This window comes from Parapusillimonas sp. JC17 (genome assembly GCF_052180245.1).
Taxonomy (GTDB): Bacteria; Pseudomonadota; Gammaproteobacteria; order Burkholderiales; family Burkholderiaceae_B; genus Parapusillimonas.
In genome coordinates, this window is the sequence record NZ_CP197474.1 from 2,253,393 (window position 1) to 2,310,454 (window position 57,062).

Consider the following 57,062-nt stretch of genomic DNA (forward strand, 5'->3'; position numbering starts at 1 on the left):
GCTGATTTCTTCGAACGTAAAGCGATCGGCCGCAAAAGCGGCTTCTGCCGCGTCGATCGCGGCGTCGTCGCAATCTTCTATATGTACCGTACTGCGGCCGTCCTTGTCCACCTGGATCAAGCGGTTGCTGACGACGCTGGTCAACCAGACACCGCCTTCCTCGTCGAATTCGAGTCCGTCGGGCCAGGTGCCGTGCCCGAACTCGCACACCAGCTCGCGGGGTCCCAGGGTGGGGCCGGGAAGAATCTTGAAGCGCGACATCCGCCGCGCAATGGTTTCGTTCACATACAGCCAACCGCCGGTGGGGTCGACACGGAGCTCATTGCTGAAGCCAAGGCCGCGGGCGACGATCTCCATTTTCCCGCCGGGCTTGACCACGCCGATCATTGCATCCGCATTGTCATGCCGGAATGCCAGGCTGCGCGGTTCCAGCGAGGTGCACAGGGAAAGCCAGATATTGCCATGCTCGTCGGGATACAGGAAATTGAGCGGGCTGCGGGGCAGGCCCTGCTCTTCGGTCAGGTAGGGTTCGACCACGCCGGGCGCCACCAGACGCCACGCGCCACCACGCGGGCCGACGTTGGCGATCAGGAAGGTTCCGTCGTCGAGCAGGGCAATGCCATTGGCCACGAATTCCTCGGCCGGCCAGACGATTTCAGGCTGAGCGTCCGGTGCGACATCGACGCGCACGACGCCACGTTCGCGGTCCGCCGCATACAGGCGCCCGTCAGCCAGCGCGATGACCGATTCGGGCCGGCTCAAGTGATTGCCGATGCGAGGCAAGGGACTGGCAAGAACTGACATGATCGAGAACCTTCAATTGATGACGACGCGGGAGTTTTTCACGATGGCGCCCCAGCGGGCATATTCCGCGACAAAGAACTCGCGGTATGCCTGCGCACTCATGGTTTGCGGCAGCACGTATTGCGCAAGCAGGCTTTTGCGCACGCCGGGATCGTTGACGGTAGCCGTGATTTCTTGATTGAGCTTGTCCAGAATGTCGGCCGGGATCCCCGCCGGCCCCAGAAGCCCGACGGGACTGCGAAGGTCCATGTCCATTCCCTGTTCCTTGAGCGTCGGCAGATCGGGAAGCTCGGAGAACCGTTCGGGCGATCCCAGGCCCAGCATGCGGATCTTGCCGTCCTTGACGTAGCCATCGGTGATCTGCATGGGCAGAATCGCCGCGGCGACCTGGCCCGACGCAAGTCCCACCAGCTGGGGCGCCGTTCCCTGGTAGGGTACATGGAGCACATCGAGATCATTACGGATCTTGAAGTCTTCCATGATCAATTGCGCGGTGCTGCCCACGCCCCAGGTGCCGTAAGAATACTTGCCCGGCGACTCGCGGATCAGACGAACGAACTCCTGCGCGTCCTTGGCCGGAAACGACGGATGCACGGCCAGGCCGAATTGAAAGTAGCCGATGGGCGCGATGCATGAAAAGTCTTTCAGCGTATCGTAGGGCACGTCGTTATACAGGTGCGGAAAAATGCAGTGCGAATCCGGCGTCGCGTACAACAAGGTATAGCCGTCGGGCCGTCGGCGCGCGGCCGCGGCGCTGCCTATCGTGCCGGTCGCGCCACCGCGGTTTTCAACGACGATTTGCTGTCCGACGCGCTTGGACAGTGTCGCGGCCAGCATGCGCACCACCACGTCGCCGCCGCCTCCTGCCGCCCAGGGCACGATCACGGTCAAAGGCTGGCTGGGAAAGCTTGCGGCGATTGCGCTGCGCAGGCCGGAGAGCCCGGCAGCCGCGCCCAGTCCCATTCCCAGCATCAGGCGCCGGCGCGAAAGCGACCGGGGCAACAGGGTGTCTTGCATACTTCATCCTCCGGGAGTCGAAATGCGGCGGCGCCATGCGGGCCCGCATTTCGTGTATTTTTTGAGTGGCGGGTGAAGGGATTCTAGCGTCATTCAATTGCGCTTCGAACTGGCGTTTTTTCTTGTGGACATCGCCGATCACGATGCCTCGCGGCGACCCAGGTCGGCGCCTTGACGGACGAGTTCCTGCTGGACTTCCGTTGCAGCCACATGTCCCGGCGTGATGCCGGCTCGGGAGGCAAGCGCCGCGCACACACCGGCCGCCTGGCCGGTCGCCATGGCGATCGGCATCACTCGATAGGACGAATGCGCTTCGTGCGTGCCCGAGATGCAGCGGCCGGCGACCAGCAGCCGTTCCACGCGCTCGGGAACGAGTGCTCGCAAGGGGATATCGTAGGCTTCGTCCGCAGGCATGCGTTTCAGCACCGTACCCTTGCCGGCGGGGTTGTGAATATCGACGGGATACGCGCCCCGGGCGATCACGTCTGAAAACTTGCGTGCGCTCAGCAGATCTTGCGCGGTGAGCCGGTACTGGCCGACTATCCGACGTGTCTCGCGCACACCGGCATGAACACCGCTTTGTACCGCATAGCTGGCTTCAAAGCCGGGTACGTATTTGCGCAGGAAGCTTTGCAGTTGATGAAGCTGCCGTCGGCTTTCCCATTCCGCGCGGCTCCAGTCCCAGACATCGGTGCCCAGGACCCGGGTCACGCGTGTGGAATTCACGCTCAGCTCGCGCGGATGGGGCGTTGCAAAGAAAAGCACATCTTCACGCACCAGTTCGAGTTCACCGTCGGCCGTCGCCTGACGCACCAGATCCCATAGCCCGTGCACGCCGCGCCACTGATCCGGATGCTGTTTGACGTATGCCTGGAATGCCGCTTGCTCGAAGTCGGCCACGCGGAACATCAAGGTCATCGGTTGAACCAGGCCGTCCAGCTCTCGTCCTATTTCGCAATCGGCGCCGGCCAGGGCGGCTATGTCGCCGTCTCCCGTGCAATCCACAATGGTCTTCGCCTTGATGATGAGCGGCCCGCTCTTGGTTTCAAAGACGACGCCCTCGAGCCCGTCGTTGTCCAGCACACCGCTGGCAAACGCATGGAACAGCATCTGAACGCCCGCTCGATCGAGCAGATCCAGCGCCACCCACTTGAATACCTCGGGATCGAAGGGAACCACATAGCCCGTATCCAAGGAAGGGGATACCGCGCCGCCATCCCGCACCAAACGCTCCAGCAGTTCCTTGAGAACGCCGGCGATCACGGGATGACCGGGGCCGTGATCACCGGGAAGCAGGTTGGTGACGCCCAGCTTCTCAAAAACCGGACGCTGGGTATGAAAGGACATCAGCGGCATGACGAGCGCCGCGGTCGCGTTTCCACCCAGGAAACCATAGCGTTCCACCAGGACCACGCGCGCGCCGGCGCGCACGGCGCCAAGCGCCGCGCCGATTCCGGCCGGACCGCCGCCCACCACCAGCACGTCGGTTTCAGCGGCTAGCTTGGCCGCGCGGGGAGGAAGCCGCAGTTCGGGAATCGGATCGGGCCGCTGCAGTATCGGCATGTCAGCGTCCTTCGTCCGCTCGGTCCGCCGCCCGCAAGCGCTCGAGCAGCGCAAGCAGCAGCCGATTGTTCTCGCGCGCCCGGTCCTGCAGGGGAGGGAGGCGCTCGCGGATGAGGCTCTTGATGTTGGCGCGGTAGTCCCAGCAGTGATCGATGGAGGCGAGGAGCTTGCCGGAATTGACGTTGTCCATGGGCGGCGTGTCCATATCGAGATCCTGCAAAAGCCCCGTGACCTTGGATGCATAAGGCAGCGCGACGAACGGCACGCCTTGCAGCGCCGAAAAAATAAGGAAATGCAGCCGCATGCCGACGCAGAACTCGAAGCCGCCGATGATGGTCATGATCTGTCCGGGGCTGTACTCGCCCTTGAGCACGGTCGCGCGCTGCGCGCACTGCATTTGCGCCACCACCGCATGACTATGCTGCAAGTCGAGGTGATCACGCTCCAGGGGAATGAAAACCACGTCGGCATCCAGCCGTTGCACCATGAAATCCGCCGCGCTGGCAAGCAGATGATGATAATGATCGGCGCTGATGCCGGGTGCGGCCGGCCCGGGCTCCCTGACCGAAAAGCCGATGCGCCGGCGAGGCATGTCCAGCCCTTCGCGCGTCAACGCATCGTTCGGCAATTCCTGGGCCTTCATCAGCAATGCGGGATCGGCCGTCACATGGATCTCGCGCTGCAGGCCCACTTCCTCCAGCAGCCGGTGCCCCTGGCGGTCGCGCACGGTGATCAGTGCGGCGGGCGTCAGGGCGGAGCGCACCAGCTCCCGGCTGGACTGCTTCACCAAAGGGCCGGCGCTGACGGCGTAGACCATGACCGGCACGCCCAGTTCATTGGCCAGCAGGACCTCGCGCAGATAGATGTCGATCTCCGCGTCGAACAGGATGCCGCCTCCGCCCAGGATCAGCAGATCCAGTTGCGCGATCTCCTGCGCGGCAACGTCTCGACTCATTTCACGCACGGGCACCGCGCGGGTGATCCGGTGCCGTTGCTCGGTGTCTTTCACGTTGCGCGAAAACACGACGATTTCCGCATTTGGCATGGCGGCAAGCAGCTGCGCCACGATGCTTTCCAGGATGGCTTCATCACCCAGATTCAGGCCGCCATAAGAGCCGGAGATACCGATGCGGACGGGACGGTTTTCCATAAGCGCCTTTTTGCCAGTGCGCTGCAAGATGGGCAGCGCGGATGATGGGACACACGCACCGCAAGTAGCGTGCCAGGCATTCGGCCTGCGCGCCGGGTAGGCGGTGTTATCATCAATGGAACAGGATTCTTTAAGGAGTAGTAGAGTGAAAGGCTTCGTACAGAACATCGAAAAACTGACCGTCGAGAACGACAATTTCCGCAAGGTGCTGTATACCGGCAAGCATATGCAGCTGGTTCTGATGACCCTGCAGGCCGGAGAGGAAATCGGCGCCGAAGTACACGAAGGCCATGATCAATTCTTCCGTATCGAAGAAGGCAAAGGCCGGGTCGTCATCGACGACAACACCTACGATGTGCAAGATGACGATGCCATCATCGTTCCCGCCGGCGCGCGGCACAATGTCGTCAACACGGGTACCGAGCCGCTGCGCCTGTATACCTTGTACGGCCCGCCCGAGCATCGCGAAGGCGTGCTGCACCCGACCAAGGCCGACGAAACGGAAGAGCATTTCGACGGCAGGACTACGGAGTAGCCAGCCTTGCAAGGTGGCCGAGGCATACATGGCAAGGCACCACCCCCGGCCGCCTCTTTGCAAGGCTAGCCTTCCTTGGGAATGGCCGAGACGGCGCGTGTCTTGCCGTTCAATACGTGGCGCTTGAACGCCTGCCTTGCCCGCTTTATGTCGCGCGCGGCAATGGCCTGGACGATTTCATTATGTTCTTTATTGGAAACGACCAGGCCCTCGGGTTGCATCAGGCTGCGATGCCGGTACAAATGAAGCTCTTTATCGGTCCCCTGGAACATTTCGATCAGGCGGGCGTTGCGCGTACACTGCGCCAGGCGTGCGTGAAAGGCAATGTTCGACCGGTAGTATTCGTCGACGTCGCCGGCATGGGCCAAAGCATCCATTTGCCCGACCATATCGCGTAATCCGGCGATATCTTCATCGGTGGCTCGTTCGGCTATCAAGCCGCCCGCCAGTTCCGCCAGGGCACCGCGTATCTCATAGATGTCCAGAGCCTGCTGAACATCCACGCTTCGAACGAAGACTCCGCGATTCTTGATCACTTCAACCAGCCCCGCCTGTTCGAGCTTGCGGCATGCTTCGCGAATCGGGCTGCGGCTTACGCCCATTTGCTGGGCAAGCGCCAGTTCGTTGACGCGCTCGCCCGCCGCTAGTTCTCCGTTCAATATCATCTGCTCAATTTTGCCTTCGATAAGCGAAGGCAGGGACGCCGAGCGCAGGAAGGCAAGGGAACTGCTGTTGTCTAGGGTTGCGATGGACATATCAATTCTATGAGCATGGGACTCGATGACGCTGTGTAGCGGAATGCACGGCTAATCGGCAAAACCATAAAGCCGCGCCGGATTATCGACGAACAGCTTTTTTTGCTCGTCCGGCGAGCGAAGTATGCACAATAGCGAATCCAGTGCGGACGCATCGTCGGGCTTGCTGCCGGGAGCGAAATCGGGTGCGGCCAGTTCATCCCCCACACCACCCGGTCGCGGCCCGCATCCAGAAATGCATGAATACGTGCTTCTATTATGGCGAAATCGACGGCGCCATTGGGAGCATTGTAGTAAGGAGCTGAAAGCTTCATCCAGCCGCCGTTTTTGACAAAACGTAATAATGCCTGAAATTCGCGCGACTGGACGCCATAAGCGGGCGGAAGCCGGCCGAGGTGATCGATGACGACAGGGCAGGGCAGCGCGGCCAGAGCATCGACGCTCTGCGCCACGGCGGTGCCCGGCCCCTGTATCAACAGGCTCCATCCCAGAGAAGCAACCTGGTTCGCAATGTCTTGTATCGGACGCATATCGATACGGGCCGTGTCCGTAAACAGAAAGCGCACGCCCCGGATGCCGGCCCGATCCAGGCGCGTGAGATCGCTGCTCGACAAGCTCTCATCCGGCATGATCACGCCCCGGGCACGCGAGGCACCCACGCGCGCGATGGCGTCCAGCAGGCAGGAGGAATCGGTTCCGTATGCTTTGGCCTGGACGAATACATGACGCTCGATGCCCAAGGCGCCGGCAAGCCGGAGATAGTCATCAAGCTCTGTATTCGGATGCGTGTGATGGCCGTCGAGCACTGGATAGCGTTGCAGGTCGCCATAGATGTGTGAATGCGTGTCGCAGGACAGGGGAGGCGGACGGCCGTCGCGAACGTGCATGATTTGTCTCCCTTGCGGATCAACGCGCTTTCGCGAAGGCGGGATTCTCATGCACGGCTTCAAGACCGTAGACGGCGCGCTTGCCCCCTTGGAAAGGGTAGTCGGGCGGTGATTTCCCGGCCTTGGCACGCTCCAGTATTGCTGCGCGATATTGTTCGGCGTCGTCTTTGGGATGGTAGTTCAGATGCGCGGCGTGGGCATTGCTCCACCAGTTTTCCGTATTGTTCGAGACGCCATACACAATGCTGAATCCCACCCCGGGCACCATCAGGCACGCCAGCACCAATTCCTTGAAATCGCTTTCGCTGAGCCAGGTCGACAGCTCGCGCGGCTCGCTGGGCCTGGGCCTGGTGGAACCTATGCGCAGGCATACCGACTCAAGACCGAACTTGTCCCAGAAGTAGCGCGCCGTGTTTTCGCCAAAACACTTGCTGAGCCCGTAAAGGCTGTCAGGGCGCAGTGGCACCTCGTGATCAAGCGTCTCGGATGTTGGGTACATCCCGACCGCATGATGGGAGCTTGCATAAACGATGCGTTTTACGCCGGCTTTTCGCGCGGCTTCATAAATGTTGTAGGTGCCTTTGATATTGGCTTGAAGCGTTTCCTGCCAATCGTCGACATTGAGGCTCGCTCCCAGGTGAATGACGGCATCGACGCCTTTCATGAGATCGCCGACACCGTCCGCGTCGGCAAGGTCGCAGCTTGCCAATTCTTCGCCTTCGTCGGCGGTGGCCATGGGTGCGATATCGGAAAGGCGCAGCATGGGGAATCTGCCGCGCAGCGACGCGCGCACGAGCTTGCCCAGCTGCCCAGCGGCGCCGGTCACCAGAATCGTGTTATAGCCTTGTGGCATTGGAGACCTCTCGGTGATTCAATCGCCGACGGCGCCAGGCAATCGCGACGCCGTGCGATCGGGGTTGACTTGAATGCATTGATACCGGCTTGCCTACTGCATCTTCAGATTATTGGATTCGATTACAGTTTTCCATCGCTTCATTTCCTCGCCAAGGAATTTTTTGAACTCTTCGGGGGAATTCAGCACCGGCTCGTTGCCCGACGAAATCAGGCGCTCCTTGACTTCCTTCTTGTTGACGACCGTCGCGACATCGCAGTTGATCTTCTGCACGAGCTCTGGCGCCATGCCGGCAGGACCATACATCGCATTCCAGGTCGCAGTGACGATTTCACCTTGTCCCGACTCGGTGATCGTCGGCACGTCCGGCGCCAGCGGCGAGCGTTTGGCGCCGGTGGTGACCAAGGCCTTGAGGCGACCACTTGCCACATGGGGCATGCCTGAAGGAATGTTGGCAAACAACACGTTTACCTGGTTTGCGGCCGTCAATGACAAACTCTGGACATCGCGCGTTACGTCCCACGTCCCGCACAAAGACGTCAGCGGGATGCTTACTCCCGAGCGCATCGCCAACGGCATCGCCTTGCTGTGGGAAGGCCTGCGCGCCTCAGGGCTTGAGCACCCCAGGATCGCGGTTTGCGGACTTAATCCGCACAATGGCGACGGCGGGGCATTCGGACGCGATGAGATCGATGTGATTGCCCCCGGCGTGGCACTGGCCGCCCAGCGCGGATTTCCGGCTGAAGGTCCATTCCCCGCCGATACCACCTTCGTACGCGCCATCAACAAGGCGAATGGAGGAGGGTATGACGGCGTGCTGACCATGTATCACGACCAGGGGCAGATCGCGATGAAGCTGATGAGTTTCGGCGAAGGCATCACCGTGCATTACGGCCTGCCCATGCCCATCACGACGACGGCTCATGGCACGGCCTACGATATCGTGCACAAAGGCATCGCCATGCCTGGCGCCATGAAGAATGCCCTTCTCATTGCCGCCAAGATGGGCGCTTCTGCGCATGCAGCAAAGGTTTGAGCCATGGGCATAAAATACGGATGCTCGACGACGCCCAGGCCGCAGAACTGAACGATATTTTTCAACCCTGAATGACTTATGCCGAAATTTGCCGCCAATATCAGCTTGATGTTCCAGGAAGTGCCGTTTCTTGAACGATTCAAGGCGGCGAGCAGCGCCGGCTTCAAGGCCGTCGAATTCCTGTTCCCCTATGATTACAGCGCCGACGAAATCGCCGCGCATCTGCAGGAAAACGGCTTGGTGAATGTCCTGTTCAACATGCCTCCAGGGAACTGGGCGGCAGGAGAACGCGGCATGGCTGCATTGCCGAGCCGGCGCGAAGAGTTCCGGGAAGGAGTGGAAAAAGCAATTGGATACGCCAAGGTCCTGGGAACGCCCAATCTGCATGTGATGGCAGGACTGATTCCCGGCGGCCACACCGCCGAGCATCGGTCCGCGTTCATCGACAACCTGAAATACGCGGCGGACAAATGCGCTGCGCATGGCATCAACATACTGATCGAACCCATCAACCAGCGCGATATGCCTGGCTACTTCCTGTCATTGCAGGCTAGCGCACATGCCATATGCGAAGAAGCGGGATGCCCGAATCTGAAGGTCCAGATGGATTTCTATCACGCCCAGATCATGGAAGGCGACCTCGCCACCACGTTCAGGAAATACCAGGCTCGTATCGGCCATATTCAAATCGCCGGCGTTCCTGAACGCCATGAACCCGACACGGGTGAAGTCAATTATCCTTATCTGTTCGATTTGCTGGACGAGTGCGGGTATGACGGCTGGGTGGGCTGCGAGTATCGGCCGGCCAAGAGCACCGAGGAAGGATTGGGCTGGCTGAAAGCGTTCGATCTTCGAGGAAGCTCAGCATAATCATGATTGCGTCAGCGCGGGCAAAATGGCCCACGAGCCATGGATAAAATACGCATAATGTGTATTATGTAAAGTTAATTGTAGATTGCGCTCGCTCCTAGACCAGCGACTTGATCTGCGCCAGGTCAGGACCATAGTAAGAAGCTCTTCGGCCAAGAGCGGTCCGCAGGCCGGGCAACGGTGTTAGGATCTTGGCTGTCACTCATGCCGATCAAAGGAAAGGCCGAAATGAAGAGCTTGAAATTACATGCAGTCGGCTTCGCCCTCTTCCTTTCCCTACTTCCATTGGCGAATAGCCATGCAAGTGAACTGTCTTTTGAGGGCAAGGCGCAAAGAGCATTCGCGGACGCGATTACAAAGCACGAGATTCCCGGTCTCATTGTCGGCGTTACAAGCAACGGTAAGCATCACTTCTATTCAACTGGCGTCGCATCGCGAGCCGACAACCAACCGGTCACGCCCGACACGATTTTCGAGCTGGGCTCCATCAGCAAGATTTTCAATGCGACATTAGCGGCGCTGGCGGAGCAGCGGGGCCTATTGTCTCTCGATGAAAAAGCAGCCCGCTACCTGTGCGGCGGCACCTGCAAAGTAGGCAATGATATGACCTTGATGGACTTGGCCACGCATCGTTCAGGCGGGCTGCCCCTGCAAGTTCCGGATAACGTAAAGGATACAGACAGCTTGGTGGACTGGCTGAAAGAATGGAAACCCCCGCAGCCGGGCACACGCAGCTATTCCAATATCAGCATAGGCCTCTTGGGGCATATTACGGCCCAGGCATTTGGAATGAGCTATGCGCAGGCAGTAGAAACCATGCTTTTCCCAACGCTGGGCTTGCAAAATACATGGATCGAGGTTCCCGAGAAGGCCATGGACCAATATGCCTTTGGCTATGATCGAAAAAGCGACGAAGCTATTCGTGTAACGCCGGGCGTGCTGGATGCAGAAGCCTACGGTGTGAAATCTAGTGCTCGCGATATGCTGAAGCTTCTAGATGCGGAGCTTGGAAACGTAACCTTGCCTTCGGAAATCGTGGCAGCTATTCGTCGTACCCAGGAAGGACAACTCAAGACAACCGCCTTCATACAAGGCATGATCTGGGAGCAGTATCCATGGCCAGTCGACGTGGAAACAATGAACTCAGGCAATGGATATGAATTCATCCTACATCCCCAGGCGGTTGAAAAACTATCCCCCGCACTTTCACCTCAGAAAAACGTCATACTCAATAAAACGGGATCAACCAATGGGTTCGGCGGATACGTAGCCATGATCCCCGGCAAAAAGCTCGGTATCGTCGTTCTTGCAAACAGAAACTTCCCGAACGAGGCGCGGGTTAAAGCGACCTACTCTTTGGTCGAAGCGCTTCTTGCCGATCCTGCCTGTCAGATGAAAGCCTAAGGCTCTCTCAAATTCCCCATCGCCCGGTCCTTGCATTTACTGGGAGACGACGCGGGCCGTTGCCGCGCCTACTCCTTACCTGGTGCTGCCAGCAGCCCCCCTGCGTTCGTCAGGACCGGACCACGATATTGGCCGACTTGATGATCTGCTGATACTTTTCCGAATCCTTCTTGATGAACTCGGCAAACGCGGCGGATGTCCCTCCTCCCGCATCCAATCCTTGTTCTTTCAGGCTTTTCTGTATCGCCGGCTCTTCAAGAATGGCGTTCACTTCCCGGTTCAGCCTTTCGATGATGTCTTTCGATGTGCCGCCAGGCGCAAGCAAGCCGAACCAGAGACTGAAATCAGCGCCTTTCAGCGCGGCATTTTCCTCGAGCACGGGTGTACCCGACAGGACATCCATGCGCTGCTTTCCGGTCAACGCGTACGATTGCAGCTTGCCGCCTTCAAGCTGCGTCAAGGCGGTGGTGAGCGTCAGTATGGAGAGGTCCACGCGTCCGCCCATCACATCGGACAGAATCGATCCGGCACTGCGGTAAGGCACATGAAGGATATCGGTCTTGGCGCGCCGATTGATGTATTCCAGCAGCAGATGCTGTGGCGTTCCGACACCCGATGTCGCAAGACTGAGGGCGCCCGGATTCGCCCTGGCGTAATCCAGCAGGGCGTCCAGATTGCCCGCCGCGACACCCTTGTTGCCGACGATGACCATGGGCGAGGTGCCGACGAGCGCAATGGCCGCCAGATCCTTCAGCCCGTTGTATTTCAAGTCGGGATTCACCGCCCAGGCAATGGCGACCTCGCTGCCCGATCCGAGCATCAAGGTGTAGCCGTCCGGCGCGGATTTCGCTACTTGCATGGCACCGATGGAACCTGCCGCGCCGCCCACGTTCTTGACGACGATTTCCTGGCCCAGCCGTTCCGACAGCCTCGGAGCTAGCAGGCGCGCAATGTAGTCCACGCTGCCGCCGGCCCCATAGGACACGACCATCGTGATGGGCTTGTCGGGCCATGCCGCCGAGGCATTTGCCGAAGCAAGCATCAAGCCGGCCAAGCACAGCGCTTTCAAGCCGCGCCGCAAACTGCCAAATGAGTATCCTTTATTCACTATTGCCTCCTGTTGAAACGAAAACGTCCGAGCCGGATCGCTTACCGTTGTATTTGCTTGAAAAATTGGGAAATCTCGGCGATGGCGCGGTCTATGCCGATCTCGTCAACATCTCGGTGCGTCACGAAGCGCAGCGTATATACACCTGTCGTGAGAATGCCTTTGGCGCGAAGGTGCCCCAGCAGCGCCTCCCCTGTCCGCGCCCTATCGTCCGCATCGCCTTCGATTTCGACGAAAACCATATTGGTGGCGCAGTACAGCACCTTTAAACCGCGTATCTCTTGCAGGCCGTCGGCGAGTCGGCGGGCCAGGCGATGGTCGCGCGCAAGATCGTCGATATGCCGCGTCAACGCGTAGTCGGCCGCTGCGGCCAGAATGCCCGCTTGCCGCATGCCGCCGCCGGCCGTCTTGCGCAGGCGCCGTGCGCGGGCGATGAAGTCGGCGCTGCCGCACAAGGCCGAGCCGACGGGCGCACCCAGGCCTTTGCTGAAGCAGACGGAAACGCTGTCGAAATGCTTCGCAATGCGCTTGGCTTCGTCCTGCGGCGCCGTGCCCGCTTCCTCGGCCTGGGCCACCGCCGCGTTGAACAAGCGCGCGCCGTCCAGATGGCAGTTCAGTCCATGGCTGCGGGCCACGGTGGTGGCGGCCTCCAGGTAGGACATCGGCATGACGCGCCCACCCAGCGTGTTCTCCAGGGCCAGCAAGCGTGTGCGGGGAAAATGCGGATCGTCGGGCTTCACCGCGCCGGCTATGTCGTCAAGGCTCAGCGTGCCGTCTGCCGCGTGCGCAATGGGCTGCGGCTGCACGCCGCCCATCATGGCGGCGCCGCCGCCTTCGAAGCGATAGCAGTGCGCATCCTGGCCGGCAATGTATTCATCGCCGCGCTGGCAATGCGACAAGATGGCACACAGGTTGGCCTGTGTGCCGGTCGGCATGAAAAGCGCCGCTTCAAAACCCAGCATGCCTGCAATATGCGCTTGAAGCGCGTTGGTGCTGGGGTCATCGCCATAGGTGTCGTCGCCGACTTCCGCGCCGGCGATCACCGCGCGCATTGCCTCGGAAGGACGTGTGACGGTGTCGCTGCGTAGATCGATCAGGCTCATATCCTTGTCCTTTATTTCGGTTCGCCCAGCTCTTGCTGCACGACGGCAAGCCAATAGGCGATGCCGTAATGGAGCACATCATCGTTGAAATCGTAGTTGGGCATGTGCAGGTCGCCACCGCCGTCGCCGGCGCTGCGCCCGTTTCCAATGAACATGAAGGCGCCCGGACGCGCTTTCAGCATGAAAGAGAAATCCTCGCCGGCCGTCACCGGCCTCATTTCGCCGTTCACCTTCTCCGGCGGCACCACCATCCGGGCCGCCTCGACGGCGACCTCCGTTGCCTTGCTGTCGTTGTCCACCGGAATCGCGTTCCACCAGCACTCGACCTGCGCCGTCGCGCCGATCAGCTTGGCATGCACGTTCGCAAGTTCGGTGATGCGGCGCTCCAGCAGTGCCTGGATTTCCGCCGAAAATGCGCGCATGGTGCCGGCGACGAAGACTTCCGCCGGCATCACGTTCATGGCGTTCGGGTCGCCGCCGTGCACATACCCTACGCTGATGATGGCGGTATCCAGCGGCGGTATCTCGCGGGCGACCACTGTTTGCAGGCCCTGGATGAAGTTGGCCTGGACGATGGTGAGGTCGGTTGCCAGGTGGGGCGATGCGCCGCCGTGTCCGCCCGTGCCGGAAAACTTGACCTTCCAGCGCCCCGAAGCCGCCATGAGCACCTGCGGACGGGTGCCGAACGTTCCTGCTTGCAGGGGCGGATAGGAATGCATGCCGTAGATGCGTTCGCAGGGAAAACGCGTGAACAAGCCGTCTTCCAGCATCGCCAAGGCGCCGCCCCGCCCTTCCTCCGCCGGCTGGAAGATCAGGTGGACGGTTCCGGCAAAATCGGGGTTCCGGGCCAGCAGCCTGGCCGCGCCGAGCAGCATGGCCGTGTGGCCGTCGTGTCCGCAGGCATGCATGCGGCCGGGATGCTGCGATGCATGCTCGAGCCCATTGCCTTCGGTCAATGCGAGTGCGTCCATGTCGGCCCGCAGGCCTATGGCAGTGTTTCCGGGACGGTTCCCCACAATGGTGCCGACAATGCCGGTTTTTCCAATTTCCGACTCGACCTGGATGCCCCACTCCAGAAGCTTGCGCTTGATCAGCGCCGACGTCCGGGTTTCCTCGAACCCGAGCTCGGGATGAGCGTGTATGTCGCGGCGAATCGCGATGATGTCTTGTATGCCGTCCTTGGCTTGTTGCAGCAGCGTGGTCACCTGTTTACCCTCGATGAATGACCAGGGTATTTTGCGTGACAGGCGTATTAATCACAAATAAGAAATTGCGGCGAGACCGCGTGGTTGCTTATACCTCTGGGGAGGGGTCGGACCCCATACGGGGTCCGACCCCAAAAGCACTGCGCGGCGGGAGCCGGGGTCGGACCCCATTCGGGGTCTGACCCCAAGAGTACTTCGCAGCGGAGCTGGGGTCAGACCCCGTACGGGGTCTGACCCCTCGACCCCTCGGCCCCTCTCCCATCAAGGACGGGACGACGCAAAGTCCGCTAGGAAGCGCTTCAGGATCTGCGCGGCCGACTCGCCGGCGGCGTCTATCGGCATCAGGGCACCGATGGGCGCCAGGGGGAAGGATTCCGCAAGGTCGAGCCTGATCAATTGACCGCCGTTCAGCCGCGGCCGGATGATGCTCAAGGGAGCCAGCAACAGCAGGCGTTCCGCCTGCAGCATCGATTGGAGAATGGCGAAAGAGCGCGTCTGCAGTTGCCGATACGCGTTGGAATGCCCGGCGCGGTCCAGTATCTGGGTTTCCAGGCGCTGCCGCGCCTCGGTAGAGGGAGGCAGGAGCATCCACGACTCATTTCCCAGCTCGTGCATCGACAGGCCCGCGCGCGTGGCCAAGGGATGCCGGGGGCCGCATACCGCGACGAGTTCGTCTTGCATCAGGCTGGAAAACATCCACTCTTGCGGCATGACGTCGGGCTTTCGGGCCAGCAGCAGATCGGCATGCCGGCTGGCCATCAGCGCACCGATCTGTTCGGCGGTTGCTTCCTGAACCGAAACGCTGATGTGCGGATACTGATGCGTGAAAGTCGGCAACGCGCGTTCGAGCAAACCGTTGATCGCGCCTTCTATTGCGCCGACGCGCACGGTTTTCATTGTGCTGTCCAGGCCGAGCACGAACTGGTCTACGCCGTCTTGGAGCACGGCCAGCGCGTCCCGTATGTGAGGCAGCAGCCTCAATCCCAGCTCGGTGGGCCGCGTTCCCCGGTCGTGTCGATAGAAGAGCTGGCAATCCGTCAGGCGTTCCAGCTCCGCTATCAATTGCGTCACCGCCGGCTGGGTCAGGCCCATCTGTTCGGCAGCACCCTTGATGCTTCCCAGTTTCGCCACCGTGACCATCGCCTGGAAGTGGCGCAGGCGGGCTTTTGCCATCAGCCGCCGGAACAGTACGATGGACGAAGTCATGTTCCGGCGTGCGACGATTCCGTCAGGAATTTGGAATAGCGCTCCAGATCGACGTTGCCGCCGCTCAGGATGATGCCGACCCGTTGCTGGGCGCGGTGTTGGTTCACGGAGGCGAATGCCGCCGCCGCGCCCAGGCAGCCGGTGGGCTCCACGACGATCTTCATGCGTTCCGCGAAAAAGCGCAGGGTCGCGGCCAGTTCCGCATCGGAAACCGTGACGATATCGTCGACCAGGTCCTGCAAGATGGGAAAATTATGATGGCCGACATGGGTAACGATGGCGCCGTCTGCAATGGACTTCGGCGCCGGGATATGGATGATTTTTCCCGCCTTGAGCGATTGCTGTCCGTCGTTCCCCGCCTCGGGCTCCACGCCGATGATGCGTATGTCCGGAAGATGCGCGCGCGCGGCGATGGCGCTGCCCGCCAGAAGCCCGCCACCGCCCAGCGGCACGTACAGCACGTCCAGGTGCTGCGCCTCGTCCAGCAGCTCCAGCATTGCCGTGCCCTGCCCCGCGATGACGTCGGGATGATCGTAAGGCGGGATCAGCGTCAGGCCTCGTTCCTGCGCAAGCCGGCGTCCGATCTCTTCACGATTTTCCGTATAGCGGTCGTAGAACTGCACTTGGCCGCCGTACTCCTGCGTCGCCCTGATCTTCAAGGCAGGCGCATCTTTGGGCATGATGATGGTCGTGGACGTTCCCAGCAGCTTGCCCGCATAGGCCACGGCCTGCGCATGGTTGCCCGATGAATAGGTAACGACGCCACGCTGCTTCTGCTCATCCGTGAGCGCCGCGATGGCGTTGTATGCGCCACGGAACTTGAACGCGCCGCCCCGCTGGAAATTCTCGCACTTGAAGAACAGTTGCGCACCCGCTTTTTTATCGGCCGTTCGCGAGGTCAGTACGGGCGTGCGGTGGGCGACGCCCTGAAGGCGCGCCGCCGCCGCGACGACGTCATCGATGCCGGGACGAGCCAGATCATCCGGCTCCGTGGAAGCGGCAGGTTGAATGCTTGAAGGCATGCGTGTTTCCTTTGTCAAATGTTCGAAAGTTTTATGTCGTTGTAGATGGTCGCCCTGGACACGTTCAGGTATTTCGCGATCGTGCTGGATGCATGGCGAATATCCAGCAGGCCGGCAAGCTTCAGTTCCCGGACCAGGGTTTGTCGCTCCTCTGTCTTCAGGGACCTGGGCGTAGACGCGTGCCTGGCAGCGAAGGCATTGATGTGCTTCTTGATTCGATCATTGTTTGTGGTTTCCAGGGTTTCCAGCGGGCCGCTTTCCGTTTCGATCCGGCTGAATTGCTCCAGGATGCCAAGAACACTATGGAACTGCGTCAGATCGATATTCAGGCACAACGCCGCCACATACCTGCCGCTGCCGTCGCGTATTCCAACCGACGTGCTCTTGAGCTGCCTTCCATCCTTCAGTTGATTCTGATAATTGGCGATGACTTGTTTGTAATGCGGGTCGGCCAGCCTGGCCAGCCCCAGCTCGGTGGCGGGATCGCCGACGGCGCGTCCCGTCAGGTTGTTTTCAATATGCACGACGGCATGATCGCTGCGGCTCAGGTCATGCACGACCACTTCGCAAAAGGGAGCGAATGTCTTGCCGATGCCCGATGCGAGCGCGATCAATTGATCAATGATCAATTGACGATCTTCACCCTGTTCCTCTGCCATGGCTAGGGCCTGTTAAAGCTAAAAAGCCCTAGTCCAGCACGGCGGTGGCTTCGACCTCGATGGCGGCGTCGTAATGCAGCGAAGCAACACCGGCAACGCAACGGGCCGGCTTGTGAGCGCCGATCCAGTCTTTGTACAGCTGGTCGAATTCGGGCCAATGCGCCATGTCTTGTATGTAAACGCGCACTTGCACCAAGCTGTTGCGGCTGGAGCCCGCCGCGAGCAGGCAGGCATCCAGGTTATGCAATACCTGGATGATCTGGCTGCGGACGTCTGTCGTGGAGACCATTTTTCCGTCTCGATCCAGCGGCAGCTGGCCCGAAACATAGACCGTATTCCCGGCTATGCAAACATGAGAATAGTGGCCGCCCGGCTGAGCGATCGTACTGCTATCGGCGCACAGGATGGAGGAAGTTGATGATTCGGACATGAGCGTACGCAAAATTTGAACCTGAATAATAGTCAAATTATATACTATTAGTCTAATTCACAGCCGCAATTCAGCGACACGAAGCTGCAGCCAACAAGCCTTAGATGGGAAGGATGCCGCCCACTATGTCGAGCAGACGCTGCACGTTATACGGTTTGTCCAACACCTGCGTAAAAAGCTCGGGATGCCGCCGCGCCACGGCGCCCTGTGCGCCGGTAACCAGCAGAATCGGCAGCTCGGCGAACCGGCTTTCCTGTCGCAGCGACTCAGCGAGTTCCAGGCCGGTCATGATGGGCATCATGAAATCCGTGATCAAGAGCTGGGGATTATGTTGTCTGACGAGCTCAAGCGCTTCTTTGCCGTGCGCGGCGGCAAGGACATCGTATCCCGCATCCTCGAGGACCGCCGTAAGCATCTCGGTGAGCAGTATTTCATCGTCCGCAACGACGATTAACGCCATATCCCAGTCCCCTGCGCCTTACTCATGACGCTCAAACCTTGTCCGAGTTGTTCGCGGTCACGCCACTGCGTTCACGCGAGGATAGTCGATCTCCAATAGCCAGTCCCTTATCGGTGATGTCGAGTTTGCGCGTCGTCGTCACAAAATGGCTGTCGCGCATCTTTTGAACGGCTATCGTCCGTTCCAGATCATGATCTTTTTCAAGCTGCCTGAACAGAATGAGGTTGTCGATGATTGCGGACATTTGGCTCGTCGGCCCTGTTACAGCGGTAGTGGGGATTTCGCTGAGCTCCCATGTCAATACCGTGGTGACGCCGAGCTCGCGCAACTGGTTTGCGAGGGTGCTGAGAAATTCGGTCAGGCGTTCGCGCTGGATCGCCGCGCGTTCGAAGCCGCCCAGGCCATCGATGAACAGTCGCCTGATTTTGAGTTCGCGCACACGATCCAGCAACTGGTGGCCGAGCTTGTCGAGCCAGTTCTCCGCGATGGGATTCCAGACGATATTGAACGAAGGTTCCGGCGGCAAATGGATGCCAAGCTTGCTTGCCTTCATGCGCAGGCGTGCCGGCGTCTCGAAAAAACCGAAATGGAGAGCGGGCTCCTGGGGGCTGCCCTGGCTTAGAAAATGCAGGCCGAAAGTCGTCTTGCCGGAACCCGCCGGGCCGGCCAGCAAGGTGACGGAGCCGCTGGGAAATCCGCCTTCTATGAGAAGATCGATATCGGCGCATCCGGTGGATATGCGTTTATCGCTGGGCTCGCTTCCTTCCGTCGAGAGGGCGTAGGCCTGCTCGAGGCGTGGGTAGACGGTGATGCCCTTGCCGGAAATTTCGAACTGATGCAATCCACCCAGCGCCCCTGTGCCGCGCGATTTGCGAACCTGCAGCCGCCGCATGGTACGCACGCCGAAAAGATCGTCGCTGAGGTCGATGACGCCGTCGACCATCGTATGTTCCGGACTGCTGTCTTCCAACCGGGTGCTGGTCAGAAACAGTACCGTGCAGCCCACGAAAGCAGCCTGGCTTTGGATTTCCGCCACAAAGGTTTTCACGTCCAGGTCGGTATCGGCGCGATCGCGCGCGTTCAGCAGCCCATCGAAAACGAGCAGGGTCGCGCCATGGCGCTTGGTTTCATTGCGAAGCAGCTTGACGATCGCGCCCAGGCCTTCATCCCTGAGCGCCTGAAATACGCTGAGATAGACGATATGCTGCCCCACTTTTTCGCCGTCGTAGAAATCCAGCGTGGAAAGCGCCTGGAACAGCCTTTCATGGGTCTCGGCCAACAGGGTCACATAAAGAACCTTCGCACCAGCGGCTGCACGGGCGAACGCGACCTGGTTTGAAAGTATCGTCTTGCCCGCGCCGGGGCGGCCCTGGACGATATATGAAGCCCCTTCGATGAACCCGCCGTCCAGAACCCGGTCGAGGCCCTCTATCCCACTTGACACACGCCTAAGCTTCTGCACTTGCTACCTCTCTCATCCTTAAGGCGCTTGGGCCGAAAGAAAATGTTGCCCTACCGCTTTTTTGCTAATGTAGCACGCAAGGCCGCAGCCCTACAGCCTTGGCTTGCCTGGGTCGCGAGCTGCACTGCCGTGAAAACCCGCCGGGAATGCGCGTTGCTGACCGACTCCGACTTATGGAGGGTACGGCATGCAAGAACAGCGAGATTTCGTTCCACGCTGGGTGATGTGGATATTCTGGCTTTACACACTGGTACTGATTCTGTTCGGTGCTGCAATGTTCGTAATGGGAGCAATGCTGATCTTCGAGGGTGGCTCCTGGTACTACGCGCTGATGGGCCTGGCAACGGTGGCGGCGGGAGTATTGCTCGCCTTGCGGCGCGGCAGCGGGGTTGTGGTGTTCGGTATTGCGTCGCTGGCGACGCTCGCGTGGGCGCTCTGGGAAGTAGGCTTCGATGGCTGGGCGCTGATTCCCCGGCTCGCCTGGCTGAGCGGCTTCGGCTTGCTGATGCTGGCCTTTTGGGTGGTGTTCCACCGTTCATTCGCGGGCTTGCGCAAGCCCGTCTATTTCGCCAGCGCAGGCGTGCTGCCTGTCGTCATGATTGCGCTCATGGTCGTGCCGTTGCTGAATCCTTCCAGCATCGAACTGGCGGATCCTGACTTGGTCCGATCCCGCCCAGCCGAACCTTTCAGCCGCGCTATGGTGAGCGTGCCGGACGGCAACGTGGCGGGCAGTCATGACGCCACGAACTGGACTTCCTATGGCGGATCCAACCTGTCGAACAAGTTCACCCCGTCCGCACAGATCACTCCCGAGAACGTACGCCGGCTGGAAGTGGCCTGGCATTTCCATACGGGGGACAACAAGCCCGAAGATGCCAAATTCGCATACGCATTCCAGAATACTCCGCTGATGGTCGAGGACACGGTGTACATATGCACCCCCAGCCAGATCGTGATTGCGGTCGACGCGGCAAAGGGTACGGAGAAATGGCGCTTCGATCCCGAGGTCGATAGAAAGGCCATGAGCAATATTGCCGCCAGCACCTGCCGGGGAGTCGCCTACTTTGAGGCGCCCGAGCCGGCGGCGCAGTGTCCCAAGCGCATCATCTGGCCCATGGTCGACGGACGGATGGGTGCATTGGATGCCGAAACCGGACAGCTCTGCACCGACTTCGGCGAGAACGGCTATATCGACTTGAACGAAGGCACCGGCAATGAGTTTCCGGGTTTCGTAGCCCCCACCTCTCCGCCCCTCGTCATGCGCGGCCTGGCCATCATCGGTACCGGCCAGGTACGCGACGGCAGCGAGCGGGACGCACCTTCCGGCGTAGTGCGCGGCTATGACGCCGTGACGGGTGAGCAGCGCTGGGCATGGGACCTGGGTCGGCCCGGAGTGACGACGCCGCCTCCACCTGGCGAGACTTACACGCGCAGCACGCCGAATGTCTGGTCGCTGATCGCCGGCGACGACGAGCTTGGCCTAGTCTATCTGCCTACCGGAAATGCCGCAAGCGACTTCTATGGTGCCGACCGTACCGAACAGGAAGAGAAATATACCTCCGCCCTGGTAGCGGTCGGCGCGGAGACGGGGCAAGAGCGTTGGCACTTCCGCACGGTCAACCACGATCTGTGGGATTTCGATTTGAGTCCGCAGCCCAATCTGATCGACTTTCCCACGCCGGATGGGCCGCGCGCCGCCGTGCTGCAGGCGACCAAGAACGGCCAGGTCTACGTGCTCGACCGCGCCACCGGCGAGCCTATTTTGCCGGTCGTTCAAACGCCGGTCCCGCAAGGGACGGATACCGACGAGTTCACTGCAGCCACGCAGCCATTTTCTCCCGAGATGCCGAACACGGTCGGCCCTCCCGGCAAGGAAATGGAAGTGCTTACGGAAAGCGACGCCTGGGGCATTACACCGCTGGACCAGCTGCAGTGCCGCATCGAATTCAAGCGCCTGCGCTACGAGGGCGCCTATACCCCGCCGACGCTGCAGGGCTCGCTCGCCTTTGCAGGCAACCACGGAGGCATCAACTGGGGCGGCGTGTCGGTGGACATACAGCGCGGCATCCTGATCATGAACAGCAACCGCCTGCCCTACACCGAGCATGTCTACACACGTGAGACCATGGACGAGCTGGGTGTGGTGTCGATTTTCCGCGGCAAAAGCGAGACCCCGGGGTACATGGCGCAAAGGGGCTCCAAGTACGGCGCCCGCAAGGAGCCGTGGATGTCCGTCCTGAATACGCCTTGCATCGCCCCGCCGTGGGGATACGTTTCCGGGACCGACCTGCGCACAAAGGAAGTCATCTGGCGCAGGCCATTGGGCACCGGCTACGATGCCGGGCCGCTTGGCATCCGTTCGCACATCAAGCTGACGATGGGCACCCCCAACAACAGCGGCTCCTTGACCACCGCCGGAGGCTTGACCTTCATCGGCGCGGGCCTCGATCAGTTCCTGCGAGGCTTCTCCACGGAAACCGGCGAACTGCTGTGGGAGGTCCGCATACCTGCTGGCGCACAAGCCAATCCCATGAGCTACGAAGTAGACGGCCGCCAGTACATCGTCGCGGCCATCGGCGGCCATGATCGCATGGAAACGAAACTGGGTGACAGCGTAATCGCATGGGCCTTGCCGGAAAACCGGTAAGGCAATTCGAGCAAGGAGTCCTGATGGATGCACTGCCATTGAATTTAACCGTGAACGGCCGGACGCGTACGCTCGCGGTCGACGCCAGCGCAACACTGCTGGATGTCTTGCGCGAGCGCTTGCAATTGACGGGCACCAAGAAAGGCTGCGATCACGGCCAATGCGGCGCCTGTACCGTGCTGGTGGATGGACGCCGCGTCAACTCATGCCTGACGCTTGCCGTCATGCAGGACGGCCGTTCCATTACGACGATCGAAGGCTTGGCCGAAGGCGACGTTCTGCATGATTTGCAGCGAGCCTTCGTGGAGCACGATGCTTTCCAATGCGGCTACTGTACGCCCGGGCAGATCTGCTCGGCCGTCGGCCTCATCGGCGAAGGCCACGCCGACACGCCAAGGCACGGCGAAGCCGGATCCGATGGCGAGCTGCGCAATGTGATCCGGGAGTTCATGAGCGGCAATCTATGCCGCTGCGGCGCGTACACCAATATCGTGGACGCCATCATGCAAGTGCTGCAAGAGCGAGGACGCACATGAATCCGTTCTCATACATCCGGGTGCGAGACCTTGCGCAGGCCATACGGGAAGCGGCGATCGGAGATACGCGTTTCATCGCCGGCGGCACGAATCTGCTGGATCTCATGAAGGAAAACGTCGAGCAGCCTGGGCGGTTGATCGACATCAATGACCTGCCCTTGAGCCATATTGAAGAAACGGCCGACGGCGGCTTGCGCATAGGCGCGCTGGTGCGCAATGCCGATCTGGCCGCCGACTCGCGAGTGCGGGCGCGCTACCCGCTGCTGTCCAGCGCCCTGCTGGCCGGAGCCAGCCCTCAGTTGCGCAATATGGCGACGACTGGCGGAAACCTGATGCAGCGCACGCGTTGCTACTATTTCTACGACGTCGCGACGCCATGCAACAAGCGGCAACCCGGTTCGGGCTGCGGCGCCATTGGCGGCGTCACGCGCATCCATGCCATTCTGGGCGCGAGCGACCAATGCATCGCCACCCATCCGTCGGACATGTGCGTCGCCATGGCGGCGCTCGGGGCCCGTGTGAACGTGGTCGGACCGGACGGCCCGCGCGGCATGGCATTCACTGATTTCCATCGCCTGCCCGGCGAAACGCCTCATCTCGATAATAATCTCGCGCCGCACGAATTGATAACCAGCGTCGAGCTCCCGCGCGACGGATTTACCCAGCATTACAGTTATCTGAAGATCCGTGATCGCCTAGCTTATGCCTTCGCCCTAGTTTCCGTGGCAGCGGCTTTACAGATCGAAGGTGGCCGCATCGCCGCCGCGCGTGTTGCGCTGGGTGGCGTGGCCCACAAGCCCTGGCGCAATCCCGACGCAGAGCAAAGCCTGACAGGCATGCAGGCCAACCCGGAAAATTTTGCCGATTTTGCCCGTGATTTGCTGAGTGCAGCCAAGGGCCAGGGGGACAACGATTTCAAGATCACCTTGGCGCAACGCGCCATAGCGCGGGCGCTCGCACAAGCGGCGGCGGGCACCCCTCAATCGCAAGTCGACAAGCAAATCGTCTAGCGCCTGTCAACGCGAAAAGTACCAAGGAGATGAACATGACGATTCAGCCCAGCATCGGCACCCCGGTGAGCCGCGTCGACGGCGCTATGAAGGTCACCGGGCACGCCCTTTACGCAGGCGAACATCAGGCGCGCGGCCTTTTGTATGGCGTCGTCGTCAGCGCCGCCGTCGCCCGCGGCCGCATTGCATCCATCGACGCATCGCGGGCACGGCGGACCGAAGGCGTGGTCGAGGTGCTGACGCATGAGAATCGCCCTCAAGTACCCTGGTTCGACATGGAGGAAGGCGGTTCCGCCGACACCACCAAGCCTCCTTTCCGGATCCTGCGCGATGACGATATTCTATTTTCCGGTCAGCCCATTGCCCTGGTCGTGGGCACCAGCTTCGAAGCGGCGCGCCGGGGCGCCATGCTGGTGACGGCAAGCTACGAGAAGGCGGATCACAACACTTGCCTGGACGCGGCCCTGGCGCATCGATACACGCCCGAGAAAAAAAAGAAGAACAACACGATCAAGGGTGACGTCGCAACCGCCAGCGCGCAGGCGGCAGCGAAGATCGAGCAGCGCTATCGCTTGGCGATGGAGCAGCACCACCCCATGGAAATGCATGCAACGACCGTCGAATGGCATGGAGACGGCACCGTCACGGTCTACGATAAGAACCAGGGATCGCAGAATGCCCAGGAGCAACTGGCACAGGCGTTCGGCTATGACTCGGATACGCTCAAGGTTCTCAATTCTTACGTGGGCGGCGCGTTTGGATCAGGCCTGCGTCCCGCCTACCAGGCCTATCTGGCCATGCTGGCCGCCATCATGCTGAAGCGTTCCGTGCGTGTCACGCTGACCCGCCAGCAGATGTTCACCCATGTACACCGCCCCGCCTGCATAGAAGACATAATCCTGGCGTGCGATGGAGAGTCGAAGCTGACCGCCATTGCCCTGAAGGCCACTACCAGCACTTCCCAGTTCGAAACCTATACGGAAAATATCATTGGCTGGGGTCCGACGGCCTACCCTTGCGCCAACCTTCGGCTCGACTACGGGGTGGCCGCCATCGACACGCCCACGCCGGGCAATATGCGCGCACCCGGCGCCGCCACCGGCATGAACCTGTTTGAAATCGCCATGGACGAGCTAGCTTATGCGAAGGGCATCGATCCCCTTGCGCTTCGCCAGGCCAACTACTCTGACATGCACGGACTCACCGGTCTGCCGTACACCAGCAAGGCCCTGATGGACGCTTACCGGGAAGGCGCCGAGCGCTTCGGCTGGCGCGAACGCAACCGGGAACCACGCTCCATGCGCGCGGGCGCGGAGCTGATGGGCTGGGGCATGGCCACAGGCATCTGGGACGCATTGGTGCTGAAGGCAAGCGCTCGGGCGACACTTGACGAGCGCGGCATCCTGACCATCGCCTCGGCGGCGTCGGACATAGGCACCGGTACCTATACCATCATGGCGCAAATCGCTGCCGGCGCGCTGGGCCTGCCTTTGGAGCGAATCCAAGTGTCCATCGGCGACTCCACTCTGCCTCCCGCCGCGCTCGAAGGCGGATCGAGCATGGCGACCTCGATGGGCGCGGCAGTCGACCGCGCCTGCGGCAAACTGGCAAAGCGCCTGTTCGATACCGTCGCGCAAGCGAAAGACAGCCCGCTGGGCATCGTTCGATTCGATGAAGTGGAGTTTTGCGAAGGCCGCATGCGCGTCATCGAGGACCCTGCGCGCTTCATCGACTTGCGGGACATCGTGGCGCTCTCGGGCGCCTCCTCGATGAATTGCGAGGCATCGATAGACCCAAAAAAAGACAGTACCAATAGCAAGGCCAAGAACACCCACGCCGCGGTATTCGCTGAAGTCAGAGTGGACCAGGAATTGGGTATCGTGCGAGTCACCCGGTTGACGCTCGCCGTTGCGGCCGGCCGCATCATCAATCCCAAGACCGCCCGCAGCCAGATCCTGGGGGGCGCGGTCATGGGGATAGGCATGGCCCTCCAGGAAAAAAGCCTGTTCGATCATCGCCTTGGCCGAATCATGAACCACAGCCTCGCCGAGTATCACATCCCATGCAACGCCGATGTCTACGATATCGATGTGGTATTCGTAGAAGAACCGGACAGCGAAATGAGTCCGCTCGGCGTCAAAGGCGTGGGCGAAATCGGCATCGTGGGCACCGCCGCCGCCATTGCGAACGCGGTCTACCATGCAACCGGCAAGCGTGTACGTGAACTGCCCATTACGCTGGACATGCTGCTGTGAGCATCGCGCTGGAGCCCGCAGCGTTCGTGGCGTACCCCGGTCGAGCGCATGGCGCCGCGCGGCAAATCTCGACCCCGAGGCGCGCTATGGCCTCAGCAAGGCCCAGATTCCCGCGGCAGCGAGGTACGGGCCGTAGCGCAATGCCTGTCCGGCTTCCAGACGCCCCAGTACGCGCATGGCCAAGGCCGCAGCCAAAGCCAGGCCCGACGACAGGAGCAATATCGAAGGCAGGCTTCCCCACCCCATCCATGCGCCCAGCGCGGCCAGCAGCTTGAAGTCGCCGTGCCCCATGCCTACGCGGCCGGTCGCCAGCAGAAAGGCCTGCGACACGGACCAGAGCAGCAGGTAGCCCGCCATGGCTCCCAGAACAGCATCTTCCAGCGGAGCGAACGCGCCATTCAAATTCACCAATAGCCCCAGCCATAGCAATGGCTGAGTCAACGCATCCGGCAACAGCCCGGTTTCCGCGTCGATCCAGGCGAGCGCCAAAAGCACAACGATATAGAGAATGGCAGCCGCTGACGCCGCCGTGAAGCCGTAGCGCCATGCGCACAGCGCGGCGAGAGCCGGCGCCACCGTCAGAAAGCCTGCACGAAGGCGGCGATGTCGGGCTGTTGGTTCGTTCGGCAGGTCGGGGTCGATCGCGCGAGGAAGCCGAAAAGCCAAGCGAGCCAGCACCGAGGCAAGCGCCAGGGCCAGGACCGCCGCGCCCAGCATGGCGCCGGCCGGCCCGATGACCCAGGGAGACCACATGGCAGGCAAAGCAAGCATCAGGGCTTGGTCGCCGCGCCGGAAACGGGTACGAACCCCTGGACCACGCTTCCCGGCCGGGACGGCACGGCGACCCTTTCGACCACGCCGTCCTGATCGATGGACACGGCGTCGGCGGCCACGGCGGCAAGGGAAACCCCCGGTGCCAGTACCTGGCCGATCCGGTAAGCCTGCGGCGTGCCGCCGTTGATCGCGAGCAAGGCGGCGCCGCGCCCGTCCTCGGACGAGATCAGGCCCAGCACGGCTACCCGCACGCGCAGTGCGCCGCCGCCGAACCAGCGGGCGACTGCGCCGGTATCGTGCCCGGCGGCAGCCGACGTGTCCAACGTTGGCGGAAGGCTTTTGGGAGCGGGCGCCAAAAGGAGCGCAGCCCACACTCCTGCTCCCACCGCCAGTGCCAGCATCGCGCTGCCTCGCACCAACGCGGGCCCGTCGATGCGCGGCAGCGCCGATAAATGTCTTAGTGCGTTCATCCCGCCTCCACTCAGGAGCGTCAGTATAATGCGCTGCAATTGACCACGCTTGCTGTTGTCATTTATAAACTTAACAATTTCGCGCTAAAAATGACAACCTTTCCTTCCATGCAGCGTCACCAATGAATCGCCACTCCAACCGCACTCTTCGGCCCGGCCTGCGCGCCCGGCAGCTTGGATTCTCGCTCATCGAGATTATGGTGGTCGTGGTCATCATGGGCATCATGGCAGCCCTGATCGTGCCGAACATCATGGACCGCCCCGATCAGGCCCGCGGCGTGGCGGCTCGCCAGGACATTGGCGCAATCATGCAGGCGCTCAAACTGTATCGCCTGGACAACGGCCGCTATCCCACCACCGAGCAAGGGCTGCGTGCCCTGACCGGCGAGGCGGTGGCCGGCCAGCCCAAGGGCCGCAGCTACATGGACCGTTTGCCCAACGACCCATGGGGCACGCCTTATCAATATCTGAATCCCGGGGTGCACGGGGAAATCGATGTGTTTTCACTGGGCGCCGACGGGCGGGCGGGAGGCGAAGGCAACGATGCCGATATCGGTTCCTGGTCGAGGTAGCAATATTTCGCAGCGGGGCTTTTCGCTGCTGGAAGTGCTGATCGTCCTGACCATCATCGGGATCGCCACCGCCTTCGCCGGCGTAACCGCATTTTCCGATGGGGACGCCCGCGCGCTGCGCCAGGACGCCACGCGGCTGGCGCAATTGTTTTCCCTGGCGCAGTCCGAGGCCCGCCAAGGAGGCACGCCCATCGTATGGGAGTACGGCAACGACGGCTACCGCTTCGTCCGCATTCCCCGACATCGCCTGCTGCCCGTCGGCGTGCTCGATCACTCCTCCTTCCAGCATTTGGCGCATGACACGACCGCCACGGGATCTCTACGGCCCAGGTCCTGGGCCAGCGAGCGCGCCATTCAGGTTGCCGTCCACCCTTCAGCCGCAAACGTCTTCAATACGGAATGGATATCCGGCCCATCCCTGATCGAACTTCAAGACGGACTCAACACGGTCCGCATCCTGCGTTCGGGCAATGGCCACTACGAGGTCCTGCCATGATCCCGACTCACGCGCAGGATGGATTCACTTTGCTGGAGGTCCTTGTGGCGCTGGCCATCGTCGCCATCGCTCTGGCGGCGACTTTGCGGGCGCTGGGGGTCAGCGCCAGCGGCGCCCACGCCATGCAGCAACGCAGCCTGGCTCTTCAGGCCGCCGAAAACCGCCTGGCTGAACTCCGTTTGCTGCGCGCGTTTCCAGCGCCGGGACGCACGGTGGAACCTTGCGCCCAGGGTCCATTGGCTTTGGTATGCGAGCAAGAATTCCAGCGCACCGTGAACGGGAGCTTCCGCATGGTTACCGTGCGGGCCCGGCTGGCGCAAGGCCCGGTCCTGGCTGAACTGAGCGGCTTGCTGTCGTCATTGCCATGACGGAGGCACTCATCGAACAGCGGGGTTTCACCCTGGTGGAGGTCCTGATCGCTCTGGCGCTGATGGCCTTGCTCAGCATTCTTTCATGGCAGGCGCTCGACGTCACGGCCCGTTCGAACGAACAATTGAACGCCAGCGCCGATGACACGCTCGCCCTGGTGCGCGTGCTGGGGCAGATCGAAAGCGACATCAGCCGGCACGCCGATGAAGGCATCCTGCCGTCCGCCGGATCGGCGGCACCTTCCGCCAATGGCGTAATGCTGCCCGCTGGAATTCGCTGGACCGATCCGGTGCTTACCGTCGTAAGGTCCGCAAACAACGGGACCTGGCAGCAGGTGGCCTGGGTCAAAGCCGGGGATACGCTGCGCCGGGCCGTGGGGCCGGCGGCCAATGTTCTTCCCCTTCCGGAAACCGGGCCGGGCGAAGTCGTGCTGGAGCAGGTCCAGGGCTTCGTGGTGAGGGCCTGGATACCCGGACAAGGATGGTCTTCTCTGAACTCGACCGAAACGCGTATTGCCGCGACCGGACTGGAGGTCGTCATCGAACGCCGGCACGGCGACATCGACGAGGCCTACCGGAAAGTGGTGCTGTTGCCATGACGGGGCGCATGCATGCGTTCGTGCGTTCCGTGCGCTTCCGGCAGCAAGGCATGGCGGTGATCGGCGCGCTGGTCGTCGTGGCGGTTGCGTCCGTTACGGCTGCTGCCATTGTCGAGCGCCAGTCGCTGCTTGCCGAGACCCTGGCCGGCGAGCGCGATCGCGCCCAGGCCAGGTGGCTGCTTCGCGGCGGGCTGGACTGGGCACGCATCATCCTGCATAGCGATGCACGCAACAATCCCGTCACGCTGAAGAATGCGATTTGGGCTCAGCCCATCGCCGGTCTCGAAATCAGCGCGCCCGGCCAAACCCGCAAAGCCCACTTTTCCGGCCAGATCGAAGACGAGCAAGGCAAATACAACCTTTGGCGGCTGGCGGTCCATGGCACCGTGCAGCCGGTGGAGCTTGCCATTCTGGAGCGTTTGATAGCAGTGTTGGGCATGCCCGCCTCACTGGCCGCCGCCGTGGCTCAACGGGTTGCCGAAAGCCAAGCAGGGCCGTCTCCCCAGCAGGCTCCCGGCTTGCGCGTCACGGGCGACTTGCTGGGCATCGAGGGCATGACGCTCGATATGGCCGCCACATTATCGGGCTATCTGACGATTCTTCCTCAGAAGACCGCGATCAATGTCAATACGGCCAGCGCGGAGGTCCTAAGCGCCAGCGTCCCGGGGCTGGACCTGCCCCGCGCGCGCGGGCTGACCGAACAGCGTGACCGGGGACTATGGTTCAACAGCCGCGCCGACTTCATCAATCGGCTGGGCGACGCCGAAATGGTGCCGGCCAGCCAGGTCGCAGTGAACAGCGATTGGTTCAAGGTGACCGGGGAAGTCACCCTGGATCATGCCGCCGTCGGCATGCAGGCGCTGTTGCATCGCCAGGGCGATCGAACGCCTCTCATACAATGGATCGAAGATTGAAATGAAGAGTCGATTGCGCCTGGCCCTGCCGCCCCTCGCCCGCATCACTTTGCAATCCGAAATGGCTTTTGCGCTGTTCGATCGTAGTGGGCGCCTGCTGCGCAGCGGCGCGCTGCCTCTGGGCGAACTCGCCGGCGCCGTACCGCTGGATGACGTTCAGGCGATCCTGCACCACGGAGACGCCATCGTCGTCGACATCGACCTACCGCCCTTGCCCGCCAAGCGGCTGGATGATGCCGTGCGGGCACGTATCGAGCCCATGGCATTGAGCGACATCAACGACCTGTGCGTGACGCATGGGCCGCGCTCCGGCGATGGCAAGATCACGGTTGCCTGGATCGACCGGAAAGCGTTGCAAGATGCCTGGCAAGTGCTTGCCGAGGCCGGCCTCAAGCTGTCTGCGATCGTGCCTTTGCCGCTCGCCCTCCCGCAAGGCGACCCTCGCCCCGAGCAGCCGCTCTCGCTTCCTGTCGACGAGCGCTGGCAGGCGCAGCTGCCGCGCTGGTCGCTCGCCCGCCCCGAATGGCGCCCCGCCTCGAAAACGAATCGCTGGCGCAAGGCGGCCTGGTGGGGGGGAGCCGCCGTCATGCTGTGGCTGCTGGGCGTGAACATCCATGCCGCGCAGTTGCGCGGCGAAGCGCGGGCGCTGGAAGCTTCCATGGAAGAGGCGGTGCGCACGGCCTTCCCCACTCTTCCGGTGATCATCGATCCGGTTCGCCAGGCACGCGGCCAGCGTGACATGCTGCGCCTGGCCGGAGGAACCGCCGCCGACGACGACTTCATGCCCTTGGCGATCGGCGCCGCCAAAGTGCTGGGCTTTGCCGAGGGCCATGTCGCATCCCTGCGTTACGAAAACGACAAGCTGACCCTGGTGCTCGCTGAAGGTTATGTACCGCCCACCAACGAGGCCGCCTTGCACCAGGCGGCCGCCGTACAGTCCCTGATGCTGGAAAAAGACCAGGACGCCGCCCATACCTGGCATATCCGGCGCGCGGGCGTCCAGGCAAACCGCGAGGCGCGCTCATGATCCCGCCCATCGCCTCCCGCAATCCTTCCCAGAGCGCGCTCTGGCGACAACAGCTTGCCAGGCTGCGGAAGCAGGCTCATGCCTGGTGGGCGGAGCGCACGTCCAGGGAGCGCTTTCTGTTAAGCGCGGGCGCTTTGGCGGTCGGTATCGCGCTGATATGGACGATAGGCCTGAAGCCGGCGCTGCGCGACATCGAGCAAGCCCGGGAACGCTTGCCGCGCCTGCACGCCGACGCGGCGCAGGTCGACGCGCTGATCCTCGAGACCCAGGCGCTGACGCATCGGCGATCCGGCCAACTCGAGGCGGGCACGCTTACCGAGGCGCTGGATGCCAGTCTGCGGCGCGCCGGTCTTGAATCGACTTCGGCCTTGAGCGAAGTCAGCTCCTCGGAGGACTCGGCACGGCAATGGGAGGTGATTCTGGACAATGCCGATGCGCAGCGCAGCATGGAATGGCTGTCGGGCCTGCCCTATCTGCTCAGGCTTCGCATTCAAAGCCTGGATCTGCGCCGCGCCAGTATCGAAGGCCGCGACCGCCCCGGTCATGTTTCGGGGCGCGTGCTCATCGGCCAGCCGGAGGGCACGCCATGAAGAAGCATCGGCTATCCCTCATCGTGCTGCTCGCGCTGATTGCCTGCGGAGCAGCGCTGGCCGTGCTTCCCGCCAGGTGGATCATGGCTGCCGTGCCCGCGTCCTGGCCTCTGGCCGTCGTCGACGCGAACGGAACGATATGGTCCGGCAGCGCCACCATAGCGATCGGCCCGCCCAGCCGCCGACGCAGCCTGCCCGATCCGCTCGACTGGCGATTGTCGCTGGTGGGCGGACCGAAGCTGCATCTCGCCCACCCCTGGCTAGGCGGACCTCTCATCGTGAGCGCAGGATGGCGAGGCATCGGCATTTCGGCCCAGACCCTGCGGCTGCCGGCGTCCGCACTCGGGACGCTGGACGCCCGCGTAGCGGCCGTCGATCCCGGCGGAGACCTTTCGATCAAATGGCCCGCCACCTTTGTAGGCGCCGCCAAGCGTCCTCCCGGGACGGTGCTGCTCGATGCCCAATGGCGCAATGCCGTCTCGGCGCTCACGCCGATACGGCCGCTGGGCGACTATGACCTTGCCCTGAAGCAGGCTGCGGAGAACCGGATCGACGTGGTCCTCGGCACCCGGAACGGTCCGCTGATGCTGACCGGCGCCGGCGCGCTCGAGGGTGGCAACCGCTTCAGCTTCGAAGGGACGGCCCAGGCCGACCCCGCAGCCGGATCCGAGATCCACGCCGCGTTGCGCGACTTGCTCGCCGCCCTGGGCCCGCGCCGGAACAATCAGACACTGTTGCGTTTCCGCTGACGCAGCAAGAACCACAGGCTCAACGATACCGTCATGAACAACTCTTGCACCACAGTGACCCACCGCCGCCGATTCCATCCGGCCCTGTCGACATTGACTCTGTGTCTGGTCCTGGCAGGATGCGCCACGCCGCCCAAACCGGGCGGCGAGGCCGAGGGCGCTTCCCAATTGGTGGTCCACACGTCCACCGGGCAAGGATGGCGGCTGGAAGGCCCGCCCGGGACAGAGACATCCCCGGTTCGGGAAACCACGTCGCGGGCGCGCCCCACCCGCCGCCTCACCACCGGCCAGACTAGCACCCCGCCCGAGCGAAGCGAGACTCGCCAGCCCGCGGGCGGCGCCACCATGCTGAACTTCGTGGAGGCCGACTTGCAAGGCGTTGTGCGCGCCCTGGCGCGCTTCACGGGCCGCAACTTCGTGGTGGATCCGAGGGTCAAGGGCCAGTTGACGCTGGTGTCCGAAGCGCCGGTGGATCCGGATACCGCCTATTCCATGCTGCTCAGCGCTCTGCGCATGCAAGGGTATGCGGTCGTCGACGTCGATGGCGTCAGCCGCGTCGTGCCGGAGGCGGATGCCAAGCTGCAAGGCACGCCGGTCAGAAGCAGCACCGCACCGGCCGGCGCACATGGTGGCGAACTCATCACCCGCGTCTTTCAATTGCGATATGAAAGCGCCACCAACCTGGTGCCGATACTAAGGCCGATGATCGCGCCCAACAACACCATCAATGCCTACACAGGCAACAATACACTGGTCATCACCGACTATGCGGACAACCTCGACCGCATCGCCGAAGTCATCGCCGGCATCGACACCCCCGACTCGATCAGCACCGACGTCGTTCCCATACGCTACGGGGTGGCGCTCGACGTGGCGGCGCTGGCTGCGCAACTTCTGGACGGCAGGACCGGCGGCGACCCCGCCCAGCATACAGTCGTAGTGGCCGACCCCCGCAGCAATTCGGTCCTGCTTCGGGCCAGCAGCCCGGACAAGCTTCAGTTGGCCCGCGATCTGGTCGAGCGCATCGACAGTCCCGAAAGCCGGGCCGGCAATCTGCACGTGGTGTATTTGCGCAATGCCCAGGCAATCAAGCTCGCCGAAGTGCTGCGCGGCGCCCTGGGCGGTGCCCAGGGTGGCAGCGGGCAGACGTCCGACGGCGGCAGCCAGTCATTGGGGCTTGAATCACTCAGTGCCGCCGGCACCATGGCGGGCGGCCTGGGAGGCGGCCTCGGGGCGGGCACGCCGGGGGCAATCGCCGCCTCGACATCCTCGTCGTCTGGCGGCGCCGCCCGCAGGCCCGCCATGGGCGGCGGATCCGGAACCTTGGGCGGTTCGGACCGGAACTCGATGCAAACCGTGGCTTTTTCGGCCGGCGGCGCGACGATACAAGCGGACCCGGCTACCAACACCCTCATCATTTCCGCACCAGACCCCTTGTATCGCAGCCTGCGCGAAGTCATCGATCAACTGGACCAACGCCGCGCGCAGGTGCTGGTCGAAAGTCTTATCGTCGAAGTCAGCAGCGAGAACGCGGCGGAGTTCGGCATCCAATGGATGCTGGGCGGCGACGACATCGCAAGCGGCAGTTCCTCGTTCATCGGCGGCGCCAATCTTGGGGGCACCGGCATCAATACGGCGGGCAGAACCACCATCGACGCGCTGGGACAGGGCCTGAGCCTGGGCGTGGTCAAAGGAACGGTCAACATCCTGGGCAACCAGGTGATCAACCTGGGCGTCCTGGCCCGGGCCATGCAGACGACGGGCGGCGCCAACGTGCTGTCCACACCCAACCTGATGACGCTGGACAACGAAGAAGCCAGCATCATCGTCGGACGGACGGTGCCTTTCGTGACAGGGCAATACACGACTTCAGGCGATGGCGCCAGCAACCCCTTCCAGACCATTACCCGGGAAGACGTCGGCCTCACCCTGCGCATACGCCCGCAGATTTCGGAAGGCGGCACGGTGAAGCTCGCGCTTTATCAAGAAGTCAGCTCCATCGACGACGCCCGCTCCTCGCGGGAAGGGGGAATCGTCACGCGCAAGCGCGCACTGGAAACCAACGTGCTGGTGGATGACGGCCAGATCATCGTACTGGGCGGCCTGCTCGAGGACACCGTTTCCGACAGCACGCGCTCGGTGCCTCTGCTGGGGGACATTCCGGTGGTGGGCAATCTCTTCCGCTACGACAAGCGCAGCCACGGCAAGACCAACCTGATGGTTTTCCTGCGGCCCCATATCGTGCGCAACGCGCGGGACGGCGCAAGCGTCACGCTGGATCGCTACAACTATATGCGGGCGGCGCAATCCCAACTGCCGGTCCGATCCACCTGGTTCTCACCGGAATCGGGCATGCCCCCGCTGCCGGCCTTCGAGCGCAATCCCTCTTCGGGCTTGCTGGATCTGCGCGAGTCCGAAGAGGCAAGTACGCAGTCCGCGCCATCATCGGCGCCTTCGCGTTCGGGGACGGCGCCCGCAAAGCCGGCACGCCCCGACCCCTTCGAACAACTATGAGCATACGGTTACCCTATGCCTGGGCACGGGCCCATCGGGCCCTGATCCAGTCCGGCGTTTCGGGCGAGCTGCTGACCACCTCGCCGCGCACCCCCTCCTGGGCGCTGGATGAGATACGGCGACGCCATGGCGAGCTGCCGCAGCGCCAAGTGTCCGACTCGGAACTCGACACGCTGCTGGCCGCCGCCTACGCGCAAACCGGAGACGCCGCGGCGGTCGTGGATGCCGCGGCGAACGAAATCGATCTGGACAGGCTGATGCAGGACATCCCGGAGATCGAGGACCTGCTCGAAGCCCACGATGATGCGCCGGTCATCCGGATGATCAACGCGCTGTTTACCCAGGCCGCGCGTGATGGCGCCAGCGACATCCACCTGGAAGCGTTTGAGACGCACTCCGTGGTGCGCTACAGGGTGGACGGCACTTTGCGCGATATCGTCAGCCCGCGCCGCGCCCTGCACAATGCGCTGGTTTCACGCATCAAGATCATGGCCAGCATGGACATCGCCGAGAAGCGCCTTCCGCAGGACGGACGGATTGCGCTGCGCGTCGGCGGCCGTCCGATCGACGTGCGGGTGTCCACCTTGCCCACCGGTCACGGCGAGCGCGCCGTGCTCCGCTTGCTGGAAAAAGAGGCGGGACGCCTGGAGCTCGAGCGGCTGGGCATGGCGCCCGACGTCCTGAAAAGCCTTGATGGCCTGATCCACCGGCCGCACGGCATCGTACTCGTCACAGGCCCGACCGGCAGCGGCAAGAGCACCACGCTGTATGCGGCGCTCGGCCGGCTGGATGCTTCGACCACCAATATCCTGACCGTGGAGGATCCCATCGAATATGATCTTCCCGGCATTGGCCAGACGCAGGTGAACGCCCGCATCGACCTGACCTTCGCCGCCGCGCTGCGCGCCATCCTGCGACAGGATCCGGACGTGATCATGATCGGCGAGATCCGCGACCTCGAAACCGCGCAGATCGCAGTCCAGGCTTCGCTGACCGGCCATCTCGTGCTGGCAACCCTGCATACCAATGACGCCGTCTCGGCAGTCACCCGCCTGGTCGACATGGGCATGGAACCGTTCCTGCTCGCCTCCACCTTGCAAGGCGTGTTGGCACAGCGCCTGATCAGGAAGCTGTGCCCGCATTGCAAGACGCGCCATGCTGACGGGACGGCCGAATGGCAGCCGGGCGGATGCGCGGAGTGCGGCCATACCGGCTACAGCGGACGAACCGGCATCCACGAACTATTCACGTTGGACGACGAAGCGCGCGGCTTGATCCATGCGGGCGCCAACGAGCAGGCCTTGCGTGAAGCCGCCCGGCGAGGCAATATGCGCAGCCTGCGCCAGGACGGCATGCGCTGGATCGCGCAAGGCATCACGACCAATGAGGAGCTGGCTCGCGTCACGCGCGAAGCCTAGCGACGGCCAACGGGAAGAAAGGAGGCGGCATGCCAAGCTACCAGTACGAAGCCGCCGATGACACCGGCAAGATCGAACGAGGACTGGTCGATGCGGACACCGAGCGGAACGCGCGCCAGATCCTGCGCTCCCGCGGGTTGCTGCCCTTGTCGCTGCGTCCTACGGGGGGAGCAGCGGCGGGCGGAATGCTTTCGGGGCCGCGCCTCGGCGATTCAGACCTGGGCTGGCTGACACGACAGCTGGCGAGCCTGCTTGCGGCGCGCCTGCCCCTGGAGGCCGCACTGAGCGCCACCATCGAACAAGCCGAGCGCCGGCACGTGGCCCATGCGCTGGCGGCGGTGCGCGCCGATGTCCGTGGCGGACACAGGCTGTGCGATGCCATGGCGGCGCGGCCGCGCGATTTTCCGCCCATTTACCGGGCATTGATCGAAGCGGGCGAACAATCGGGCGAGCTCTCGCAAGTGATGGAAAAGCTGGCCGATTACATCGAGTCGCGCGGCGCCTTGCGCAACAAGGTGCTGACGGCCTTCATCTATCCCGCGATCGTCACACTGGTGGCGATCGCCATCGTGGTCTTCCTGCTCACCTATGTGGTGCCGCAAGTGGTCGGCGCTTTCAGCCAGACCCAGCAGGCGCTTCCCCTGCTGACGCGCACCATGCTGTCCCTCAGCGCCTTCGTGCGCGACTGGGGCGCCCTGGCCGCCCTGTCGCTACTGCTGCTCTTTGCCGGCTGGCGCTGGTATCTGCGCCACCCCGCCGCCCGGCTGGCCTGGCATGCGCGAGTACTGAGGCTTCCTTTGCTGGGCCGCTTCGTGCTCGGCGTGAATACCGCCCGCTATGCCTCCACGCTCGCTATCCTTACCAGCAGCGGCGTCCCTTTGCTGCTGGCACTGGACGCCGCTCGCCGCACGCTGGGCAACGACCGGCTTCGCCTGGCGGTGGATGAGGCCACGCGCCGCGTCCGCGAAGGCAGTTCTCTTGCGCCCGCCCTGCAGGCGCAGAAGGTGTTCCCGCCCTTGTTGATCCATTTGATCGGCAGCGGCGAACGCACGGGGGAGCTGCCGGCCATGCTCGAACGCGCGGCGCGTACGCTGTCAAACGAACTGGAACGCCGCGCGCTAACCATGACGGCGCTGCTCGAGCCCATGATGACCCTGATCATGGGAGGCATCGTGCTGTTCATCGTACTGGCCATCATGCTGCCCATCATCGAGATCAATCAGATGATACGTTGAGCTGGATTGGGGTCAGACCCATTGATTTTTGGGGTCAGACCCATTGGGTCTGACCCCTAGCCACACAATAAAATTCTGGCGCCCCCACACTATTTGCTGTTACGATTGTTTCTGAAACTCACATTTCAACATCGACGGCAGGCGGCCGGCGTCGCGCAGCCTGAGCCGCCAGGGAGACGAATTTGAATACGCTTCCGGCCACCCTTGCCGCTACGCTTGCCGCGCTGACTCTTGCCTCGTGCGACAACAGCAGCCATGTCGCCTCCAGCGACACCCCTTCCCAGCCGCCCAATATCCTGTTTGTGGTGCTGGACGATTTCGGGGTAGACCAATTGGCTCTCTATGGTTATGGAGGCGCGACGGCGCCGCAAACGCCCAACATAAACGCAATCGCCCACGCCGGCGTGCGATTCCGCAATGCCTGGTCCATGCCCACGTGCACACCCAGCCGCGCCACGTTCTTCCAGGGCCGATACCCCTTCCGCACCGACGTCAAGAACGCGGTCGTTGCGCTCGACCTGGCCAATTCCCAGGTGTCTCCCTTCGAAATGACGACGCCCAAGCTCCTGAAGGAAAAGGGCTATGTCAATGGTCTCGTGGGCAAGATGCACCTGTCGGGCTCCGACCTCAATCCAGCCAATAATCCGTTGGGCAACGGAGTCATGCACGAACTGGGATGGGATTATTTCGAAGGCTATCTCGATGGCGGCCCGTACCCCATCGATACGACTGCGGGCGGCATCAGCCGCCTGAGCGAAGGCGGCGGCGTATACGGCTGCGGCTTCATACCCAGCACGAAAGACGACCCGGCCCACGGCGCCGACAGCGGCGCCTGCTATCAGTCAGACGGTGGCTGCACCGCCCTGTCGACGTCCACGACATCCACACCGGGGCGTACCTGCCTGGAGCGCGGCGGCATCTTCGACCCGGGGCAATCCTGCCGCGCGGCCCGCCCCTCGTACATCGATTTCAGCGTGCAGAACGGTTATTACACCGGCGAATGGATCATCAACCGGCCCGATGGCAGCGTCGAAGTCATTCCCCCGTCCGATCCGCGCAGCCGCGGGTACCGCACGGTGATGGAAACCGACCGGGCCGTCAATTGGGTCCGGGAGCAGGCGCCGAACCAGCCATGGATGCTCAGCGTCGGCTATTCCGCGATCCACACGCCCCTGCAGCAGCCGCCGGAGTCACTGCTTCCATCCGGCTCCATTGCCACGTCCGGCTATACCTGCACGGGTCTCGACGAACAGCGCGTGCTCACGAACCAGATGACGGAAGCCATGGACAAGGAAATCGGACGCCTGCTGGTCGAGATCGGGCTCGCCCGATTCAAGGAAGACGGCAGCCTGGACTATCAGCCCGAAAAGACGAATACGGCCGTGGTCATCATGGCCGACAACGGCACTTATGCGCCTAGCGTCAAGGCGCCGTTCAACCCTACGCGCGCCAAGGGCTTCCCTTACCAGACGGGCGTATGGGTTCCCTTGATCGTCGCCGGACCCATGGTGAAGCAGGCGGGCCGCGAGGTTCCGCACATGGTCAACTCCGCCGACATGTTCAGCCTGTTCGGCGAGCTTGCAGGCCTGGACGTGCGCCAAGCCGTGCCGGCCTCCCACACGCTGGACGCCAAGCCGATACTGCCCTACCTGACCGAGCCCGGCCACGCCAGCATACGCAGCACCAACTACACCGAAATGGGGACCAACATAGCGTCCACGAAGGTTCCACCGGCCCCGCCCTGCGTCCTCCCATCCTCCAACGTCTGCGTGCAAGTCTTTCCGCAGCAGGGCGTATGCGAAGATCAAGGCGGCATCTGGTACGGGGCGGGCGGCGCGGCCGGCCAAGCGGGCCTGCCCTCATGCTGCGCCGTCAACGATTACCTGGTGTCCCAGGGCGATAGCGCGGTCGACATCCTGCCTGATTCGCAAAAAGCCATACGCGACGAGTTCTTCAAGCTGGTACGGATCGAGCGCCTGAACTGCTCCAGCGGGCAAATCGAATCCGTCGACGAGTTCTACGAGGTCGACCAGGCGGCGCCGCTGCCCAAGCTGGACAACGCGCTGCACAATCTGTTGACCCGGCCCGCCATGACGCCCGAACAGCAGCAGCATTACGCGTCCTTGAAGTCCGAACTGCAGACGCTCATGAACAGCCACGTCCGGTGTCCGGGCGACGGCAACCTGGACTTGGTGGTCGACAACCGCGACATCGAGAACTGGAAGCGCTTCAGCACTGCCAATGGGGGCAATTCCAGCTGGTACGATTTCAATCACGACGGCGTGACGGATGAAAGCGACCTGGCGATCATTCAGCAGAACATGGGCAAGGAGTGCCGAGCCGCCTGAGGGTCAAGGGGTCAGACCCCGCAGGGGGTCAGACCCCTGCACCTCCGCAGCTCTGGGGTCAGACCCCGTACGGGGTCTGACCCCTCATCCTTTAGGCGCCGCCGCGTCTTTCACCAGCCGGAAACCCACGTGGGACATGGGGCTGTAAGGATCGGAGCCGCGCCGCGCGCTGGGCCGGTACGACAGGCAATAGCTTTCATTGCACAGAAATGAACCGCCGCGAATGACGCGTTTGGGCGCGTTTGCCGGCACGCCGGGCTCGGACGGATCAAATGACTCCGCGGGCCCTTTCGGGCTGTCGATGGGTCCCTTGCCGCCGCGAGCCTGGAGCGCGAAGTAATCGGACCGATACCAGTCGGTCACCCATTGCCAGGCGTTGCCGGTCATGTCGTACAAACCATAGCCGTTTGGCGGGAAGGTGCCTGCGGGCATGGTACCGACGGCGCCGCCCGCCTGGGGGCTCACCACGGGGAAGGTGCGCTGGCGGGTGTCCCAGTAATTGGCTTGCACCTGGCCTTCCGGCATCAACTCGTCGCCCCATGCATAGGTGGCCTGCTCCAGGCCTCCGCGCGCCGCGTATTCCCATTCGGCTTCTGTCGGCAGGCGCTTGCCCGCCCATTTTGCGTAGGCCAGGACGTCTTCATAACTGACTTGGACAACCGGATGGTCGCCCTTGCCTTCTATGGAGCTGCCGGGCCCTTGCGGGTGCCGCCAGTCCGCGCCCGCGACATAACGCCACCACTGGCTATAGTCGGCCAGGTTGACCGGCCCGCTGGTGCCGACGAATACCATGGCGCCGGGCACGAACACGTCGTCCGGCGGCTTCGGAATGCCGGGAGGGAGCTGCACGCGGATGGTTTCCCAATCGGGTTTCTTTTCTGCGGTGGACACGTAGCCGGTCTGCCGTACGAATTCCGCGAACTGGTCGTTGGTGACGTGTGTGACGTCCATCCAGAATCCCTGGACGCGAACGGAGTGGGCCGGACGCTCGTTCGGCTGGGCAAGCTTGCTGTCGCTGCCCATCAGGAAGGTACCCGGCGGCACCCAAGCCATGTCCTTGGGCGTGGTGATTCCATCGCCCAGTATGACGGTGGGTTCCGCAGGCTGCGTAGCGGATTTCGTCAGCCACCCGAAGGCGGTTCCCCCTGCCAGCAGCGCGAGCGCGCCGCCTGCCGCAAGTAACGCCGGAAACGTCTTATTCAAGGTATCCTCCAGTCGACATCAGGGGGCTCACGAACGAATTGCGACATTGTCGTCGGATATCAGCACGCCCCGCTGCCCCGCCGGCCGTTCTTGTATGTTCAAAAACGTAACCGATTATTAGTCTTGCAATTTACCATGATTCTTTTGCGTCGGCGGCCTTAGCTGATCGCATCCACCCACTCCCGGGCCTGAATGGCGCTTTGTTGTCGCGCGATATCGGCGATCTGTGCGGCGGTGACAGGACGACTGAAGTAGTAGCCCTGCATTTCATCGCAACCCAAGGCCTTCAATGACTGGGCCTGGCCTCGCGTTTCAACCCCTTCGGCCACAACCGTCAGCCGCAGGCTCTGGCCCAGCGCGATGATCGCGCGCGCGATGGCGGCATCGCTCGGGCTGTCCATCATGTCGCTGACGAAGGATTGGTCGATCTTGAGGATGTCGATGGGAAACAGCTTCAGATAGCTCAGCGACGAATAGCCCGTGCCGAAGTCGTCGACCGACAGAACGACGCCGAGCTCCTTCAGCAGATGGAGAGTGTTGATGGCGGACTCGGTGTCCTTCATTACCGCGCTTTCGGTGATTTCGATTTCCAGGCAGTCGGGCTCGAGTTCCGACTGCGCCAGAATACCCTGCACCTGCACGACCAGCTTCGAGTAGTGAAACTGGCGCGGCGACAGGTTCACCGCCACACGCAATTTCCCGACCCCCTGTTCTCGCCAGCGTCGCGCCTGCGCGCAGGCCTCTTGCAATACCCACGTACCGATGGCATCGATCAAACCGCTTTCTTCGGCGACAGGAATGAAGTGGGCGGGAGGCACAATGCCCAATGTGGGATGCTGCCAGCGCACCAAGGCCTCGACGCCCCTCAGCACCCCGGTGCGCATGCAGATGCGCGGCTGGTAATGCAGCAGGAGTTCGTTCTTCTCGATGGCCCGGCGCAAGAACCCTTCTATGGCCATCTTCTCCTTCAGGCCCTGCTCCATATCGGGCGTATGGTAGCGATAGTTGTTGCGAGAATCGCTTTTCACGTTGGTCAGCGCCAGATGGGCCTGCTGCAGCAGGCCCTCTTCCGTCGTTTCATCGTTCTGATAAATCGCAATGCCGATGCTGACGCTCAGGAAAACGTCATGCCCTTGAATTCTGAAGGGCGCACGCATGGCCTTGAGCAGGTTTTCGGCCAGCCTGGAAACCTCGCTCTTGTTCTTGATCTCGCTTTGAACGACGATGAACTCGTCGGCGCCCGGGCGCGCCAGCAGGGCATTGTCCGTCAATTGCACCTCGATGCGCCTGACCGTTTCGTGCAGGACCTGATCCCCTTGCGCATGTCCGAACATGTCATTGACTTTCTTGAAGAAATCCAGATCGAGAAAGAGCACGGCCACCATGTGGTGGTTGAGGCGCGAGCGCAGCAAGGCCTCGCGCAGCTTGCACAGGATCAGCGAACGGTTGGGCAAGCCCGTCAAGGCGTCGTGGCTCAGTTGGTCCACCAGCGCATTCTCAAGCTTTCGGCGTTCGGTCAGGTCGCGCACGATGGCCATCGTCAGTGTGTCGTCGTCGGCCTCCAGCATGCCCGTGCTGATTTCAGCATGGAAGATCTGGCCCTGCGAATTCCAGCACAGCACATCGCTGCCGGATTGGCACTGCGGCCATGAAGGAATGAAGCGATTGATGGATGACCCGAGCGCCTTTTCGCGCACCAGGCCGAACAGCGATTCGGCGCGCGCATTGACGACCTGCATGCGTCCGGCCCGGTCGACCAGAAAAATGGCATCGGGGGCGAACTCCATCAAGCCCCTGAACTTGCTTTCGCTGCGCCTGAGCCTTTCTTGCGAGCGCTGCAAGCGCTGATAAGGCTCGTTCACGCCCGACATGAATATTGCGCGATACAAGTACAGGCAGCCCACCACCTTGTAGACGTGGCCCAGCAGATTGGCCATGTCTTCGGCCTGGAAATACATGGTGAAGCAAAGCTCGCCAAGCGCCAAGATGACCGCGGCGCTCGCCAGGTGGCCGCCGCGCCTGAGATCCCCGCCGGATGCCCGTGGCAGCAGCAGAGCTGCCGCCAGCAAATACATGCCGACAAACAGGTACTCCATGGCGATCTTGAACGCCGTGAGCCCCTGCCCTTCTATAAACGTGTCAGGAATGGGAAAAGTCTGAAAGAGAATCGTCCAGAACACCAGTGCGACGAATCCTAGGGAAAGCAGGAGGCCTGTATAGCGCACCGGGGCCCGGCAGACCCATGGCCACGGCATGATTGCCACCATCAAGATGGTGGCGGCGCTGATGAATCTTGCCACGAGCCAGAACTCGATCCCTTTCTCGACCGAACTGGGGGTCACGAAAGCCGGCATGCCCGGAAAGGACAGCATGTGGCCGATGTCGAGCAGCCCGACCATGAGAAAACCGGTGGACAGGACGACGACGGCCGTCGGTGCCCGCTGGTCGAAACTGTGCCAGCCCAGCGCAAAGATCATGGCCGAGACCACTACGGAAAAAATCTCCATCAGTGTGTGTATGGGAAGATAGATTTCCTTGACGACGGGCCATTGGTGCTGTGGACTTAGCAACAGCCATAATATGGGCGCCGCAGCCAGGGCCAGCACGGGTAGCAAACGGAGGCGCTCCGCAAGAGGAAAGGCGGAAAAAGACTTGATCATCGAAAAAACGTTCATGTTCTTTCCGCCCTGATTTCTGTGATTATGCAATTGCGCGAGGCGTTGTCACTAATAGTAAGCGAAAATATCAAACTTGATCTATTGCAATATTCAAGCAGGAAAATACGAGCTCCCTAGGATTAACCCGGATTATTCTGCATGCCCGTTGTTGCACATTGGCTGCTTGCCTTTTTTTCATTAGACTTGACGCCGACCGTTGCATGTCTATTACAGCCGCAAGGCAACAACCGGAGACAAACATGAGCACCATAAAACTGACGCCGCTCCTGGCGGCGCTGACGCTTGCGGCAGCTGCGCCCGCGCTTGCGGGGACGGTTACCGTCATCACCTCCTTTCCCAAGGAACTCACCCAGGCGTACAAGACCGCGTTCGAGAAAGCCCATCCCGACATCAAGCTCGAGATCCTGAACAAGAATACAGTGTCCGGCATCGCCTATGTCAAGGAAACGCCGGCCGGCAAACGACCCGAGGTCTTCTGGGCAAGTGCGCCGGACGCCTTCGAGGTGCTGGCCAATGACAAGCTGCTCGAGAACGCGACCGACGTCGCCAATCCCAGCGTGCCCGACAAGATCGGCAGCTTCCCCATCAACGATCCCAACGGCATGTTCATGGGCCAGGCGCTCGCGGGCTACGGCATCATGTACAACACCCGTCTCCTCAAGGCCAAGAAGCTGCCTGAGCCCACCACCTGGGCCGACCTGCTCGAGCCGCAATGGTTCGGCAACGTCGGCATCACGTCGCCTTCCCGTTCTGGGACCATGCACCTGACCGTCGAAACCATTCTTCAGGGCGAAGGCTGGGAACAAGGCTGGAACACCATGTTGCGCATGGCGGGCAATAGTGCAGCCATCACGGAACGTTCCTTCGGCGTGCCCGATGGCGTCAACAACGGCCAATTCGGCGCCGGCCCCGTCATCGATTTCTTCGGCCTGTCCAGCAAGTACTCGAAGTTCCCCGTCGAGTTCGTCTATCCCGAGGAAACCTCCATCGTGCCGGCCAACATCGCCCTCATCGCGGGGTCGTCCAACGCGGCGGAAGGCAAGAAGTTCATCCAGTTCGCCCTCAGCAAGCCGGGGCAGGAAATCCTGCTCCAGCCTCAGATCTCCCGGCTGCCCGTCTTGCCGTATTCCGATCTCAGCAATATCCCCGAAGGCTATCCCGATCCCGGCGCCATCGCCAAGCGCAGCAAAGTGCAGTTCGACGTCAACCTGTCGCAAAGCAGGTACTACATCGTACAGTCGCTTTTCGACCAGACCATCACGTTCCGCTTGAAAGAACTGCAGCAGGCCACCAAGGCCATCCACGATGCAGCCAAGAAGCTGGGCGCGAACCCGACCGGTGAAGCCGCCAAGCTGCTGGATGAAGCCAGGAAGCTGGCCTGGAGCCCCATCCTGGATGCCAAGCAGGTTGCCGACCCGGAACTTGTCGCCGTGTTCGCCGGCAACAAGAAAGACGCCGAAATCAGCCAGAAGCTGTCCAAGCTGCAAGGCGACTGGAACCGGCAAGCCGGCGAAAACTACAGCAAGGCGGTCTCGTTGGCGCAGCAAGCCGCGAAATAACCGGGATCCCAATGCATGCGTAACAGCCAAGATGGTCAGCCTCGCTTCACTTCAGGCCTGGCGCTCGCAGCGATGCTGGTGCTGGCCTTCCTGGTACTGTTTCTGGTCGTACCCGTCGGCAGCGTCTTCTACAGCGCCTTCGTCAATGCCGACGGCAGTTTCACCTTCGGGCACTTCGGCGCCTTCTTTCACCAGACGCTCCTGAAGGACTCTTTCTTCAACAGCCTGTACGTCGCCCTTGCCTCGACGTTCTGGGCATCCGTCATCGCCATCCCGCTTGCCTACCTGACCGTGCGCTTCCGGTTCCGCGGCGCGCTCATCATCCAGACGCTGGGCGTCCTGCCGCTGATCATGCCGCCGTTCGTGGGCGCGGTCGCGCTGCAACTGATCTTCGGCCGTTCAGGCAGCGTGAACCTGCTGCTCGACGAGTGGCTGGGCGTCACCCTGCCCATCATGGACGGACTCAACGGCATCATTTTCGTCGAGTCCCTGCATTACTTTCCCTTCATCCTGCTGAATCTCACCGTGGCGCTGCGCAATATCGACGGCGCCATGGAGGAAGCCGCAGTCAATCTCGGCGCCAAAGGCTGGCGGCTGTTCCGACGAGTCATCTTTCCCCTCGCTCTGCCGGGTTATGTCGCCGGCGCATCGCTGGTGTTCGTGAAAGTCTTCGACGACCTGGGAACGCCTCTGGTGCTGGGCGTGACCAACATGCTCGCGCCGCAGGCTTATCTGCGCATCACGCAGGTCGGCCTGGATGACCCGCTGGGCTACGTCATCAGCGTGATCATGATCGGTTTTTCGATTCTTGCCCTATGGCTGTCCGCCAAAGCCCTAAAAGGCAAGGATTACTCGACATTGCAGAAAGGCGGAGGTTCGCTGCAGCAGCGCGAGCTCACCGGGCTGCAGACCATACTGGCCTACGCCTGGATACTATTGGTCCTTCTGCTGGTTCTTTCGCCGCATATCGGCGTGCTATTGCTGTCGTTGGCAACGGTCTGGAGCTATGCGCCGCTGCCCGACGGCTACACGCTCGAACACTACGCCACGATTTTCCAGGACTCCCCCGGCATGATAGGCAATACGCTGCTGTACTGCGGCCTGGCGGCCGGCATCGACGTCATACTCGGTACGGCCATCGCCTACCTGATGCTGCGCACCCGCCTGCCCGGACGGCAATGGCTGGACTGGATCGCGTCGGCAGCGCTGGCCGTGCCGGGCATCGTACTTGCCATCGGCTTCATGCGGACCTTCCGGGGCATAGAGATTCCCGGCACGGGAACCGCTTTGACCGGAACCTGGATACTCATCATGATTGCCTATTCCGTCCGGCGCCTGCCCTATGCACTGCGTTCCTGCGTGGCGGCGCTGCAGCAGATCAATCTTTCGCTCGAAGAGGCGGCCGCTTCCGTGGGTGCCAATCGCTATCGCACCATACGGCGCGTCGTCATTCCCCTCATGGCGGGCGGCATGCTGGCCGGCTTCGTCACCAGCTTCATCACGGCGGCGGTCGAACTTTCGGCGACCATCATGCTGGTCACGCGGGATAGCGATGCGCCCATGAGCTACGGCATCTATCTGTACATGCAAAGCGCGTCGGGCCGCGGGCCGGGTGCCGCCCTGGGGGTGCTTGCCGTCGTCGCGGTCGCCGTGGGCACCTACGCTTCGCATCTCATCGTTGAACGCGCCTCGGCCCGCCAGCGTCCGGCGCGCGCCCTGAAGGAAATCCCATGAAGAAAGTCAGCGTCGAATGCAAGAACATACGGCTGTCTTATGGAAGCACGGAAGTCCTCAAGGACATCAACCTGCGCATAGAACCCGGCGAGTTCTTTGCTTTGCTCGGCCCTTCCGGCTCGGGCAAATCCACACTGCTGCGGCTCATCGCCGGATTCAACCGCCATAACGCAGGTCGCCTGCTGGTCGATGGCCAGGACGTCAGCACCGTGCCCGCTTACAAGCGCAACATCGGCATGGTCTTCCAAAGCTATGCGCTCTGGCCGCACATGACGGTCTGGGACAACGTCGCGTTCGGCCTGGTCGAACGGCGCCTGTCCAGTGCCGAGATCAAAGAACGTGTGGCCTCGGTGCTGGCCCTGGTCGGCCTTGCCGGCTATGCGAAAAGAAGGCCGAACGAACTGTCCGGAGGCCAGCAGCAGCGGGTCGCGCTCGCGCGCACCATCGTCATCGAGCCGCAGGTGCTGCTGCTGGACGAACCCCTGTCCAATCTGGACAAGAACCTGCGCGTGCAAATGCGCCAGGAACTGCTGTCCCTGCAAAGACGCCTGGGGATCACGACCATCTTCGTCACGCACGATCAGGAAGAAGCCATGACGACCGCCGATCGCATGGCCGTTCTGGACCAGGGCGTGGTGCAGCAAGTGGGCAAGCCGTCGGAACTCTATGACTTTCCGTGCAACCGTTTCGTCGCCAACTTCGTCGGCACCATGAACGTGCTGGAAGGAAAGGTCAGAGGCCAAAGTGACAGAATGGTGGCCATGGACGTGGCCGGCGTCGGCGAAATCGCCCTGCCCCTGCATGCAGAGGCCGCCATCAACGACCAGCTCGCGCTGAGTTTCCGCCCGCATACCGTTCAGCTCGAAGACCAGCCCGAGCGCCAGACCAAGCGCTTCATCTGGCTGCCCGGCGTCATCCAGCATAGTGAATTCCTGGGAGAATTCACCCGCTATGCCGTCCAGGTCGGACAGCAAACCCTCACTGCCGATCAGGCGCATTTTGCCGGCATCAATTTGTACGCGCCCGGGACGTCGGTGTCCGTGGGCCTGGAACCCACTCAGATCCGACTGCTGCCGACATGAACGCCTTCGATTGGCAGCGCATGCTGCTCGATCAATTTCCCTGGACTTTCCTGGGCGAAGTCCTCTTTCGCGCCCTGTTCGCCTACGTCCTGGTTTTCCTGTTCCTGAAGATATCGGGTCGCCGTGGAATCAAGCAGCTGTCGCTGTTCGAGATCGTCGTCATCCTGACCCTGGGCTCGGCAGCCGGCGACGTCACGTTCTATCACGATGTCCCCCTGTTGCCCGTCTTCTTCGTTTTCGCAGCCTTGCTGGCCCTGTACAGGCTGACCACCTACCTCATGTCGCGCAGCGTCCGCTTCAGCTATTGGATGGAGGGCGAGCCGGTCACCTTCATACACGAAGGCATGTACGAGATCGACAGCATGAGCCGGCTCAATGTTTCCGAGGACGAGTTCCTGATGGAGCTGCGGCAGCAAAGCGTGGAACATCTGGGCCAGATCCGGCTCGCGATCATCGAAGTGGATGGCAACATCAGCCTTTATTTCTATGACGATGACAACACGAGGCCCGGACTCTCGGTGCTTCCTCCCAAGCACAGGCCCATATACGAAACCACGCCGTTCGCGGGGCTGCATGCATGCACCAACTGCGGCAACATCGAAGAAATCGCCGAGCGCCAGCAACTGAAATGCCCACGATGCGGAGAGGGCATGTGGTCTCAGGCATTGACTACCCTGCGCTCGCGCTGAGGTCGAAATAGCTTGATTTCATCGTCTGCTTGACGCAGACTGAACGGCGCAGTTGCACAATCGTCCGTCACTTTGCAGGAGCACCCACATGAGCCAGTATCAAATCGCCGTGGTCGTCGGCAGCCTCAGAAAGGATTCCCTCAACCGCAAGCTCGCCCAGGCGCTTACCAAGCTCGCGCCGCCCGAGTTTTCCTTCAAGTACCTGGAAATCGGCGATCTGCCCTTGTACAACCAGGACGACGACAACAACCAGGCACCCAGCGTCAAGCGCCTGAAGGCGGAAATCAGCGCTTCTCAAGGGGTGATTTTCGTCACTGCCGAGTACAACCGATCCATACCCGGTGTATTGAAGAACGCCATCGACAACGCCTCGCGCCCGTATGGCCAAAGCGCCTGGGCTGGAAAGCCGGCGGGCGTCATCGGCACCTCGATCGGTTCCATCGGCTCCGCCCTGGCGCAGCAGCATCTGCGCAATGTACTGGCCTATCTCGACATGCCGACCATGGGTCAGCCCGAAGCGTTCGTCCACTCGAACGACACCCTCTACGGGCCGGACGGAAACCTGAACGAACGCAGCAAGGAGTTCTTGCAAGGCTGGATGAACCAGTATGCGGCGTGGGTAAGAAAACACGCCTGATGGACCTCAAGGGGTCGATCCCCAGGGGTCAAGGGGTCAGACCCCGTATGGGGTCTGACCCCATCGTCTAGACCTGCCCGCAAGGGGTCAGACCCCGTACGGGGTCTGACCCCACCGCCTAGATCTGCTCGAAGCGATCAAACCGCCTTTCGGTCTGCTCTTCTGCATGGTCCACCTCTGCCACCTTGGCGCCTGGCGGCCCCATGTGCAGCCAGGACAACATGCGATCGACCAGGTCATGCCCGCCCTGCAGCAAGGCCTCGACCGAGCCATCGGCATCGTTGCGCACCCAGCCTGTCACGCCCAGCATATGCGCCTGCCGGACCGCCGCCGCCCGGAACCCCACTCCCTGCACGCGGCCGGTGACCCGCACGCGTATCGTTTCCACGTTTTCTGTCTGATGCAACTTCTTCATATCGTTCACTATCCGCTGGTCAGGCATGCGCCCTTTCCTGGGCAGGCGCCTGCACGCGGTGCAAGTTTAATGCGGTATTGATGATGCCCACATGGCTGAAAGCCTGCGGGAAGTTCCCAAGCATGCGCTTATGCAGCGGATCGTATTGCTCGGCCAGCAGGCCCACGTCGTTGCACAGTCCCGCCAGGTGGCCGAACAGCTCGCGCGCATCATCGTCGCGGCCCAACAGCACGTATGCGTCGGCCAGCCAGAAAGAGCAGACCAGGAAAGTGCCTTCGCCGGGCGGCAAGCCGTCAATGCCGTGCTCTGTTTCGTAGCGTAGCAGCAGGCCGTCGCGCATCAGCCGTTTTTCGATCGCCGCGACTGTTCCAACCACCCTGGGATCATCGGGCGGCAGGAAGCCGGTCAACGGGATCTGCAACAGGCTGGCGTCGAGCAGCGTGGAATCATAGGACTGCACGAAACTGTTCATCTCGACATTGAAGCCGCGGCGGCAGACTTCTTCATGTATTTCGTCCGCGATGCGACGGCAATTGCTGGCGAATTCCTGGCCGTTCTCCATGGCGCCGGCCACATGCGCGATGCGGTCGAACGCGACCCAGGACATGACCTTAGAATGCGTGAAGTGCCGTTGGGCTGCCCGAATCTCCCAGATGCCTTCGTCGGGTTCGCGCCAAGCCTTTTCCAGGAAAGGCACGATGACTTCGGCAATCGCTTCAATGCGCGGATGCCGGGGCAGATGGCCTTTGATGGCCTGCGCCATGGCGTCGGCGACTTCCCCGAATACATCGAGCTGAGTCTGGGTGGCGGCTGCGTTGCCGATGCGCACAGGTTGCGAGCCCTCGTAGCCGCATAGCCAGGGAAGTTCGTATTCATGCAGCTGGCGCTCGCCGGCAAGGCCATACATGATCTGCATTTGATCGGGCCGGCCCGCTACCGAGCGGGTCAGCCAATCGCGCCAGGCGCTGGCCTCTTCGAAATAGCCCATGTTCATGAACGCCAGCAGGGTCATGGTGGCATCGCGCAGCCAGCAATACCGGTAATCCCAGTTGCGCTGCCCTCCGATCTGTTCCGGCAGCGAGGTCGTGGCGGCCGCCACGATGCCGCCCGTGGGCAGATAGGTCAAGGCCTTCAAAGTGATCAAGGAGCGCTTGACCAGCGCGGACATGGGTCCGACGTCCGGACACCGGCTGGAAAACTCGTGCCAGAAATAACGGGTCTTGGCCAGCGACGCCTCGGCATCGAAGCCTTCGCCGACGGGTTCGTGCGATGGCTGGTGCATCAGTGTGAACGACTTGCGCTCCCCCGCGTCGACGCTGAAGCGCGCGGTGGAGTGCATGGCTCGCGCCTTGATGGGAGTGGGCGTGCGCAGCACCAGCATGTCCGGCCCCGCCACCGCGGTCAGGGTGAGCGGGTCGTGGCGCTCGACCCACGGTACGGTGCGGCCATAATCGAAGCGCATGACCAGGTCCATATTGAAAGTGACGCGCCCCTTGACGCCCACCACGATACGCACGACGCTGGAATGCCGAAACGTCGAGGGCATGAAGTCGATGAGCTTCGCCTCGCCCTCATCCGTCGTGAAAGTGGTCTCCAGGATCATGGTCCCGTCGAGATATTGGCGCGTCACGCGCCGCACGGACGCTGTCGGTGCGATCTGCCATCGTCCGTTTTCCGGTGTGCCCAGCAGCGCGGCAAAACAGGCCGGGGCATCGAAACGGGGGAAGCACAGCCAATCGATGGCTCCCTCCTTGGACACTAACGCCGCAGTGCGGCAATTGCCTAACAAAGCGTAATCTTCGATTCGGGATGCCATATTCCTCCTGATAATCACAGCGATAAAGGGACGGGCTCGAAGCGTTGATACGATGGTGACACAATTCTTGATTTTGATCAGTACACCGTATACTGTAGCTTCTAATATAAGGCTGCCGTCCGGCTCGCGCCAAACGAGGGGGCAGCCACAGATCAATCGCAACCCATTAAGAGGCTTTAATGAGAAACATCCTAGTTCCCGTAGACGGCTCCGATTCCTCCGTACGCGCAGTCAAGGCCGCCATCCAGGCAATGGCGGATCTCAAAGACTGCAAACTGCACGTCATCACGGTCCATCCGCCCATTGTTTCCGGCAACGTCACACGGTTTTTCTCGGCCGAAGCCATCAATGACTACTACCAGGATGAAGGCCGAAACGCCCTTCTCCCAGCAAAAACCGTGCTCGACGAAGCCGGCGTCAGCTATCAGGACTCGGTCCAGGTGGGCCCTGTTGCCATAACCATCGCCAAATACGCCAAGGATCACGGTTGCGACCTGATCATCATGGGCACGCGCGGCCTGGGCAGCGTAACAGGCATGGTGCTGGGCTCGATCGCGACCAAGGTGCTCAGCCTGGTCGACATCCCCGTCACACTGATCAAGTAGGCACCCGCCCGGCCTGCTATTCCGGCAGGCCTATCCTCAGCAAGCTGCCTTTCGAGTCGTCGGTCAGTACGTAAACATAGCCGTCGGGCCCGACCCTCACATCGCGTATCCGCTCGTTCAGATCCTTCAGCAGGCGTTGCTCGCCGGTCACCTTGTCGCCGTCCAGCGTCAGGCGTATCAGTTCCTGGTCCTTCAGCGCGCCAATGAACAGTGAATGCTTCCAGGCGGGAAACCGGTCGGCATCATAGAAGGCCATGCCTGAAATCGCGGGCGACGCCTTCCAGTAATAAATGGGCGCCTCCATGCCCGCGACTTCCTGCCCCTTCGCCTCCGGAATGGCGAACCCCGAATAGTTGACCCCATATGTTGCTGTCGGCCAGCCATAGTTCTTGCCTGCCTGGGGTATATTGACCTCGTCGCCGCCGCGCGGGCCATGCTCGTGGGTCCAAAGCTGCCCGGTCCACGGATTGAACGCCGCACCTTGCTGGTTGCGATGCCCATATGACCAGATTTCCGGCCGCGCCCCGTCGCGTCCCACAAAAGGATTGTCCTGCGGTACGCGCCCATCGGGAAACAAGCGGACGATCTTGCCTTGGTGCTTGTCCAGGTCCTGAGAGGTCGGCCGCTGGTTGTTTTCGCCCAAGGCGATGAACAAGTGCCCCTGGCGGTCGAACACCAGCCTGGAGCCAAAGTGATGGCCCGACGAGAGCTTGGGCATCTGGCGGAAAATGACTTTGAAATCGCGCAACTGGCGTAAGTCTTGGGAAAGAACGCCGTAACCCGCGGCAGTGCCAGCCCGGCCGTCGTCGCCTTCTTCCGCATAGGTCAGATAGACTCGCCGAGTGTCGTTGAAATCGGGCGGGAGCGCCACGTCCAGCAAGCCGCCTTGCGAACGCGCGAAGACTTTGGGCACGCCCTGGATGGGCTCCGACAGCTTGCCGCCCCGGTCGAGCAAACGCAATGCGCCGGACTTTTCGGTAATCAGGATTCCTTGATCGCCGGGAAGAAAAGCCATGGCCCACGGGTTATGCAGATTCTTGGCGATTTCCTTGACCTCGGCCCGCGCCGATGGCGGCGAGGCCGGGGCAGCTTGTACTTGGGCTGCGCAAGCGGCAGCGGTGGCCAGGCACCCCAGCCCGAAGCCGACGGCAACCTTTCGTGCTGACGCCTGTATGGTCAAAGGGATGTTCGGAATCATGGCGAATACTCCCGTCATTCGTGTGCCGCAGCAGCGGGATTGTGCCAGCCGCCATAGGAAGCGATGAGTTCATCCGCCTTGCGCGGCCCCCAGCTTCCCGGTTCATAAGGCAGGGCTTCAGAGTGATGGTACAGCACTTTATCCAACACGGCCCAGGCCGCCTCGATTGCGTCTTCGCCGGCGAACAGCGACCGATCGCCCGCAATCGCATCGGCCAACAAGCGCGCATAGGGAGACTCTTCGCCGGGATCGGCATCAAGCAGGGACAATTCGAATTGCTCGCCGACGAACTCCTTGCCGGGACGCTTGACGCGCGCCGCCAACGCCAGCGCGGAGCGCGGAGACAGGCGCATCCGTATGTAATTGGACCGTTCGGCATCGGAATGCGCATCCGCGAACAAAGGTTGCGGCGGGGCTTTCAACTGGACCACGACTTCGGCGAAATCCTGGGCCAGGCATTTTCCCGAACGCAAGAACCACGGCACACCGGCCCACCGCCATGAATCGACATAGAGGCGCAGCGCGCAGAAGGTCTCCACGTCGGAGTCGGGCGCCACGTGCGGCGCGTTGCGATAGCCCTCGTACTGCCCACGCACCAGATCGTGGGCCTGCACCGGTCGCATCGCGCGAAAGACCTTCGCCTTTTCGGTGTGAACGGCGGCGTAGCCCCGGTAAGCGGGCGGCTCCATCGCCAGCAGCGCCAGGATCTGGAACAAGTGGTTCTGCACCACATCGCGCAGACAGCCTGCGCTTTCATAGAAGGCACCCCGGTTCCCGACGCCAAAGGTTTCCGAAAGGGTGATCTGGACGCTTTCCACATAGTTGCGATTCCAGATCGGTTCAAGAAAGGAATTGGCAAAGCGGAAATACAGGATGTTCATGATCGCCTCCTTGCCAAGGAAGTGGTCGATCCGGAAAATGGATGCTTCGGGAAACACCGAACACGCAAGCCGGTTCAGCTCGCGAGCCGTTTCCAGGTCCCGGCCGAATGGTTTCTCGACGATGACGCGGGCACCTTCGGCCAAGCCGGAGGCATCCAGCCCCTTGATTACGGTTTCGAACAGCGCCGGCGGGATGGCCAGATAATGCACGGGCCGGACGCTGTTTCCCAACGCCTGCTTCAGCCGCTGAAAGGTAGCGGCCTGCCTGTAATCGCCGTTTACGTAACTGACCCGCTCGCACAGCTGTTCAAGCGCTCGCTCGTCGTGCAGCACCCCGGCCTGCTCCAGGCTGTCGACGATGCGCTGCTTCAGCTGTGCCCGGTCCATTTCGGACGACGCGACGCCCACCACGGGTACATCGAGGGTGCCATCGCGCGCCATTGCATACAAGGCCGGGAAAATCTTTTTGTGCGCCAAATCGCCCGTCATGCCGAAAAGCACCAGGGCATCGGAACGCGCGGGAGTCGTTTCCATCAAGTGACGGGTCCTCCTTTTTTCTTTTCGATATGGCCGCCAAATTGATGCCGCATGGCTGACAGAACGCGATTGGCGTAATCGCCGTTGCCACGCGACTCGAAGCGCGAAAACAGCGCGGCGCTGAGCACGGGCGTGGGCACGCCCTGGTCTACGGCCGCCGCCAGAGCCCAGCGCCCTTCGCCCGAGTCGGAAACATGACCGCTGTAGCCCGCCAGGCCCTGGTCTTCCTGCAGGGCGCGCGCCGTGAGGTCGAGCAGCCAGGAACTGACTACGCTGCCGCGGCGCCAGACCTCGGTGATTTCGGCGATGTCGAAATCGTATTGGTAATGCTCCGGATGGCGCAGCGGTGTCGTCTCGGCATCCTGCTCGCGGTCATGCCGGCCGATGTTGGCGTGACGCAAAATATTGAGGCCCTCGGCGTAGGCGGCCATCATTCCGTATTCGATGCCGTTGTGGATCATCTTCACGAAATGGCCTGCGCCATGCGGACCACAATGCAGATAGCCGTGATCGGCGGTGGTTTCGCGGAGCCGTCCCGCAGTGGCCGCCACTGATTCGGCACCGGGAGACAAGGCCTCGAATACGGGCGCCAGGCGATCGAAGTCGGCGCTTTCCCCTCCAACCATCAGGCAGTATCCGCGCTCGAGCCCGGCCACGCCTCCGCTGGTGCCCACATCCATGTAGTGGATGCCTTTTTCAGCCAGCTCTTTGGCGCGGCGGATGTCGTCATGATAGGAAGAATTGCCGCCATCGATGACGAGATCGTCTTCATCGAGCAGCGGCAGGAGCTCGTGCAACACGGTATCCACGACGGCAGCCGGCACCATCAGCCAGATGGCACGCGGCCTTGCCAGCGCATCCACGAGCCCGGACAGCGTTTCGCAGGGCTGGGCCCCCATGTCCGCCGCCCGCTCCCGCGATGCGGACTGGCTGTCGTGCACCACGCACTGCACGCCGCGACTTTGCAGCCGCTGCACCATGTTGCCGCCCATGCGTCCCAGACCAACCATACCTAACTGCATGCGCATCCCCTGAAAAAAAACCATAATCGTGCCACAAACCCCGCCCGCGACGCATCAAGCATCGGGCTTCTTGTCCAGAAAGGATGAAAGCAGATCCACGGGCACCGGAAACACCAGCGTCGAAGTCTTGTCGCCCGCAACCTGGGTAAGCGTCTGCAGGTACCTGAGCTGGATGGCCAGCGGCTGCGACGCGAGTATCTGGGCAGCTTCCATCAAGGCCTGGGCGGCCTGCTTTTCGCCTTCTGCGTGGATGACCTTGGCGCGCCGCTCGCGTTCCGCCTCGGCCTGGCGGGCGATGGCGCGGACCATGCTTTCATTCAGGTCGATATGCTTGATTTCGACATTGGTGACCTTGATGCCCCAGGAGTCGGTCTGCGCATCCAGGATGTTCTGTACGTCGATGTTGAGCTTCTCGCGTTCGGACAGCATCTCGTCGAGCTCGTGCTTGCCCAGCACGGCGCGCAGCGTGGTCTGCGCAAGCTGGCTCGTCGCTTCGAGATAACGCTCTACCTGTATGATCGCCTTTTCGGGTGCCACGACTCGAAAATAAATGACCGCGTTCACCTTGACCGACACGTTATCCCGGGAAATGACGTCCTGGCTTGGCACATCCATGGTCACCACGCGCAGATCCACCCGCACCATCTGCTGCAGCACCGGTATGACGAACACCAGGCCCGGGCCCTTGACGCTGGTGAACCGGCCCAGGGTGAACACCACCCCGCGCTGATATTCGCGCAGGATCTTGATGGCATTGAACACCACGATGACCAGGACGATGATGACGGCGCTCAGGCCGATATTGAAGCTGTAGTACATGCGTATCCCCTTTTGAGTACTGTCCGGCGTCAGCCGCCCGGACCGGACACCCGCTCGACAGTGAGCAGCAGGCCGTTCATGGAAAGGACCCGTACCTGGTCCCCGACCTGCAAAGGCTGGTCACAGACGACGCGCC

At 62.0% G+C, this 57,062-nt stretch carries 54 protein-coding genes (2 of these 54 cut by a window edge); 26 read left to right on the forward strand and 28 right to left on the reverse strand.

Annotation, left to right across the window (positions count from 1 at the left end; all coding sequences use genetic code 11):
- The 4 genes from ACSBPU_RS10870 to ACSBPU_RS10885 all read right to left on the reverse strand — a co-directional run.
- Positions 1-804: the 5' portion of an SMP-30/gluconolactonase/LRE family protein gene (locus ACSBPU_RS10870; RefSeq protein ID WP_442598043.1), read on the reverse strand. 174 nt of this gene lie to the left of the window's left edge; only the first 804 of its 978 coding nucleotides appear in the window; the start codon lies at positions 802-804; its stop codon lies beyond the left edge, outside the window.
- A 12-nt stretch (positions 805-816) separates the two neighbouring features.
- Complete coding sequence (locus ACSBPU_RS10875; RefSeq protein ID WP_442598045.1) at positions 817-1,821, reverse strand: Bug family tripartite tricarboxylate transporter substrate binding protein; 1,005 nt, start codon at positions 1,819-1,821, stop codon at positions 817-819.
- Positions 1,822-1,959: 138 nt separating this feature from the next.
- Positions 1,960-3,384, reverse strand: a complete 1,425-nt coding sequence (locus ACSBPU_RS10880; protein WP_442598047.1) for an FAD-dependent oxidoreductase — start codon at positions 3,382-3,384, stop codon at positions 1,960-1,962.
- Position 3,385: 1 nt separating this feature from the next.
- Positions 3,386-4,534 carry a polysaccharide pyruvyl transferase family protein gene (locus ACSBPU_RS10885; RefSeq protein WP_442598049.1) on the reverse strand — a complete coding sequence of 383 codons (1,149 nt, stop codon included), beginning with the start codon at positions 4,532-4,534 and terminating at the stop codon, positions 3,386-3,388.
- Positions 4,535-4,679: 145 nt separating this feature from the next.
- On the opposite strand from ACSBPU_RS10885, the gene ACSBPU_RS10890 reads away from it, so the two are divergent.
- A complete protein-coding gene (locus ACSBPU_RS10890; RefSeq protein WP_442598051.1) occupies positions 4,680-5,069 on the forward strand; it encodes a cupin domain-containing protein in 390 nt (129 codons plus the stop codon).
- A 65-nt stretch (positions 5,070-5,134) separates the two neighbouring features.
- Here ACSBPU_RS10890 and ACSBPU_RS10895 read toward each other — a convergent pair whose 3' ends face one another.
- The 4 genes from ACSBPU_RS10895 to ACSBPU_RS10910 all read right to left on the reverse strand — a co-directional run bounded on the left by ACSBPU_RS10895 (position 5,135) and on the right by ACSBPU_RS10910 (position 8,053).
- Complete coding sequence (locus ACSBPU_RS10895; protein WP_442598053.1) at positions 5,135-5,824, reverse strand: GntR family transcriptional regulator; 690 nt, start codon at positions 5,822-5,824, stop codon at positions 5,135-5,137.
- A complete protein-coding gene (locus ACSBPU_RS10900; protein ID WP_442598055.1) occupies positions 5,806-6,711 on the reverse strand; it encodes an amidohydrolase family protein in 906 nt (301 codons plus the stop codon). Before ACSBPU_RS10900 ends, ACSBPU_RS10895 begins: the two co-directional genes overlap by 19 nt.
- A gap of 19 nt (positions 6,712-6,730) precedes the next feature.
- Positions 6,731-7,564: an NAD-dependent epimerase/dehydratase family protein gene (locus ACSBPU_RS10905; RefSeq protein WP_442598057.1), complete on the reverse strand. Its 834-nt coding sequence runs from the start codon at positions 7,562-7,564 to the stop codon at positions 6,731-6,733.
- Between the two features lie 93 nt (positions 7,565-7,657).
- Positions 7,658-8,053 (reverse strand): Bug family tripartite tricarboxylate transporter substrate binding protein, encoded by a 396-nt coding sequence (locus tag ACSBPU_RS10910; RefSeq protein WP_442598059.1) that lies wholly within the window; start codon positions 8,051-8,053, stop codon positions 7,658-7,660.
- On the opposite strand from ACSBPU_RS10910, the gene ACSBPU_RS10915 reads away from it, so the two are divergent.
- The 3 genes from ACSBPU_RS10915 (at position 8,013) to ampC (ending at position 10,874) form a co-directional block, all read left to right on the forward strand.
- A complete protein-coding gene (locus ACSBPU_RS10915) occupies positions 8,013-8,600 on the forward strand; it encodes a 4-hydroxythreonine-4-phosphate dehydrogenase PdxA (protein ID WP_442598061.1) in 588 nt (195 codons plus the stop codon). The two genes, ACSBPU_RS10910 and ACSBPU_RS10915, sit on opposite strands and share 41 nt — an antisense overlap.
- Before the next feature lie 78 nt (positions 8,601-8,678).
- Positions 8,679-9,470 carry a 2-oxo-tetronate isomerase gene (otnI, locus tag ACSBPU_RS10920; RefSeq protein ID WP_442598063.1) on the forward strand — a complete coding sequence of 264 codons (792 nt, stop codon included), beginning with the start codon at positions 8,679-8,681 and terminating at the stop codon, positions 9,468-9,470.
- A gap of 228 nt (positions 9,471-9,698) precedes the next feature.
- Positions 9,699-10,874, forward strand: a complete 1,176-nt coding sequence (ampC, locus tag ACSBPU_RS10925; protein WP_442598065.1) for a class C beta-lactamase — start codon at positions 9,699-9,701, stop codon at positions 10,872-10,874.
- 109 nt (positions 10,875-10,983) lie between these two features.
- Here ampC and ACSBPU_RS10930 read toward each other — a convergent pair whose 3' ends face one another.
- The 9 genes from ACSBPU_RS10930 to ACSBPU_RS10970 form a co-directional block, all read right to left on the reverse strand.
- On the reverse strand, positions 10,984-11,982 hold the full coding sequence (locus ACSBPU_RS10930; RefSeq protein WP_442598067.1) for a Bug family tripartite tricarboxylate transporter substrate binding protein: 999 nt from the start codon (positions 11,980-11,982) through the stop codon (positions 10,984-10,986).
- A gap of 41 nt (positions 11,983-12,023) precedes the next feature.
- On the reverse strand, positions 12,024-13,085 hold the full coding sequence (gene ltaE, locus ACSBPU_RS10935) for a low-specificity L-threonine aldolase (protein ID WP_442598069.1): 1,062 nt from the start codon (positions 13,083-13,085) through the stop codon (positions 12,024-12,026).
- A gap of 11 nt (positions 13,086-13,096) precedes the next feature.
- On the reverse strand, positions 13,097-14,290 hold the full coding sequence (locus tag ACSBPU_RS10940; RefSeq protein WP_442598071.1) for a M20 aminoacylase family protein: 1,194 nt from the start codon (positions 14,288-14,290) through the stop codon (positions 13,097-13,099).
- A 261-nt stretch (positions 14,291-14,551) separates the two neighbouring features.
- Positions 14,552-15,496, reverse strand: a complete 945-nt coding sequence (locus ACSBPU_RS10945) for a LysR family transcriptional regulator (RefSeq protein ID WP_442598073.1) — start codon at positions 15,494-15,496, stop codon at positions 14,552-14,554.
- Positions 15,493-16,518, reverse strand: coding sequence for a threo-3-hydroxy-L-aspartate ammonia-lyase (locus tag ACSBPU_RS10950; protein ID WP_442598075.1), 1,026 nt, complete (start codon positions 16,516-16,518; stop codon positions 15,493-15,495). Before ACSBPU_RS10950 ends, ACSBPU_RS10945 begins: the two co-directional genes overlap by 4 nt.
- 14 nt (positions 16,519-16,532) lie before the next feature.
- Entirely contained in the window at positions 16,533-17,177 is a 645-nt protein-coding gene (locus ACSBPU_RS10955) for a helix-turn-helix transcriptional regulator (protein WP_442598077.1), read from the reverse strand.
- Positions 17,178-17,205: 28 nt separating this feature from the next.
- Positions 17,206-17,607 (reverse strand): RidA family protein, encoded by a 402-nt coding sequence (locus ACSBPU_RS10960; protein ID WP_442598079.1) that lies wholly within the window; start codon positions 17,605-17,607, stop codon positions 17,206-17,208.
- A 100-nt stretch (positions 17,608-17,707) separates the two neighbouring features.
- Entirely contained in the window at positions 17,708-18,067 is a 360-nt protein-coding gene (locus tag ACSBPU_RS10965; protein WP_442598081.1) for a response regulator, read from the reverse strand.
- Positions 18,068-18,098: 31 nt separating this feature from the next.
- Positions 18,099-19,511 carry an ATPase domain-containing protein gene (locus tag ACSBPU_RS10970; RefSeq protein ID WP_442598083.1) on the reverse strand — a complete coding sequence of 471 codons (1,413 nt, stop codon included), beginning with the start codon at positions 19,509-19,511 and terminating at the stop codon, positions 18,099-18,101.
- 205 nt (positions 19,512-19,716) lie between these two features.
- Here ACSBPU_RS10970 and ACSBPU_RS10975 point away from each other — a divergent pair, with 205 nt between their 5' ends.
- Genes ACSBPU_RS10975 through ACSBPU_RS10990 form a run of 4 tightly spaced genes read left to right on the forward strand, consistent with a single transcriptional unit; the run spans position 19,717 to position 25,977 of the window.
- Complete coding sequence (locus ACSBPU_RS10975) at positions 19,717-22,176, forward strand: membrane-bound PQQ-dependent dehydrogenase, glucose/quinate/shikimate family (protein ID WP_442598085.1); 2,460 nt, start codon at positions 19,717-19,719, stop codon at positions 22,174-22,176.
- A gap of 23 nt (positions 22,177-22,199) precedes the next feature.
- On the forward strand, positions 22,200-22,712 hold the full coding sequence (locus ACSBPU_RS10980; protein ID WP_442598087.1) for a (2Fe-2S)-binding protein: 513 nt from the start codon (positions 22,200-22,202) through the stop codon (positions 22,710-22,712).
- The gene (locus tag ACSBPU_RS10985; RefSeq protein WP_442598089.1) at positions 22,709-23,722 is read left to right on the forward strand and encodes an FAD binding domain-containing protein; all 1,014 of its coding nucleotides are present in this window, start codon (positions 22,709-22,711) and stop codon (positions 23,720-23,722) included. The genes ACSBPU_RS10980 and ACSBPU_RS10985 overlap by 4 nt, the downstream gene beginning before the upstream one ends.
- Positions 23,723-23,757: 35 nt before the next feature.
- Positions 23,758-25,977, forward strand: a complete 2,220-nt coding sequence (locus tag ACSBPU_RS10990) for a xanthine dehydrogenase family protein molybdopterin-binding subunit (protein ID WP_442598091.1) — start codon at positions 23,758-23,760, stop codon at positions 25,975-25,977.
- An 84-nt stretch (positions 25,978-26,061) separates the two neighbouring features.
- Here ACSBPU_RS10990 and ACSBPU_RS10995 read toward each other — a convergent pair whose 3' ends face one another.
- Together ACSBPU_RS10995 and ACSBPU_RS11000 are read right to left on the reverse strand one after the other, a co-directional pair.
- Complete coding sequence (locus tag ACSBPU_RS10995) at positions 26,062-26,748, reverse strand: prepilin peptidase (RefSeq protein WP_442598093.1); 687 nt, start codon at positions 26,746-26,748, stop codon at positions 26,062-26,064.
- Positions 26,748-27,221, reverse strand: a complete 474-nt coding sequence (locus ACSBPU_RS11000; protein WP_442598095.1) for a type II secretion system protein N — start codon at positions 27,219-27,221, stop codon at positions 26,748-26,750. The genes ACSBPU_RS10995 and ACSBPU_RS11000 overlap by 1 nt, the downstream gene beginning before the upstream one ends.
- Positions 27,222-27,343: 122 nt before the next feature.
- Between ACSBPU_RS11000 and gspG the strand changes: the two genes are divergently transcribed.
- The 12 genes from gspG (at position 27,344) to ACSBPU_RS11060 (ending at position 40,051) form a co-directional block, all read left to right on the forward strand.
- Positions 27,344-27,793 (forward strand): type II secretion system major pseudopilin GspG, encoded by a 450-nt coding sequence (gene gspG / locus ACSBPU_RS11005; RefSeq protein ID WP_442598097.1) that lies wholly within the window; start codon positions 27,344-27,346, stop codon positions 27,791-27,793.
- On the forward strand, positions 27,765-28,289 hold the full coding sequence (locus ACSBPU_RS11010; protein WP_442598099.1) for a prepilin-type N-terminal cleavage/methylation domain-containing protein: 525 nt from the start codon (positions 27,765-27,767) through the stop codon (positions 28,287-28,289). The genes gspG and ACSBPU_RS11010 overlap by 29 nt, the downstream gene beginning before the upstream one ends.
- Positions 28,286-28,657, forward strand: a complete 372-nt coding sequence (gene gspI / locus ACSBPU_RS11015; RefSeq protein ID WP_180070961.1) for a type II secretion system minor pseudopilin GspI — start codon at positions 28,286-28,288, stop codon at positions 28,655-28,657. The genes ACSBPU_RS11010 and gspI overlap by 4 nt, the downstream gene beginning before the upstream one ends.
- On the forward strand, positions 28,654-29,256 hold the full coding sequence (locus tag ACSBPU_RS11020) for a PulJ/GspJ family protein (protein ID WP_442598102.1): 603 nt from the start codon (positions 28,654-28,656) through the stop codon (positions 29,254-29,256). The genes gspI and ACSBPU_RS11020 overlap by 4 nt, the downstream gene beginning before the upstream one ends.
- Positions 29,253-30,170: a type II secretion system minor pseudopilin GspK gene (gspK, locus tag ACSBPU_RS11025; protein ID WP_442598104.1), complete on the forward strand. Its 918-nt coding sequence runs from the start codon at positions 29,253-29,255 to the stop codon at positions 30,168-30,170. Before ACSBPU_RS11020 ends, gspK begins: the two co-directional genes overlap by 4 nt.
- Before the next feature lies 1 nt (position 30,171).
- Positions 30,172-31,197, forward strand: a complete 1,026-nt coding sequence (gene gspL / locus ACSBPU_RS11030; protein ID WP_442598106.1) for a type II secretion system protein GspL — start codon at positions 30,172-30,174, stop codon at positions 31,195-31,197.
- A complete protein-coding gene (gspM, locus tag ACSBPU_RS11035; protein WP_442598108.1) occupies positions 31,194-31,787 on the forward strand; it encodes a type II secretion system protein GspM in 594 nt (197 codons plus the stop codon). Before gspL ends, gspM begins: the two co-directional genes overlap by 4 nt.
- The gene (gene gspN / locus ACSBPU_RS11040; RefSeq protein WP_442598110.1) at positions 31,784-32,536 is read left to right on the forward strand and encodes a type II secretion system protein N; all 753 of its coding nucleotides are present in this window, start codon (positions 31,784-31,786) and stop codon (positions 32,534-32,536) included. Before gspM ends, gspN begins: the two co-directional genes overlap by 4 nt.
- A gap of 33 nt (positions 32,537-32,569) precedes the next feature.
- A complete protein-coding gene (gspD, locus tag ACSBPU_RS11045; RefSeq protein WP_442598112.1) occupies positions 32,570-35,050 on the forward strand; it encodes a type II secretion system secretin GspD in 2,481 nt (826 codons plus the stop codon).
- Positions 35,047-36,468, forward strand: coding sequence for a type II secretion system ATPase GspE (gene gspE / locus ACSBPU_RS11050; RefSeq protein WP_442598115.1), 1,422 nt, complete (start codon positions 35,047-35,049; stop codon positions 36,466-36,468). Before gspD ends, gspE begins: the two co-directional genes overlap by 4 nt.
- A 29-nt stretch (positions 36,469-36,497) precedes the next feature.
- Entirely contained in the window at positions 36,498-37,703 is a 1,206-nt protein-coding gene (gene gspF / locus ACSBPU_RS11055; protein WP_442598117.1) for a type II secretion system inner membrane protein GspF, read from the forward strand.
- Between the two features lie 182 nt (positions 37,704-37,885).
- Positions 37,886-40,051 carry a sulfatase-like hydrolase/transferase gene (locus ACSBPU_RS11060; protein WP_442598119.1) on the forward strand — a complete coding sequence of 722 codons (2,166 nt, stop codon included), beginning with the start codon at positions 37,886-37,888 and terminating at the stop codon, positions 40,049-40,051.
- A gap of 84 nt (positions 40,052-40,135) precedes the next feature.
- Here ACSBPU_RS11060 and ACSBPU_RS11065 read toward each other — a convergent pair whose 3' ends face one another.
- Positions 40,136-41,254, reverse strand: a complete 1,119-nt coding sequence (locus ACSBPU_RS11065) for a formylglycine-generating enzyme family protein (RefSeq protein WP_442598121.1) — start codon at positions 41,252-41,254, stop codon at positions 40,136-40,138.
- 158 nt (positions 41,255-41,412) lie between these two features.
- A complete protein-coding gene (locus ACSBPU_RS11070) occupies positions 41,413-43,929 on the reverse strand; it encodes an EAL domain-containing protein (protein WP_442598123.1) in 2,517 nt (838 codons plus the stop codon).
- Between the two features lie 242 nt (positions 43,930-44,171).
- Between ACSBPU_RS11070 and ACSBPU_RS11075 the strand changes: the two genes are divergently transcribed.
- From ACSBPU_RS11075 to ACSBPU_RS11095, 5 genes are all read left to right on the forward strand, one after another.
- Entirely contained in the window at positions 44,172-45,491 is a 1,320-nt protein-coding gene (locus ACSBPU_RS11075; protein ID WP_442598125.1) for an ABC transporter substrate-binding protein, read from the forward strand.
- 15 nt (positions 45,492-45,506) lie between these two features.
- A complete protein-coding gene (locus ACSBPU_RS11080; protein WP_442598127.1) occupies positions 45,507-47,225 on the forward strand; it encodes an ABC transporter permease in 1,719 nt (572 codons plus the stop codon).
- A complete protein-coding gene (locus tag ACSBPU_RS11085) occupies positions 47,222-48,307 on the forward strand; it encodes an ABC transporter ATP-binding protein (RefSeq protein WP_442598129.1) in 1,086 nt (361 codons plus the stop codon). Before ACSBPU_RS11080 ends, ACSBPU_RS11085 begins: the two co-directional genes overlap by 4 nt.
- On the forward strand, positions 48,304-48,996 hold the full coding sequence (locus tag ACSBPU_RS11090) for a YetF domain-containing protein (RefSeq protein WP_442598131.1): 693 nt from the start codon (positions 48,304-48,306) through the stop codon (positions 48,994-48,996). Before ACSBPU_RS11085 ends, ACSBPU_RS11090 begins: the two co-directional genes overlap by 4 nt.
- Before the next feature lie 88 nt (positions 48,997-49,084).
- Entirely contained in the window at positions 49,085-49,633 is a 549-nt protein-coding gene (locus ACSBPU_RS11095; RefSeq protein ID WP_442598133.1) for an NADPH-dependent FMN reductase, read from the forward strand.
- A gap of 118 nt (positions 49,634-49,751) precedes the next feature.
- On the opposite strand, the gene ACSBPU_RS11100 is transcribed toward ACSBPU_RS11095, so the two are convergent.
- On the reverse strand, positions 49,752-50,048 hold the full coding sequence (locus tag ACSBPU_RS11100; RefSeq protein ID WP_442598135.1) for an acylphosphatase: 297 nt from the start codon (positions 50,046-50,048) through the stop codon (positions 49,752-49,754).
- Positions 50,049-50,067: 19 nt separating this feature from the next.
- Positions 50,068-51,864, reverse strand: a complete 1,797-nt coding sequence (locus tag ACSBPU_RS11105) for a glycoside hydrolase family 15 protein (RefSeq protein WP_442598137.1) — start codon at positions 51,862-51,864, stop codon at positions 50,068-50,070.
- A gap of 179 nt (positions 51,865-52,043) precedes the next feature.
- Here ACSBPU_RS11105 and ACSBPU_RS11110 point away from each other — a divergent pair, with 179 nt between their 5' ends.
- Positions 52,044-52,469 (forward strand): universal stress protein, encoded by a 426-nt coding sequence (locus ACSBPU_RS11110; protein ID WP_442598139.1) that lies wholly within the window; start codon positions 52,044-52,046, stop codon positions 52,467-52,469.
- Positions 52,470-52,485: 16 nt separating this feature from the next.
- Here ACSBPU_RS11110 and ACSBPU_RS11115 read toward each other — a convergent pair whose 3' ends face one another.
- The 5 genes in view from ACSBPU_RS11115 to ACSBPU_RS11135 are tightly spaced (at most 54 nt apart) and all read right to left on the reverse strand, a layout consistent with a single transcriptional unit that may run on beyond the window.
- Complete coding sequence (locus ACSBPU_RS11115; protein ID WP_442598141.1) at positions 52,486-53,667, reverse strand: PQQ-dependent sugar dehydrogenase; 1,182 nt, start codon at positions 53,665-53,667, stop codon at positions 52,486-52,488.
- 14 nt (positions 53,668-53,681) lie between these two features.
- Entirely contained in the window at positions 53,682-55,082 is a 1,401-nt protein-coding gene (gene zwf / locus ACSBPU_RS11120) for a glucose-6-phosphate dehydrogenase (protein ID WP_442598143.1), read from the reverse strand.
- Complete coding sequence (gene gnd, locus ACSBPU_RS11125) at positions 55,082-56,107, reverse strand: phosphogluconate dehydrogenase (NAD(+)-dependent, decarboxylating) (RefSeq protein WP_442598145.1); 1,026 nt, start codon at positions 56,105-56,107, stop codon at positions 55,082-55,084. Before gnd ends, zwf begins: the two co-directional genes overlap by 1 nt.
- A gap of 54 nt (positions 56,108-56,161) precedes the next feature.
- Positions 56,162-56,926 (reverse strand): slipin family protein, encoded by a 765-nt coding sequence (locus tag ACSBPU_RS11130; protein WP_442598147.1) that lies wholly within the window; start codon positions 56,924-56,926, stop codon positions 56,162-56,164.
- A 29-nt stretch (positions 56,927-56,955) separates the two neighbouring features.
- On the reverse strand, positions 56,956-57,062 hold the 3' portion of the coding sequence (locus ACSBPU_RS11135) for an NfeD family protein (RefSeq protein ID WP_442598149.1). It continues 1,255 nt past the right edge of the window; only the last 107 of its 1,362 coding nucleotides appear in the window; its start codon lies beyond the right edge, outside the window; it ends in the stop codon at positions 56,956-56,958.

Bases quoted from the DNA above. Each gene is read 5' to 3' on its own strand.
- ACSBPU_RS10875 (WP_442598045.1), bottom strand. From the start codon at position 1,821: ATGCAAGACACCCTGTTGCCCCGGTCGCTTTCGCGCCGGCGCCTGATG.
- ACSBPU_RS10880 (WP_442598047.1), bottom strand. From the start codon at position 3,384: ATGCCGATACTGCAGCGGCCCGATCCGATTCCCGAACTGCGGCTTCCT.
- ACSBPU_RS10885 (WP_442598049.1), bottom strand. From the start codon at position 4,534: ATGGAAAACCGTCCCGTCCGCATCGGTATCTCCGGCTCTTATGGCGGC.
- ACSBPU_RS10895 (WP_442598053.1), bottom strand. From the start codon at position 5,824: ATGTCCATCGCAACCCTAGACAACAGCAGTTCCCTTGCCTTCCTGCGC.
- ACSBPU_RS10900 (WP_442598055.1), bottom strand. From the start codon at position 6,711: ATGCACGTTCGCGACGGCCGTCCGCCTCCCCTGTCCTGCGACACGCAT.
- ACSBPU_RS10905 (WP_442598057.1), bottom strand. From the start codon at position 7,564: ATGCCACAAGGCTATAACACGATTCTGGTGACCGGCGCCGCTGGGCAG.
- ACSBPU_RS10915 (WP_442598061.1), top strand. From the start codon at position 8,013: ATGTTGGCAAACAACACGTTTACCTGGTTTGCGGCCGTCAATGACAAA.
- otnI (WP_442598063.1), top strand. From the start codon at position 8,679: ATGCCGAAATTTGCCGCCAATATCAGCTTGATGTTCCAGGAAGTGCCG.
- ampC (WP_442598065.1), top strand. From the start codon at position 9,699: ATGAAGAGCTTGAAATTACATGCAGTCGGCTTCGCCCTCTTCCTTTCC.
- ltaE (WP_442598069.1), bottom strand. From the start codon at position 13,085: ATGAGCCTGATCGATCTACGCAGCGACACCGTCACACGTCCTTCCGAG.
- ACSBPU_RS10945 (WP_442598073.1), bottom strand. From the start codon at position 15,496: ATGACTTCGTCCATCGTACTGTTCCGGCGGCTGATGGCAAAAGCCCGC.
- ACSBPU_RS10950 (WP_442598075.1), bottom strand. From the start codon at position 16,518: ATGCCTTCAAGCATTCAACCTGCCGCTTCCACGGAGCCGGATGATCTG.
- ACSBPU_RS10955 (WP_442598077.1), bottom strand. From the start codon at position 17,177: ATGGCAGAGGAACAGGGTGAAGATCGTCAATTGATCATTGATCAATTG.
- ACSBPU_RS10960 (WP_442598079.1), bottom strand. From the start codon at position 17,607: ATGTCCGAATCATCAACTTCCTCCATCCTGTGCGCCGATAGCAGTACG.
- ACSBPU_RS10965 (WP_442598081.1), bottom strand. From the start codon at position 18,067: ATGGCGTTAATCGTCGTTGCGGACGATGAAATACTGCTCACCGAGATG.
- ACSBPU_RS10975 (WP_442598085.1), top strand. From the start codon at position 19,717: ATGCAAGAACAGCGAGATTTCGTTCCACGCTGGGTGATGTGGATATTC.
- ACSBPU_RS10980 (WP_442598087.1), top strand. From the start codon at position 22,200: ATGGATGCACTGCCATTGAATTTAACCGTGAACGGCCGGACGCGTACG.
- ACSBPU_RS10985 (WP_442598089.1), top strand. From the start codon at position 22,709: ATGAATCCGTTCTCATACATCCGGGTGCGAGACCTTGCGCAGGCCATA.
- ACSBPU_RS10990 (WP_442598091.1), top strand. From the start codon at position 23,758: ATGACGATTCAGCCCAGCATCGGCACCCCGGTGAGCCGCGTCGACGGC.
- ACSBPU_RS10995 (WP_442598093.1), bottom strand. From the start codon at position 26,748: ATGCTTGCTTTGCCTGCCATGTGGTCTCCCTGGGTCATCGGGCCGGCC.
- ACSBPU_RS11000 (WP_442598095.1), bottom strand. From the start codon at position 27,221: ATGAACGCACTAAGACATTTATCGGCGCTGCCGCGCATCGACGGGCCC.
- gspG (WP_442598097.1), top strand. From the start codon at position 27,344: ATGAATCGCCACTCCAACCGCACTCTTCGGCCCGGCCTGCGCGCCCGG.
- ACSBPU_RS11010 (WP_442598099.1), top strand. From the start codon at position 27,765: ATGCCGATATCGGTTCCTGGTCGAGGTAGCAATATTTCGCAGCGGGGC.
- gspI (WP_180070961.1), top strand. From the start codon at position 28,286: ATGATCCCGACTCACGCGCAGGATGGATTCACTTTGCTGGAGGTCCTT.
- ACSBPU_RS11020 (WP_442598102.1), top strand. From the start codon at position 28,654: ATGACGGAGGCACTCATCGAACAGCGGGGTTTCACCCTGGTGGAGGTC.
- gspK (WP_442598104.1), top strand. From the start codon at position 29,253: ATGACGGGGCGCATGCATGCGTTCGTGCGTTCCGTGCGCTTCCGGCAG.
- gspL (WP_442598106.1), top strand. From the start codon at position 30,172: ATGAAGAGTCGATTGCGCCTGGCCCTGCCGCCCCTCGCCCGCATCACT.
- gspM (WP_442598108.1), top strand. From the start codon at position 31,194: ATGATCCCGCCCATCGCCTCCCGCAATCCTTCCCAGAGCGCGCTCTGG.
- gspN (WP_442598110.1), top strand. From the start codon at position 31,784: ATGAAGAAGCATCGGCTATCCCTCATCGTGCTGCTCGCGCTGATTGCC.
- gspD (WP_442598112.1), top strand. From the start codon at position 32,570: ATGAACAACTCTTGCACCACAGTGACCCACCGCCGCCGATTCCATCCG.
- gspE (WP_442598115.1), top strand. From the start codon at position 35,047: ATGAGCATACGGTTACCCTATGCCTGGGCACGGGCCCATCGGGCCCTG.
- gspF (WP_442598117.1), top strand. From the start codon at position 36,498: ATGCCAAGCTACCAGTACGAAGCCGCCGATGACACCGGCAAGATCGAA.
- ACSBPU_RS11070 (WP_442598123.1), bottom strand. From the start codon at position 43,929: ATGAACGTTTTTTCGATGATCAAGTCTTTTTCCGCCTTTCCTCTTGCG.
- ACSBPU_RS11075 (WP_442598125.1), top strand. From the start codon at position 44,172: ATGAGCACCATAAAACTGACGCCGCTCCTGGCGGCGCTGACGCTTGCG.
- ACSBPU_RS11080 (WP_442598127.1), top strand. From the start codon at position 45,507: ATGCGTAACAGCCAAGATGGTCAGCCTCGCTTCACTTCAGGCCTGGCG.
- ACSBPU_RS11085 (WP_442598129.1), top strand. From the start codon at position 47,222: ATGAAGAAAGTCAGCGTCGAATGCAAGAACATACGGCTGTCTTATGGA.
- ACSBPU_RS11090 (WP_442598131.1), top strand. From the start codon at position 48,304: ATGAACGCCTTCGATTGGCAGCGCATGCTGCTCGATCAATTTCCCTGG.
- ACSBPU_RS11095 (WP_442598133.1), top strand. From the start codon at position 49,085: ATGAGCCAGTATCAAATCGCCGTGGTCGTCGGCAGCCTCAGAAAGGAT.
- ACSBPU_RS11100 (WP_442598135.1), bottom strand. From the start codon at position 50,048: ATGAAGAAGTTGCATCAGACAGAAAACGTGGAAACGATACGCGTGCGG.
- ACSBPU_RS11105 (WP_442598137.1), bottom strand. From the start codon at position 51,864: ATGGCATCCCGAATCGAAGATTACGCTTTGTTAGGCAATTGCCGCACT.
- ACSBPU_RS11110 (WP_442598139.1), top strand. From the start codon at position 52,044: ATGAGAAACATCCTAGTTCCCGTAGACGGCTCCGATTCCTCCGTACGC.
- ACSBPU_RS11115 (WP_442598141.1), bottom strand. From the start codon at position 53,667: ATGATTCCGAACATCCCTTTGACCATACAGGCGTCAGCACGAAAGGTT.
- zwf (WP_442598143.1), bottom strand. From the start codon at position 55,082: ATGGAAACGACTCCCGCGCGTTCCGATGCCCTGGTGCTTTTCGGCATG.
- gnd (WP_442598145.1), bottom strand. From the start codon at position 56,107: ATGCAGTTAGGTATGGTTGGTCTGGGACGCATGGGCGGCAACATGGTG.
- ACSBPU_RS11130 (WP_442598147.1), bottom strand. From the start codon at position 56,926: ATGTACTACAGCTTCAATATCGGCCTGAGCGCCGTCATCATCGTCCTG.